This is a genomic window from Haloferula chungangensis (assembly GCF_042664875.1).
GTDB classification, from domain to species: Bacteria; Verrucomicrobiota; Verrucomicrobiia; order Verrucomicrobiales; family Akkermansiaceae; genus Haloferula; species Haloferula chungangensis.
In genome coordinates, this window is sequence record NZ_JBHTBS010000018.1 from 1 (window position 1) to 48620 (window position 48620).

Genomic DNA, 48620 nt, shown 5'->3' on the forward strand with positions numbered 1-48620 from the left:
GCGAAAGGGAATGAAAAGCGGCATTGGCGACGGACTTGTTCACAATCCGGGCGCAGTCGAACGGCCTCGCTCCGGGCCTCATCGCCCGGCTTGATGAATAAGTCCGGATGTCCTATAAAGGCGTGGGTGGACAACCCGCTACCCCGCCACGAGTCGGAGATTGAACCATGACTAGAACCCTCTACCCTAGATCGGACTGGCGCTTCCAGTAGCGGGTGCCACCACTTCGACGTTAGCTTTGAAAATTATGCACTTCTTAGCCCTGATAGCCGGCCTCAGCCTTGTAGGTGCCACTTTCGCTGAAGACGAGCCTAAGACGCACCTCGGTGTGTTCTCGAACGAAGCCGAAGAATTTAAGATCGTCACCATGATGATTCACGAAGGAGGCCTTGCCTACTTTCATGCCGCGGTATCGGGTCAGATTGGAGAGTGGGAGTTTGATGAGACATCGTCGACGCTTTCCATGGAGTTCCTGAATCCATCGACCGTGGAAGATCAGACCTTAAACCTCAAATTCGATCAGAGGACTCGCTCTTACGACTTGATCAAGCCAGGTAAGGAAGTCGCTGATGACCCTCCTTACGAGCTACATTTCATTTCCGACGAGATTCCCGATAGAATGATCGAGGCTTTCAAAGCCTACCCAGCGCAGATTAAGAAGATCAGGGCGCAGGTGGCAACTGAGAGAGAATTTGAGAGGCGACGCGAGGAACAACTAAAGCGCGAGCGTCCTGAGTATGAGCGTATAGTCGCTAAGATCAAAGCTGAGCCTAGAGCCGCGCTAGCGAAGGAATTTCACAGGAAGGAGCTTACCGAATTGGGTCAGTATCCAGCGGACGTCAGGGCGTTTCGTGATACTCTTGCCGATCACGATGTGCCTTTCCCCGAGGACATTGTGATCGATCTGATTGAGGCGGTTCCCGATGATCACTACTTGTTGCTCGCTCTGTTATTTCAACGACCAGAACTGACGAGCAAGACCCTAAATCGCTTTTATCCGAAGGCCCTTGAGTGTGCTCACCAGTATTATGGCGTTCTCGCTAATATTGCTGAGCATCCCAACGCGCCAATTGAGCTTCTCGAGGATCTTGCAGCTCGGCGGGATATTCCGGTTGGCGCCACCAACCCCGCCCAAAATCGTTTGGAGAAGATCGAGCGCGAGAAGAGCAACCAATGAAGCTAACAAGGCGTCGCTCTCAACACCTGCCCCGCCGCGAGTTCAATCCGTCATGACAATTCAACCTTCAACCCACAGACGGAGCCTCGACCTCGGGCAGTTGTGAGAGGACTTCGACGTTCGCTAGAGAATGAAGATATACTGGCACCTCAACTCTATCCCAGGGATGGAAGATCTCGACAAACAGGAGAGGATGTCAATTTGGCGGTCATCGTCTTTCTCTCTGTGGAAGTCGTGGCATGCGTATCTCGTGATGTGCGCAGGTATTTTGTTCGCGCTTCTCCTGACGCTTTTCTTACCAAGCTCATTAGATCCTTTCGGCACAGGCATTGGAGCAGGATTGGCAGTATTTATTCTTGAGCAGCTAGCATCCAGAAAGTGTGTATTAGAGGTGGAGAGATATAAGAGTCAGAAGAAGAATTGGTCACCCCTACCTGTCTCGAAAAGCGAACAAGATGCTGATGGCGACCCCTTATAAGCGGCTCTGTTACGAACTTGCCGCCAGCGTCGGGAACTGCTTGGGCGCTTGGGTGCTTGGGGCCGTCCCGGTCCGGTTCCGGGATCGCCATAGCGTTTACGTTAGCTCAAGGAAATGAAGAGGACTGCGATCGTCAAAGGCTTGGTCGGAATCGCAGCCGTAGCCGCAGTTGGGTTTGAGCTCGGACTATTTCAGCGAGTGTTTGATTCGCGATCCCTTGTTGAAGACGGCGTGCTCGGGTCCGATTATTGGATAGTCGAGGTTGACGGCAAGCCAACTGAACGTATTCAACATGGCATTGTGATCTCGAAGGTTCCACTTGCTCTCCTCGAACCCGGCGATCGTATTCTCGAACTCTCCGACACTCCACACCCGCAGGAAGGAGCGGAGACCATCCAGTTCCACACAACGATCAAGAGCGGGGTGGATTACCGAATTGATACCTCAGCAGATGGAAGTCCAAAGCTCATTGCCAAGTGAGAATATGAATCGAAGTCCCAGCCGGATCAAGATAAAGAAGAGAGCTAACAAGGCACTTGAGGGCGACCCCTATCAGCGGCTCTGTTGCGTTCTTGCCGCCCGCTTCGGAACCTGATTGGATCGTTGTGGCTTTCTCGGTGCGGTTACCGGGATCGCCTCAGTTTTGACGTTTGGCCCAAAAAATGATGAAGAGAACAGTGCACAGGGTTTGGGCCTATGCCGCCGTGCTCTTCGGTCTCTTTGCGGCATCATTGGCATGGGATCGCTACAGAACATCAAAGTCCCTCGAGGATGTCTTCCATTACAGCTATCGGGTCACACTTCTGGATTCGGATACGGGTGAGGTTCTTGCTGCCGGGGTCGCCAGTCCACCGACTTCTTCAACGGACCTTTTTCACCAGTCTCAGGGAACTGTCGCCCACGCCGACGGAAGTGTGACGATTAGCGGAGTCGGTTACGTCCCTCGGACGTTCACTTTTGCCGCGGAGGACTATGGATCGGAAAGCGTTACCATAACGCCGGATTCTCCATTTACGGACCACATCCGAATCAAGCTTAGGAAGCGACCTTCAGCAGAAACGAAGCAAGGCCAACAAGACAGTGGAGGCGACCCCTAACAGCGGCTTTGTTGAATTCTTGCCGCCAGCTTCGGAAGCTGCTTGGCTTCTCGCAGCTTTTCCGGTTCGGTTACCGGGATCGCCTCACCTATATCGTTCTCCGGAAAATGAAGTGAGTCTCCTCTTATACAACTATCTGCCTGCCTGGGTTCCGCTCCTCACTTTAATTTTCGGAATCTGCGTTGTGGCATCAACGCTGGCCTCGATTGGTCTGATTGTTCGTTCTCTCAGGCAGAAGGGACCTTCAAAACTCACGTGGCTCTCGATCGCACCCAGCACGTTTTGTATCGGAATCATTTTCTTGGTAGTCAGATCAAACGGAACCGCATCGCTGACCAACAATCCTGTGATGCTGCCAGTTTTTCTGCTCCTTCTTTTCAACACAGCAACGGCACTTTTTCTCTATCTCTTCCACCGGTACCGCAAATCGGCTTAGGCGAACAAGCCGGAGATCTCAAGCCTGATCACGTCGCGAGTCGATTGACTTCTCTGATTCGAACCCCTAACTTCCTTACGGAATCGCGCCCTCTGATCAGGCTGAGATTCCTCAAACGTTCGCAATAAGAAAAAATGCACCAATGAAGACATCAATCTTGTTCCTAGCTCTCACCTCGCTCATGGCAGTTCATGCTGATGAGGTTTCGGTGCCACCAGATTTCGTAAACCGCATGAAGATCGACTACGGCGGCGACAACCTGCGACAGGCCTTCATCAATGCCGGTGTGCCCCTTGCGGGCGCCGACAAGGTCGAATTCGATCCGAACCAATCGAAGCTTTCCTTCTCAACAGGCGAAACTGCAGTGAATCTGATCAGCGCCCTGGTTACGGAACGGAGTATGGGGCGTCCAGGTGTTCGCGACGCTAGCCATGTGCGTACAGCACTGTCCGGCAAGATTTATAGATTTGGCGGGGTGACACTCGATGGAGTGGAGCTGCCTAATCGACTTAAGTTCTCACCAGACTCATCAGCCAGCGAACTGGACGCACCGGATTGGAGAGAGGCGAAGCAGTATCGATGGGGCGTCACGAATAGCGGCGTGATGGAGTTGCGGAGCCTTGAGGGCAACTTGGTGTTGACCGGGAGATTGTCGGCTATAGGGGAGCTTTTGGTTGCCAGCCCCGTCAGGACAACTGAACTAGCTTTGCGCGCGGAGTCGAAGGACACTGCCCAGCGGTAAACTGAGGTTCAACAGGGTGAGAACCAAAAATGCGAAGAAGGCGCAGCACGACAACCGCATGACCCGCTACGAGTCGAATTTTCACCGTGATTACAACCCTCAATCCACAGTCAACGCGCGGCTGCCGTCAGGCGGTGAGTGTGCGATGACGTTCGCTCAAAAATGAAAACTTTCATAACCAACGTTACTTTGTTCAACCTATTATTAAGTGGGTGGGTCCTAGCTGAACGTGAATTCACAAGCAGCGATGGTCGGACGCTCCTGGCTACCATTGACAAGGCGACTGAGCTGGATGTCACTCTTACCCGAACAAGCGACGGCAAAAGCTTCACGATTGCACTAGATCGCCTTTCCAAGAACGACCGGGAGTTCGTTCAGGCCTGGCGCACTGCAAAGGAGCTCAATACCCGAAAGGCTCGTGAGTTGACGCTCAGCTTGGGTAAAGGTCGGACTGAAGTTGTCAAGGTCCCCGAGAGCGAGATCCTGACAGCCGATGGGGTTCTCACTTTGGTTCCCGGTGAGACCGTCCATATCGAGTTTGATGACGAAGGCCATCCGACCATTACCCAGAAGATCAAAGAGCCTCAGCGAACGGTCACTTTCAAGATGACAAACAAGGATGGAATCACGATGCTTTTCAGGGAGACACGAGTTCAGAAGACAGTTGCAATGGACTGCGAGAATCGAGGTTTAGGCAGTCCTGACTTTTCTCGAACGAACCTTCACCCGACAGAGAAGGGTCTCATGGCCGGGGATAGTTGGCCCGGATCGGTGTGGACCCTTAGGCTCAGCAATTTTGAAGTAACTGATCGGTCTGCACAGGACGTGTATAGCGAAAGGGTTGCCAAATAGAACGAAGCGAACAAACCGGCGATGGCGACGCCTAACCGCGGCCTTGTTACGTTTCCATTTTGATGATTCAATCCCATAAATCTGGCACGGAGCGCCGCCTTTGTTCGGGCGTCGCGCCATGCCTCGGACGTTTCGCAGAAAATGGTAATCACCCCGGGATTTGGCGTCGCGACAGCGCGTTTCGGCATGACAGTGGCCGAGGCATTGGACGTGATCGGACGACCTGATCAAGATTTCGTCGATAATGATGGCGACCGATGCCTTTGCTACAATAGCTTTGGGATGGTCCTGAAGTTTGAGGAACTTCATAGTGGAAGGCTCGGATGGCTTCTTGTCCTAGGCCCGGAGGCGACACTGTGGGGCCACAATCCTTTCAACATGCGATTCTCGGAGCTTGAACCGCTTCTTGATGCACGATTGAACGAGACCAAGGATCGAGAGGATTACGGCTACTGGGGCAGCACTACCTGGGAGGACTCATGGTTGGAAGTTCAGCATGCGCTCGATAGGGTCCAGCAGATCAACTTAGGAGTGCGGTTTGACTCTGAGGACAACCCATTGTGGCCGGAAAATCCAAAAGCAGAAGCAGCCGGAGATGGCGACGGCGAATGAGCCGCTTTGTTCGATTTCGATCTTCCCTCCGCCGCACCATTCCTCAAACGATAAAATGAAGACGCTCGCACAACTCCTTGCTTTACTTTGCGTCGCGTTTGGGAGCCTGGCGCATGCACTTCCCGACACGCTCGCTCGCTTCCCCAAAGTTTCAGGGGAGATCACCGAGATCAAGAAGGGTGAACTCTGCACGGCTGTAAGAATCCGCCTGGATGACGACACTGATCGAAGCGGAGTCCGCAAGCTACACAGCGCTCTTCAGCGGAAGACTTACTACCGGTTTAAGGACTTTCGTAAGCCAGATCACGATGAAGCCCTTCTTCTCTTCGTTCGCAACGAGGCTGAGTCGTTGAAGGTTCGCGACAAGATCGTGGTTCATGGATACGCCATCATTGCCGACCTTGAAGCTTCTCGGCGAGGCTTTCCGACCTGCAACAAAATCGAGAAACAATAGCGGCTATCAAGTCGTGCATGGCAACCGGCGATATGTCTCTAGTTGAATCGGAGATTGATTCCGCCGGTGCCACCACTCTACATTAGCGCAAGAAAATGAACTCCATCGCCCCACTCCTGCTCATCGGTTCTTTACCAGCGCTCGCTGGCGATCCGTCGCTGAAAGCCCAACCTGACCCGACGGGGAAAGCGAAGTATGTCGAGCGTTCCCGGATCATCGTGGATCTCGATGGCGATGGAACGAATGACATGTTGTTGTCGGGCAGCCCGGAAGAGTTCGGAACGATGGGTGGGCCTTGGTCGGTCCACCTCAATCAAGATGGAGACTTCAAGCGTATTGGCGAAGTCTGGGCGCATCCGCTGGCGATTTCCTTTGAGCCAGACCAAGCCCGAATCCACACCGATCCGAAGACCCAGCGATTTGCGAGGGTTTGGGTCTACCTCAAGGCCAGCGGTAGCGCCGGCTCGTTCGGGTATTTTCGCGTCGGGAAGAATTGCGTAGATGAGATGGCTTCCATCGAGATTTACCCTGGTGATGGAGGGACCGACATCGGAAGGACTGTCTATGAGTCCGCTTTCAACAAATCCCCAATTCCATTCAAGATTCAGAGGAGCACTACAACCGAGGACGGAATTGTAAGCTGGAACGAAGACAAGCGCTAACAAGGCGTGATATAGCGACGCCAATCAGCGTCTTTGGTGGAGGTTGTCGAGAGTGCTTCAATCTGCCCTCTACCACCACAGCGCCGCCATCGGAGCGCGCGTCCACATCGAACGTTGTGCAGAAAATGAAGCCGATCCCAACCAAGCCCGTCTGGTATCTTATCGGACGGACGGAAGACGGTGACGTGAAAGCGATAGAGAGATACTGGACTGCGAATGACGCAGCGCTTGCCCTCAAGCTGAAGTCGAGTGACCTCGATGAATTGACCTATTCGATCGATGAGTCTGAGTCGATCATCCCGGATCGAACGCTCCCGACCGATCAGCAACGCGTCGAGATCGGGCAGTTCCTGCATCGCGCATTTGTCGTACTACGCTCCATCAGTTACGGGCGGGAGAATTTCAAGGCGATCGAGAAGCTCACTGACATTCTCCACAATTTTCCGACGGAGATGTTTGATCCGGATCGGTGGGACTGGAACTCCTACATTTACGCACTGAGGAAGTTCGAAGAGGAATTTCGTGAGGTTCAGACGGCGAATCTCGCGGCAATGCTCGAGGGGATTCGCGACAATGCACAACATATCGCGTCTGACCGCCCCCTTTAAGCGGCCTCATTGCGTTTCCTTTCAGGTGCGAGAAAGTCCTTCCCGACGACTCGCCACGGAGTGCCGTCCCGCTTCGGGCGTCGTGCCATGCTTCACCGCTTGACGAGTCGGCAGCCATAGAAGGCGTCCCAACCGGTCGCTGCGGGTGAAATATTCATTTCCGCATCCAACCTCCACCGCGAGTCGCGCTGCAGCAACTCGGCGATTTGTTGTTCATTTTCGGAGGGCAACAGCGAGCAGGTGGCATAGACCAGCTGCCCGTCATCCTTGAGGAACTCAAGACAGTTTTCGAGGATTCGGCTTTGGAGGTCCCTCATATCTTCGACGGACTCCTTGCTGAGCCGCCACTTCAGATCGGGTTGGCGCCTCAGGGTTCCCAGACCGGAACAGGGTGCATCCACCAGCACCCGGTCCGCCGAGGCAATCCGGGTTTTGAGCGTGTTCTTCCCCCACTCTTCCATGCGGACATTTCTAACACCTGCTCGACCGGCCCGGCGCTTCAGTTCCGTGAGCTTTCGTGCCGAAACATCCAGTGCCAGGATCTCGCCCGAGCCCTGCATGGCTGCTGCGAGCTGCAAGGTCTTCCCCCCCGCCCCGGCGCAGGCATCCACCACCCGCATTCCCGGCTCGACGCCTAACAAGGGAGCTACCGTTTGCGATCCGGCATCCTGAATCTCCACTCGACCATCCTGAAACAAACGCTTTGGCAGGAGCTTGCCGAGTGGAAGCATCAGGGCATCGTCCAATCCTTCAACTTCCTCGACTTCGACCCCCTCATCGTTCAGCCAGGAGACGACTTCCTCCTTGCTGGCGATCAGGCGGTTGACGCGCAGGCATACCGGTGCGCGCTGATTGAGGGCGCTGAGTTCCGCGTCCCAACGATCGCCCAACTCCGATGATCCTAGTAGGTCGAGCCAATCCGGAATCGATTCGCGGATGGCGCGCGGCTGGGAGGCCAGCTGGCTTTCCCGATTCTCCATCTCGCCGACATCCACGCCGGACCACTCCCACCAATCAGGCAGAGTGAAACCCTGGCGCCGCCATTCGGCGGCCAAAAGACTGCGTGGATCCTCCGCACCGGCGACGAATCCAAGGGCGCGGCGCCAGCGGACAACCTCCCAGACGGACTCCGCCACAAATCCCCTATCCCGCTTTCCCCACTTGGGATTCGCTTTGAAAGCCTCGGCAATGGCCCGGTCGAGAACCCGACCCTCATCGAAAACCTGCTCCAATAGCACCACGCACGCTTCGGCCAATATCCGGTGAATCCTCATCTGGCCGTGAGCCTGCTCACAACACCCGACGCCACGCAATGCCAAGCATTGAAGGCGTTCGCTATCTGAAAATCGGGTGCTGAACGAAGATCTCGAGCTCGGTGAGCACCTCCTCCACCGAGGATATCCTCGCGTAGCGGTCCCGCAGGGTCGTCAGTGAAGCCTCGTGAAGCGACTCCGTGACGGTGGCGCAGGCATCATCGACAACTGTCACGAAATAGCCCAGATCGCAGGCATCACGGGCCGTTGTTTCCACGCATTCGTTGGTATAGACACCGGTGAGATACAAGGTCTTGATCCCCATGTTGCTGAGAACGTAGTGGAGATTGGTCGAGGAGAAGACGCCGCTGGCGGTCTTGTTGATGATGATTTCATCACCGAGTGGAGCGACCTCCTCCACGAATTCCGCCTCCTTGCTGTTAGGCGCAGCCAGCAGATTGAGGCGCCGATGCCCGGCACCGCGATCGCGACCATCCTGGGTCAGCGCGCAAATCCGGCAGTGAATCACCTCCAGGCTGCAGTCGCGAAAGCGGTCCTGAAGAGCGCGCATGTTGGGCAGCACCGTCTCCTTCAATCGATCGAAATAGTATTTCCGTCCCTCTTCCGAGACCCCGCTTCGATCAGGATCGGCGAAGAGACCGTGGCCCTCGACCGCATCGAGATACTGGACATCGATGCACATCAGGGCGACCCGACCATGGGTGAGATGCTCGACCCGGCGTGGATTGGTGACGAAGGCTTCCCGATAATTTTCCCGCAAGGGGTCTGTGATATTTGTAACGCTCATTGAAAATTCCTTTGGTCGTCGAAGGCGAATCGCTCGATCGCGCGCAGCATCACGCCGGCCCCTGCCTCGATATCATCGTAACCGGTCCATTCCTGGGGCGAGTGGGAAAGTCCGCCGATCGATGGCACGAAGATCATCGCGACCGGACAAACGCCGGCCATGATCTGAGCATCGTGGGCCGCACCCGATGCCATTCTTCGGTAACTCACCCCGCAATCCTTGGCCGCGCTCTCGACCCCATCGACGAGTTGCGAATCGCAGTCGACCGGATGGATCCAACTTTCCGTTTCGTAGGAAAATTTCAGCCCTCTCCGTCGCGCGATCGCCCGCAGTGCCTTGGGGATCGAGGTCGCCAACTCGTTCATCACCTCTTCGCTGGTGTCCCTGACATCGATCGAGAAGCGGGCTTCACCGGGAACGGTATTCGGCGAGCCTGGCACGAGTTCCACGCGACCGATGGTTGCCCGTGAATTTTCTCCGCCGTTCTCATCGAGAATGCGTGGCAACTCGTGGGCGAAGTCCGCCACCCCCATGAAGGCATCCTTCCTCATCGGCATCGGTGTGGTGCCGGCATGGTTGGGTTCTCCGGAAAAGGTCACGCTCCACTTGAAGAGCCCCGTGATGGCCTCCACGACACCGATCTGGAGCTGCTCTTCTGTTAGAACCGGACCCTGCTCGATATGGAGTTCAAGGTAGGCGGCGAGGGTTTTGGGATCGCGCCGTGCTTCGAGGGCCTGCCAGGGATCGAGTCCCTGCTCCTTCATCACATCGGAAAGCTTGAGTCCTCCGAGATCCGCCGCGTTGTGAATGGTGTCCGGTGTGATCTGTCCGGCAAAGGCCTGCGAGCCGAACATTCCTCCGAAGCGCCCTTCCTCATCGGAGAAGGCCACCAACTCGATTGGCCGCTGCGGGACCAGACCCGCCTGTTTCAACGCGCGCAAGCACTCCAACCCGCTCAAAACTCCCAGGGTGCCATCCAGCACTCCGGCGCACGGCACCGTATCGATATGAGAGCCGATCACCAAAGCAGGCGCTTCCGGGTCACGCCCTTCATAGCGGCCGATGACATTGCAGGCACCGTCCCGCGAGGTCTCCAACCCGCACTCCTTCATCCGCTGTTCCAGCCAATCCTTGCCTGCCATATCGGCAGCGGTGAAAGCCATTCGATAGAGTCCACCATCCTCTTCCCGCCCAATTCCCGAAAGCTCGCGCAAATCATTGCGAAGGCGGTCGATTGAAATTTCTGCTCGTTCCTTGATCCGCATCTGCTCTAGGGAAACCCAGCTATCCCGATCGATCAAATCCCAAAAGATGTTGCATTCCGTTCAAAGGCCGCCAACTTGGGCGCGAACGTTTCCGAGCAAGCCCATAACTTCCGTCTGAATCCTTCGATCGTCGAGTCGTCATCCGTTTTATTTTCTCCAACTTCCGAGCCGGCAGGTTTTTTGCCGCACTCCTTTGCTTTTGGCTTTCTCTCTCCCTGGCCAAGGCGATTTCACAGGAGCCTGATCTAACGACCGGGCTCCCGCTCGAGGGTGAAATCCACGTCAGCAGTGACGGAGTTGTGGATCTCAAATGGCCCGCCGGAGAGGATTCCGATCTGGGCGATGGCACCACCTTGAGCTTCCGATTGGAGGAAAAGACCGCGGCAAGTGAGTGGCAAAGCCGCTACGAAGGCCCCGATCGCTCAAGTGTGCGCACCGGGATGGCTGAGGGCCTCCACGAATTTCGTGTCCTTGATCTCTCGAAAAATCTCTACTCCGAGACTCTATCCGTGGAAGTCCGCTACATGGACGCCGGGCGTGTCCGCCTGCTGCTCATCAGTGGAGGAATCGTGGTCCTCGCCACGATCATCGCGATCCTTCACGGCCATTTGAACCATGGAAAGGAGCGTGACGCATGAATCTGGCACTCTCGCTCACTCCTCAGGTCGGCTGGGTCGTGGTCATCGGACTCGGCATTCTCTGGGTCGCTCTCGGGCTCTACTGGGGGCGCAAGGCCAAGGACTCCGAAGGCTTCATGCTGGCTGGCCGGAATATCGGACTCGCCCTCGGCTCCGCAACGGCCATGGCGACCTGGGTGACATCGAATACGGTCATGGTCGCGCCCAAGCTGGCCTTCACCCAGGGCATCTGGGGAATGATCGGGTATTCCACCGCCGCCTTTGGCCTGATGCTCTTTGCGCCCCTTGCGCTGCGCATTCGTCGCCTGCTTCCGAAGGGTGTCACTGCCGGAGATTTCTTCCGACAGAGATATGGCCTCGCCGGATGGATCATCTTTTTCATCATCACGCTCGTCTACTCGATTGCCTGGCTGGTCACCATGGCCATCGCGGGTGGTGAGTTGCTCAATGTGCTCTCGGGAATCCCATACGCCCAGGGCATGACCCTGATTCTTGCGGTGTGTGTGCTCTACACGATTTTCGGTGGTCTCTACGCGGTGGTTGGCACCGATTTCATTCAAAGCCTCATCATCCTGATTGGCATTGTAGTCATTGGTGCCCTGGTGATCACCCAGATTGATTTCGCCGATGCGCATGCGCAGCTCAGCTCGGTTCAACCGGAATTGCTGAACCACGGCATGCCGGTCGCCCTGCTGGCCTTCTTCAACATCATGCTGTTTGGCTTTGGCGAAGTCTTTCATAACAACGTCTGGTGGTCGCGGGCTTTCGCGATGCGCGAAAAGATTGCGCCGAAAGCCTTTTTCCTCTCGGGTCTCATCTGGTTTCCCATCCCCATCGCCGCCGGCTTCGCCGCCCTCTTTGCCGGCCCGCTGGGAGTCAATATCACGGACGCCAACCAAACCGGGCCTGCCGTGGCCGAACACGTCATGGCACAGACGGCGCTCGGGCCCTATGCGGGCCTGATCATCCTGATCGTGCTCTTCTGCTCGATCGCCTCGTCGATCGACTCGCTGCTCGCCGCAACCTCCGACCTCATTCTCAACGACTTTTCCCGCAAGATTGGGCGTGGAAAGCCATCGGAGAAGAGCTTCCGCCGTGGAGCGACCCTTGTCACCATCGCCGTTGGCTGCCTCGCTTGGGCGCTGGCCCTTCCGCGCTGGCCATTGGTCGATGTGCTCTATTCCTCCGGGCCACTGGTGGCCTCCCTGATTTGGCCGGTGATTGCCGGACTCTACTGGAAGAAGATCAATCGGCCACTGGTTCTGATCGGGATCATGACGGGATGCACGCTGGGGGTGATCGCTTACTATCATCCGGCGATGGGTTGGTACACCGCCTCACTGGTTGGCGCCGCCATTTCGATGGTGATCACCATTTCCGCCCGCTGGATTGCTCCGAAACCCTACCCTGCGACCTGAATCATGTTCTCCGACACCTTTCTTCAGATCCTCGTCATGCTTGGTCTCATCTGGACCGCCGTGGGTGCGCTGGCCCTGATTGTGCTCCTGTTACGAGATTGGAAGAACAACGAACTCTGGTAGTTCCCGGATTCTACCCTATTATCTATCATCCCGATGCCTGCCGATTCTTTTGAACCAAATCCCGCGACGCCCTACCTGCAGCCGCCGCGTGACTCCGATGCCACCCGGCCTGAACCGCGCGATCTCTTCCAGTCCTCGGCTCCTGATCTCCAGGTGCTTGCCGAGCTCTCCGGGCAGAATGTGCTATCTTCCCGGCAGTTCAGTTTCAAGCAGATCGCCGAACTCTGCAAACTTGCCGCGTTTCTCGAGCAGATCGAAATCTGGCCGAGTCATCCCCTTGATGGAAAGATCATCACGACCGCCTTCTTCGAAGCCTCGACCCGCACCCGCACCAGCTTCGAAAGTGCGGTGCATCGGCTCGCGGGAAAGGTCATCTCGATTCCCGATGGATCGATCACTGGAGCGAAGAAGGGCGAGTCGCTTCAGGACATCGGTGAAATGTTCAACGCCTACTGCGACTGCGTCGTCATGCGGCATACCGAGACCGATGCGCCGAAGCGGATTCTGGAAAACCTCCGCGTTCCGCTGATCAATGCCGGAAACGGATCCGGCGAACATCCCACCCAAGCGCTTGCCGATTGGTATGCGCTGCTGAAATGGATGCCATCGCTTGCCGCCCCTTTCGAGGAAGGTGACCCGAAACTGCAGCTCGGCATTCTCGGCACCCCGGGTTCGATGCGTGCCGTGAAATCCTTCCTCCTGATGGCGCTCAACTTCAGCGACCACATCGAAAAGGTCACGGTGATTTCCGAAATGGCCGACCCCTTCGGACAGGATGTCACCGAAAAGCTCAACAACGCCAACATCGATTACGAGGTCACCAATGACATCCGCGAAAACCTTCCGCGGCTTGATGTGATTTACATGAACTCCATCGCCTTCCTCGGCGACAGCTACAAGTCGCTCGACTCGCGATACAAGCTCGACGCCGAAAGCCCGCTCAAGGAAAGCGCGGTGATTCTGCATCCTCTGGCCCGTCTCGACGAGCTCGATACCTCATTGGACAAGACACCCCACAATCTTTATTTCTCCCAGGCCCACGGAGCGGTCTTCATCCGTCAGGCTCTACTTCTCGCCGTGCTCGGACGACTGGACCGCCTGCCTGACTTCAATTAATCCAGTCCTTCATCAACAACTCTCTCGACACCTTTCCTTATGTGCGGAATCGCAGGCTCCTTTTCATCCCGTCCCCTTACCGACTCACGCGAGTCCATCCTTTACGAGCAACTTCAAGCCATCCTGCATCGTGGTCCGGATGCTCAGACCTGCCATCTGGACAAGGAACGTGGACTTGCACTCGGGCACACGCGTCTCTCGATCAATGACCTTAAGGGCGGCGTTCAACCGATCCGTTCATACGACGAACGCTACACCGCCACCGTCAACGGCGAGTTCTACGACTTCAAGCAGCACCGCTCGGTGCTGATGGCCGAGGGACAGCGCTTTCGCACCAAGTCCGACTCGGAAATCGCGCTCGGACTCTACCGCAAGCACGGGCTGGCATTCACCAAGCACCTGCGCGGCGAGTTCGCCTTTGCCCTGCATGATCGGGAAAAGGACGAACTGCTGCTTGTTCGCGACCGTTGGGGCATCCGTCCGATGTTCATTCACACTCAGGGTGACCACACCATCCACTGGGGATCCGAGGTCAAGGCCCTGATCGCCCACCCCGAGATCCCTGCCGAACTCGACGAGAAGGCGGCTCTCCATCAGCTCATGCAGACCATCGCGCCCGGCATGAGCGCCTTCAAAAACATCCATTCCCTCGATCCCGGCCATCTCCTGAGAGTCCGGAAAAAGGGCGGCAAACTGGAGATCGAAAAGATCAAGTACTGGGACCTCGATTTTCCGGAAGAAGGCGGACACGACCGCCCGGAAGACGAGAATTATCACGTCGAACTCATCCGCGAGCAATTGACGCGCGCCGTCGTCCTCCGCTTGGAGGCCGATGTCCCCGTCGGCTGCTACCTCTCCGGCGGCATCGATTCCTGCTGCATCCTCGGACTCGCCACCGGGGCCATGCAGTCGCCCGTCAAGGCCTTCACCATCGCTTTCGACAACGTTGACTACGATGAGTCTAGTATTGCCCGCGAAATGGCGGAGTCGATGAACGCCGATCAGGAAATGATCACGCTCGCTGCCGATGACCTTTACGGCCAGAACTACATCGACACCGTCTGGCACGCCGAGCGCACGTTCTACAACACCCTGGGCGTCGCCAAGAACCTGATGTCCAAGCGCGTCTGGGACTGCGGCTACCGCTGCGTCATCACGGGCGAGGGTTCTGACGAACTCTTCGCCGGTTATCCGGGCTTCAAGCGCGACATGTTTCTCCACGGGATCGATCATGAACCCGATCACATCCGCGCGGAGTATCAGGCGGCCCTTGATCAGACCAACTCGCTCTTCAAGGGAGCGATGCTTCCCGAGAATGACAAGCATCACCCGGCCTTCGATGCCATCTGCGGCTACACGCCGTCTTGGATCCAGCCGTGGATGGAAACGCTCGATCTCGCCCGCCCCCTGCTTAACGACGACGTCGCGCACGAGCTGCGCGACTACGATCCGATCGAAGAGATTGCCAGTCGCATCGACTCGAAGATGATGGAAGGCCGGCACCCGCTCGACCGGGCGCAGTACACCTGGGCGAAGTGTCAGCTCGAAGGGCAGATCCTCAACTGGGGCGGCGACCGCGTCGACATGGCCAACTCGATGGAGAGCCGTCCTGCCTTCCTTGACCACCATCTCGCCGAAGCCGCCTTCAAGGTTCCTCCCCACTACCGGATCAAAGGCAACATTGAGAAATACGTGCTTCGTGAAGCTGTCCGCGGAGTGCTCCCCGAAGTTCTGTACAAGCGGGAGAAATTTGCCTTCATGGCCCCTCCCGCTCACACGGATGAAAAAAAGACCGCCCGGGTCAACGAGCTGATCCATTCCTTTCTCAATCACGACGCGGTGAATCGCTGCGGCATTCTCTCGCCAAAGAAAGTCGATCAGTTCCTCGCCGACTACCGGGCCGACAAGGACCCGACCAGTCTCGTGCGCAAGGACGCCCTGCTCAATCACCTGCTAGGCCTCCATATCCTGCACTCCAAATTCTGCGGCTAGGCACGCCTCCCGGCACGCAGGGCACCTGAGCAATCCCGGGCAGGAGGATTTCGGCGGCTTTTTGGCGTCTATCCGCCCTTGCCCTCATCGCCCGGACCGCTCAAATTCCCCCGCAATGAGCGAAGCCACATCCGTTGTGCCCGTCTGTATCGCAGGTACAGGCAGCTATCTTCCCGAAAAAATCGTCACCAATGCCGACCTCGAAAAGAAGGTCGACACCTCTGACGAATGGATTGTTACCCGCACCGGCATCCGCGAGCGCCGCATGGCCGCCGAAGGGGAATTCACCTCCCACATGGCGACCAAGGCGGCTGAAAAAGCCCTCGAGCAAGCCGGCGTCAAAGCCGAGGACATCCAGCTGATCATCGTCGCGACCATCACACCCGACACGCTCACGCCTGCGACCGCATGCTACGTCCAAGAGCGACTCGGTGCCTTCGGAGCCGTTGCCTTCGACATCTCCGCCGCCTGTTCGGGCTTCCTTTACTCGATGAAGATCGCCAAGCGCCTCATTTCGGACGGCGCATTCGAGAACGCGCTCATAATCGGGGCCGAGAAGCTCTCGTCCTTCGTGAACTGGGAAGACCGGAATACCTGCGTGCTCTTTGGCGACGGTGCCGGAGCGGCGGTTCTTCGAAAGGCGACCTGTCCCGAAGATGGCGAAATTCTCGCTACCGAGATGGGCACCGACGGACGCCAGACTCATCTCTTGAATATCCCGGGCGGGGGTTCCGCCTGCCCGACCACCGCCGAGAATGCCGACCAGCACCTCGCCACCCTCGCGATGCTCGGCAAGGAGGTCTTCAAGCATGCCGTCACGCGCATGAAGCAGTCGGCGGAGAAAGTCATCGAGCGTTCCGGTCTCAAGCCGGAGGACATCGCGCTCGTGGTTCCCCATCAGGCGAACCTCCGGATCATTGATGCGATTGCCGACCGGCTCGATGTCCCACGTGATCGCGTTTTCACCAATCTCGAAAAATACGGCAATACGTCGGCGGCGGCCGTGGCCATCGCACTCGATGAAGCCAACCGTGCCGGGAAGATCAAGAAGGGCGAACATGCCGTTCTCGTCGTCTTCGGTGCCGGTCTCACCTGGGCCGCCGCGGCCGTGAGATGGTGATCGCGAACTAAACAGGCGGATGCCGGTTTTCGGCACCGCCGCGGCTGTTAGAGCCGTAGCTTCTGCGCTGACATACGACGCTCAAATCCGAGGACTGCGAACATCGCAGCCAGATTCCCTCACTTCCTAGTCCAACAGCTCACCACGCCTATGTCCTACCGCACCTCTCCCGCCGATCTCACCGGCATGCCACCGGGCGTCCCCCACATCATCGGCAATGAAGCTGCCGAACGGTTTTCCTTTTATGGAATGAAGGCCGTGTTGGCCGTGTTCATGGCGAACTACCTGCACCTCATGGACGGAGCGCCCGGCGCGCCCATGAGCACGACCGAAGCAACCGCCCACTACCATCAGTTCAACTTCTGGGTTTATGTCACGCCGATCTTCGGTGCGCTGTTAGCCGACATCTTCCTTGGGAAGTATCGGACGATCATCCTTCTCTCGATCGTCTATTGCCTCGGGCATGCGGCACTCGCCTTCATGGGAACCGCCGGGTACTCCGGGAACTGGTTGATTGCCGGACTGGCTCTGATCGCCATCGGGTCGGGTGGCATCAAGCCCTGTGTCTCTGCGCATGTCGGTGACCAGTTCGGATCGAGGAACGCCCATCTGCTGCCGCGGATATTCAACTGGTTCTATTTTTCCATCAACATCGGAGCCTTTGTCTCCATGCTGCTCACTCCCTGGCTGCTGCAATGGTATGGTCCCCACTGGGCATTTGGTGTCCCCGGTGTATTGATGGCGCTTGCGACCTTTGTCTTCTGGCTTGGTCGCCATCGTTTCATCCACGTTCCGGCCCATGGACTCGGCTACCTCCGGGAAATGTTCTCGCGCAAAGGCCTGCCCACCCTGCTCAGGATCGCACCGCTCTACCTCTTTGTCGCCATCTTCTGGGCGCTCTTTGATCAGACCGGCTCCACCTGGATTTTCCAGTCCCAGGACATGGATCGACGCTTCCTCGGCATGGACTGGCTTCCCTCGCAGATCCAGTCGATCAATTCCGTTTTCGTTCTCACCTTCATTCCACTGTTCGCCTACGTCGTCTACCCGGCAATCTCACGCATCTGGACACTCACGCCACTTCGAAAAATCTCGCTGGGACTTTTCATCATGGCGACATCTTTCGCGCTCATCGCGCTCATTCAGCAATGGATCGACGACGGCCAGCGCCCCAACATTTCCTGGCAGATCCTCGCCTACGCCCTGCTGACCATTTCCGAGGTGATGGTGTCGATCGTCGCCCTTGAATTCGCCTACACCCAGTCGCCCAGGACCATGAAGTCCACCGTCATGTGCTTCTACCTTCTCGCCGTGGCCCTGGGGAATCAGATCGTCGCGCAACTCAACCACTACATCCAGATCCCCTCGGCCGCTCACCAACAACTTGAGGACGAACTTGGATCACTCGACCCCGACTGGCGGGATTCGCCGCGCAACGTGATCCTTCCCGGTCACGATGGCACGACCGGAACCGACGACGACTTCATCGCCCGCATTGCCAAAGGGGGTGCCAGCAAGATGGAGATCCCTGGCGGCCAGGCCTACGAGAGGACGGCGACAAAGCTCCGCAGCATCATCGGTCCGAACGATCACTTCCCGGAAGACGAGGCATTTCTTGCGGCAAATGGTCATGACCTGGGCACGGATCTCTGGGGAAACCCGATTCGCTACGAGCGGCTCAACGCCACCAATGCCCGGCTCATTTCCGCAGGCCCGGACAACACACCGAATACCCTCTGGGACCAAGGCTACCTTCTAACCAACACACCTCCCGAAGCCCCTGCCAAGCCCTCGTGGACCGACAAACTCCACCCGGAGACCACCTGGCTGGAACGTCGACAGCAAGCTCTGGGGCTTACAGCGACCGGCGATGGTGATGAGGAAGAGCACTTCACGACCACAGCCTTTTCCGGAGGGCAGGTAAAACTCCAGGGTGCCGCTTACTTCCGTCTCTTCACCTGGCTGATGCTCGGAACCGCCATCGCCTTCATCCCCTTCGCCCTTCTCTACAAGCCACGCGATATCCTTCAGGACTGAACATGCTCACCGACACTCACTGCCACCTCGCATCCCACAAATTCCCTTCCGAAGAGATCCCGGCAATCGTCGCAAGAGCAGCCGAAGCCGGCGTCACCCGTCTTGTTAGCCTTGCGACGAGCCTCGACGACATCGCGCCCAACCTCGCGATCGCGGATGCTTATCCAAACGTCCATTGCGGCATCGGCATTCACCCATGCGATGTCCATCACGCCCCCGACGACGTCATCGATCAACTGCGCCCCCACCTTTCCAATCCGCGGGTTTGCGCCATCGGTGAGACCGGTCTCGACTACTATCATCCCGCGCCCGAAGGCTGGAGCGATGACGACTTCCGCCAACGCCAACGCGAACTTCTCGATGCTCACTTCGAGCTGGCATCCGAGAACAAGCTGAATGTCGTCATCCACACCCGCGATCGCAGTGGCGACGCCTCCCTTCAAGATGCGCTGAGCATTTACAGGAAGCATGCCTCCTCCGTCCGAGCCGTTTTCCACTGCTTCATCAGCACGCCGGAGAATGCCCGAGCGGTGATCGAGCTGGGAGGTCTCGTTTCGTTTGGAGGCGTGGCGACGTTCAAGAATGCGAGTGACGTGCTCGACCTCGCCGCGCACATGGAAGCCGGTAGCTTCATGCTCGAGACCGACTCCCCTTACCTTTCACCTCACCCCTTTCGCGGACAGAGAAATGAACCTGCCCGCGTCAGAAGCATCGCCGAAAAGATTGCCGAAGCACGCGGGCAGGCACTCGAAGATCTCGCCGCACAAAGCAACCGCGCGGCCTTCTCCTTTTTTCGCGGAATTGAATAAATAAACTCACCCGCGTCGTTTGTGAGTCAGGACATTCTCAGTCCTTCACAAACCCGAAATAACCTGCTTACTTACAGCCATGTCGATCATTCGCCCATTCATGACCCTCTCCCTCGTCACCGCAATCTCTTCATGTGGCCTCGGTGGCGGCGACGAAAATTACGATACCGCCGGTGGCTACGACACTTCCAATCCCTATGGTGTTCCCAGCTCAGGGGGAGTCGACGCGTCCTATCAGGCCGTCAATCCACCAGCTGATGACAATCCGACCTACGGTGCCGCCGCCTACGAAGAAGCGGCACCGGCCGTGCCGAGTGTTCCTTCCGTTCCCGCAGCGCCCACCGCCTCCGCCGGAAGCCACACCATCGTCTCCGGCGACACCCTTTGGGGACTCAGCAAAAAGTATGGCGTCTCGGTCGATGCGATCCGAGCAGCCAATGGCATGGCCGCCAGCGACAGCACCGTTCGTCTCGGACAGACCATCAACATCCCCGCCAACTAGGCTGGAACATCCCCAAAACATTCGGGATGAGATCTCTGCTCGCCTCTTTCATCTTCCTCAGCAGCCTATGCGCCGAGGAAGTCGAACCCGATCCTTATGAGGGACTGACTCCTCTGCAGGCGGCCGTCGAGCACATGCTCTCCGAGCGTGAGTCCAAGGAGGCGCTCGATAAAGCCATCGAGGCCGCCCGCAAACAGGGCGCCTCCGAGCAAGCGATCCTCGAAGCACGGTTCATCTTCCACGTTGATCGCCGTGAGGACGACATCCTTGCCTCCATGGCTCCCGAGTTCGTTGCTCGACGCGACGACTTCAAGCTCGCCGAATCCGAAATTTTCGGACTCAGGGAAGATTGGCTCGCCGTCGTCGAGTACGTGCAGTCGATCGCCGCCCTGAAGGACAACGATCAGGCGGCATTCAAGAAGCACATCACCGAAGCCTTCTGGCTGAGCCCGCGCCAAGGCGTCGCATTCGCCCCGCACATCGAAAGACTTCGCCTCGATGAAGCCATGAAGAAGGTGAAGATCGACTTCACCCGCTCATTCCACACCTTGACGGGCGACAGCGTGACGCTCGCTTCACTCACCGAAGGAAAGAAAGCATTGCTGCTCCATTTCTGGTCACCCTGGAGTCGCGAATGCGAAGCGAGCATCAATGACTTCATCGTCAGCGAGAAGGAACTCGCCGCAAACAACATCGTCGTCGTCTCGGTGATCGGAGAGACAACACCCGAGGCTGTTACGGATACCGATGCGATCTTTTCAACCATCGGCAAGAAGCCTCCCGGCACCTGGATTCGCGATACGGAGAAAGCATCGCTGAGCCGACAGCTTCGCATCCAGAACGTTCCGATGATGGTACTGATCGGACTTGATGGCAAAGTCCTCTTCAATGGCCACCCCGCGGAAAAGCGCTTGTGGGAAGCGCTCGGCGGCATCGCACCGGGCATCACGCGCCCGCCGGTCGACGACGGACACTGAGCGTCGGCTCAACTACTATCATCGTAGTAGTTCAATTGACCCACCCCTTGGGAGATGATTGGAATTCCTCTGATTTCAATCAACACATCCTAGAAATCCCACAAAATTAACTTGACGACAGGAAGCCCTGCAAGCTTTATGGTATCACGCAATTGCCACACGGCGTTATCATGGCTAGATCAACCCACCCATCGAATCTCGAGCTGCAGGCACTCTCCGTCCTCTGGCACAATGGACCATCAACGGTAGGTGCAGTACTTGAAGCACTGCCCGACGGCAAAGACCGAGCTTACACAACGGTGCTCTCTGTGATGCAGAGCCTCGAACGAAAGAAGCTCGTGAAGCGCAAGAAGTCAGGACGCGCTCATGTTTACGAAGCTGCCAATACCAAGGAGCAAGTCGTCGATCAGGCGGCTGCTGATTTTCTAACCAATGCTTTCGGGGGCCGTCTCGGTGAGGCGATCCTCACGCTACTCTCGACTGGCACATTGACTCCGGAAGAGAAAACAAACATCGAACGCGAACTAAAAAGACACAAAGCCATGGCTGCTAGAAAGAAAGCTAAGAAGGCCTCGAAGAAGGCCGCAAAGAAAACCACGACGGTTAGAAAAACGACCGTGAAACGCGCTGCGAAAAAGGCAGCGAAGAAGACCAAGAAGGCCGCCAAAAAGAAGGTAGCCCGCAAGGTCGTCAAGAAGACCGCCAAGAAGAAGGTCGCGAAAAAAGCCGCCAAGAAAAAGGTCGCCAAGAAGGCTGCCAAGAAAGGCGCCAAGAAGGCGGCCAAAAAGGTAGCGAAGAAAGCGGCCAAGAAGGCGGCCAAGAAGGTCTCGAAAAAAGCCGCCAAGAAGAAGGTGGCGAAGAAGGCCGCCAAGAAGGCCGTCAAGAAAAAGACCGCCAAGAAGGCCACCAGACGCAGGAAGTAAGGCTTCTGAGCGTAGCTGAAGATTTGAAAGGACGGGGAGCGGATCGCTCCCCGTTTTTTTATGTGAATTAACCGTAAATTTGTCTTTGCAAGACCCCCAACCTCTCCCTAGCCTCCCGCCACTCTTCCGGGGGATCCCCCAAACAATGCGCGGTTAGCTCAGCGGTAGAGCACCTCCCTGACACGGAGGGGGTCACTGGTTCGATCCCAGTATCGCGCACCATCCCTCGCTTTCCCAGCGAGCTGCGGAAGGCAGAGTTCTCAATCTACTTCCTCACCCATTCAGCCAATTTCATGAAAGGCCCGCTTCCCACCGCGGAATCACTGGCGGTCTTACTTCGCCTGATTGACGATGAAACCCCAGAAGTCCGGCAATCTGTCGCGGGCGCACTGGATGCCTTCAGTGGTGATGTGAGCGAACTCCTTCACGAGGGCGTCATGAAACCGAGCGGCGATGACCTGAAGGTTCTTTCCAGCCTTCTCCAACCCGCGCGTCGCGAACGCCTGCGCCGGGATTGGATCGTTCCCGCCGGTGGTGCCGCCTCCTTGGCTGATGATTGGGATGCTTTCGAAGCGATGCTTCGTATTCTCTCCGACTATCTCCACGACGGCGTAACACTCAGGCAGCCGCTTGGCGACGCCCTCGACCTGCTGGCTGAAGAACTCGAGCCCCATTACATTGAAGATGGATGTGCGGGTTTGTGCAAAACCCTTCTTGGAAGCAAGCGACTCATCGCCGATCGCAAAGGTGAGATGGATCCGAAACTTCTCGATCTGGCAGCTGTCATTGCCGGCAGCCCGTCCAACTCATTCGGCCTCGGACTCATCCTTCTTCTCGTCGCACGGAGACTCGAAGCCGATATCAGCGGCGTCAGCCTGCCCGGCGCGTTCTTCTGCCGCTATGGGACCGAACAGGGGCCGATCCTCCTCGACCCGACAGCCGGAGGGCGACCGGTCGATCCTGCTGAGTTTACCCACCGAATCCGCCGTTATCCCAGGGAGATCCGCATGCTGGCGGGTCGCGCCGCCACTACCGGCGAGCTGCTGCTCCGGACCACGGAAGAGCTTGCCACCGCATTCGCGGTGCTGAACCTCACGGAAGACGCCGAGCTGATGGAAGACCTCGTCGACAGCCTTCTCCCCGGCGCCTAGATCGAGCTCGGATCAACTCGGAGCAGCTCGGACTAACAGCTTGAGCCCGAACTAACAGATAGTTCGCAGCTAACAGATCAGACCTCTCCGTCGGGATAGGCTTCGTGGTACTTGATCGCCTCGACACCGACGGCTGCAGCTGTTCCGAAGATGGTTTCCTCGCTTGCGGTGCGGGGCACCTGAGCGGCCGGGCGTGCCAGGCCGACGATCAACTGTCCGTAGTTCATCGCGCCTGCGCAGTGTTGCAGGAGTTTGAGCGAAATGTGAGCTGCATCCAGGTTCGGAAAGACGAGCACATCGGCCGACGGTCTGAGTTCAGAATCGGGAAGCTTGATTTCCGCCGCAGCTGGATCCAGCGCGACGTCAGCCTGCTCTTCCCCGTCAATCTTCATATCGAGGAACTGGGACTTGGCATGCTCCCGCGCCAAAGCGGTCGCTGCGGCGACGCGCAGGGCGTCGGGCGTGCTGGCAGAACCCTTGGTCGAGTGACTGAGCATCGCGACCCGTGCGGGACGACCAAGAAAGTGACGGGCAATCTTTCCGGTCTCGACAGCGATACTGGCGAGTTGCTCGACAGTCGGCTGAGGAATCAGTCCGCTATCTGAGAGAAGCAGAAGGCCACTGGCACCAAAGTGGTTCAAATGAGGCGCTGCTAGAATCGTCGTTCCAAAAATCTTCGGCACGCCGGGTAGCGGCTTGATGGTATGAATCAAGGCGCGGAACAAGGTCGCCGGCAACGCCAGATTGCCTCCGACCAGAGCGTCCGCCTGACCGTACTGCACCATCATCGCGCCGAAGTAGTGAGGCCGCGCGACGATCTCCGTTGGATCGCCCACCTGGGCGCCCCGATATCTTTCCACCTTCAGAAGGCGCTGACAGAACAAGGTGAAATCACCGGAACCCTTGGGACTGATCACCTTCACGAAGGTCAAATCGACATGGTGCTCCTTGGCGAGGGCAAGAATCCGGTCTCGTTCGCCGAGAAGAATCGGCACGGCCGCTTCAGCTTTAACCAGGCGCTCGGCTACCCTCAAAACCCTCAAATCTTCACCTTCAGTAAAGACAATCCGTTTGGGATGGCGTCGCAGCTTTTCAATAAGGGGTGCTGTAAATGAGGCAGCAGCTTGAGCTTGGCTTGATTCGTCAATCATCAGAAGATTCGCACGACCCGTGCGACAACTGCACTTTAGTGTCTTTAAGCATTTCGCCGCAACCCGAAACACCACAAAGCAGTGCCGGCCGACTACCATACCCACACCCCTCTCTGTCATCACGCCGAGGGCGAGCCTGAAGCCTACATTGACGCGGCTCTGGCCGCCGGTCTCAGCGAATACGGCGTCTCGGATCACGCCCCGGCCGTCCCCGAGCCCTTCGATGACTGGCGGATGTCCGAGGCGGACCTTCCCGACTACTGGAAATGGATCGAGCGCGCCCGAAGCCATGCCGCCGGACGCCTCCCTGTGCGGGCTGGCTTGGAGTGCGACTGGCTGGATGGCTGCGGCGAGTGGATTGCAGATCTGGCCGGGCGCTATCCATGGGACTACCTGATAGGTTCGGTGCACTATCTTGACGATTGGGACTTCGACAATCCGAAGTGGCTTGGTCGCTGGGCGGACAGCGACGTGGATCAGGTTTGGAAACACTACTGGAAGACCTACGAACAGATGGCCGCGAGCGGCTTGTTCAACATTCTCGGCCATCCAGATCTGGTGAAAAAGTTCTCTTACCGTCCGCAGGGCGATCTTGCCCGCTACTACGAAGCCTCCATCAGCGCCATCGCCCAATCGGGTTCGGCCATCGAGTTGAACACCGCCGGATGGCACAAACCCTGTGCCGAGGCTTATCCGGAATTCCGCTTTCTGGAACTGGCCGCTTCAGCCGGCATTCCCCTCGTCATTTCTTCCGATGCCCATGCGCCTCACGAGGTGGCGCGCGACTTCGGGAAGGCCATCGAGCTCGCGAAGTCTGCCGGCTTCCGCGAAACCCTGCTATTCGATCAACGCCAGAGCCGCAGCGAAACGCTCTAGGCGCTCACACTGCGGACGATCTCGGCATGGACATCTTCGGCACGCGCGACCTTTCCTCCGGCTCCGATGATGACCGCCTGCTCGCCTTCGTCGACCTCGTCGCGACCATGCGACCCTTTCACGAGATCGGCATTGAGAGGAATCACATCGAGCAGGGCACGGAAGCCGAGTTTTTTCTTCAACAGGAACTTCCCGATTTTCCACTTCGGACTGCGGATCGCCGGGTCGAGGAATAGCTCGACCGGATCGTACCCCGGCTTCCGGTGGATATCCACGCAACGCGCGAAGTCCGGCGCCCGGGCATCATCCAGCCAGTAGTAGTAGGTGAACCAGGCATCGGGTTCCGCCACGACCACAAAGTCACCGCTTCGCTCATCATCGAGCGACTCACGAACCTCCGCGACGCCGTCAATTCCCTCCAGAAAAGTTCGGAGTTCAGGCGTCGGCCCCTGCCTGGCATAGACATGCGCCACTTGATGGTCCGCCACGGCAAACACTTCGGATGCGCCGGCATCCAGCGTATCCGAACCCAGCTCATCCTTAATGCTCAACCAGCCATTTTCCCGGAAAATCCGGTTCAGATGAATCGGGCGGCTGACCGCCGAAATCCCGTACTCACTGAGCACGATCACCTTCACCTTACGGGATTCATAGTAGTCGATCAGATCACCTGCGACGCGGTCGATTGCTCGCAATTCCTCGTCCATCTCCGGGGCACCGGGACCAAACTTCTGCAGCCCGTAATCCAAGTGGGGAAGGTAAACGAGACTCAGGGTCGGCGACTCCTTTTTCTCCGTCCACTTGGCCGCCTCGGCAATCCACTCCGAGCAGGCGATCCCGGCGCCTGGTCCCCAGAAGCTCGGAAATGGAAAATCCCCCAGCTCCGCCTTGACCTCTTCCCGCCACCCCATCGGATGCGTATGAATGTCGAAGACCTTCCGTCCATCAGCCGGATACAAGGGTCTCGGCGTCATCGAGAAATCCGCCGACGAATACATATTGTACCACCAGAACAACTTTGCGCAGGTGAAGCCCGGGAATTTCTCGCGGAGTTCATCCCAGACCTTCGGCCCCCGGACCAAACGATTGCTCTGTTTCCAGAAGCGCACCTCGGCGCTTTCGCGATCATACCAGCCATTGGCGACAATCCCGTGCTGCGATGAACCCTTCCCCGTCAGCATCGATGCCTGCGCCGTGCAGGTCACCGCCGGAAAGGCGGGCGGAAACGACTGAATCCCCTCCCGACCGGCAAAGGTCGTGAGACGAGGCATTTTCTCTCCCAGAAGCGACTTCGAGAGACCCACCACATTTATCACCGCCAAGCGCTGCATCCCTTGGAGCTTTCCACTCCTCGTCCCTCATGACAATGCCCATACAAGTTTGATGGGAAGAAGAAGTTCGGACCGATCGGAGATCCCGGCTGATCCCCGCAAACCTGATTCCCTCTTGATAGTTCATTTTTTTCTGAACAAACTTTGCCCGCAATCCCAAGGCGCCCCTGCCGACTCTTCTCCATTCATGAAACTCTTCGGAACTGACGGCATTCGCGGCCGAGCCAACGAATACCCCATCACCCCCGAAGTCGCGCTTCGAGCAGGCAAAGCCGTGGCTGAGATCCTCCGATCCGGCGATCCCGCGCGGAATCGGGTGGTCATCGGAAAAGACACCCGGATTTCCGGCACCATGCTGGAATCCGCTCTAACATCCGGGCTCGTCTCGATGGGCATCGACGTGCTCCTCCCCGGTGCCTTGCCGACCCCTGCCATCGCCCACCTCACCAAGTCGATGGGTTGCGCGGCCGGCATCATGCTGACCGCCTCCCACAACCCTTTTGAGGACAATGGCTTGAAAATTTTCGGTCCCGGCGGCCACAAACTTTCCGACGAACTTGAAGCGCTCATCGAAAGCCACATCCTCGGTGAAAAGCCCGAGGCTGCAGCGACGGTTCCGGAGCGCATCGGCAAGGTCCAGATCATCGAAGATGCCAGCGGCCGCTACATCGAGTATGCAAAACAAACCGCCGACAACATCTCACTCCACGGGCTGAAAATCGTCATCGATTGCGGACACGGCGCCGCCTGGTCGATTGCTCCGCCAATATTCGAAGAACTCGGTGCCACGGTCATCACCACCGGTTGCGAGCCCAACGGCATCAACATCAACGCCGGCTGCGGAGCTCTCCATCCCGAGAAAGCCGGCGAACTGGTGCGCAGCCATCAGGCGGACCTCGGTGTTTCCTTTGACGGTGATGCCGATCGCGTGATTTTCACCGATGCCACGGGCACGGCAGTTTCGGGCGACCGGGTCATCGCGCTCTGTGCCCTGGCGCTGAAAGATCAGGATCGCCTCACCGGGAATACCATTGCCGCCACCGTGATGAGCAACCTCGGCCTCCACGAAGCCATGCGCCGCGAAGGCATCGAGGTCATCACCACCCAGGTCGGCGACCGCCACGTCCTCGAAGCCCTCCGGAATCACGGATTCTCCTTCGGTGGCGAGAACTCCGGCCACCTCATCTTCGCCGATCATGCGACTACGGGCGACGGCATCCTTTCCGCCCTGCAGGTGCTTGGCATGATGAAACGCAGAGGTGCCAGCCTCGCCGAACTCGCCGCCTGCATGGACGAGTTCCCCCAGCAACTCCTCAACCTCAGAGTCAACTCAAAGCCCCCGCTTGACGATCTTGCAGGCCTTCAGAAACTCATCGCAGAGGCGGACGAATCTTTCGGAGACTCAGGACGTCAATTGATTCGCTACTCCGGCACCGAGAACAAGATTCGCATCCTCGTCGAACATCGCGACGCCGCCACCGTCGACCTGTGGATCGAAAAATTTGCCGCCTGTGTCAAAGAGGAGATCGGCGTTCCGGCCTAACAACACTCATTCATGCCCCTCTTTCAAGATCACCAAATCGAGGTTTTCCCGATCGGCAACATCAGCCTGAAGGAACATCACGCTCGATTGGCCATGTCGGGGCTGCAGTTTCACCCTCATGCCTGGCTGAGCGAATCGGATATCACGGCGCTCACCACCAACGGTCTCTCGACCCTCCTGGATCACAGCCAAACGCCGCTTGCCTGGTTCGGCGATTCCCCATCAACGGACAGCACGCTGCTCGCCAAGGAGTCCTTTCTCATCATCCACTCGTGGGACATGCTGAAGGCAAACGAACTCCATGTCGGAGCTCTAACCGTCAATCATGTCATGGGTGAAGTCCACCCCCACGCCGTCATCGATGGCTTCGCGCATATTGGGCAGGGAACCCGCATCCTTCCAGGCGTCTACATCGAAGGAAACGTCGTCATCGGAGAGAACTGCAAGATCGGTCCGAACTGCTACCTCCGTGGCAACACGTCGATTGGCAACCACTGCCACATCGGCCAATCCGTCGAGATCAAGAACTCGATCATCTGCTCTAACACCAATGTCGGTCACCTTTCCTATGTCGGTGACTCGGTGCTTGGAAATCACGTCAATCTCGGCGCCGGCACCATGACCTCGAACCTGAGGCACGACGGAAAGAACCACCGCAGCATGGTCGAGGGTGAACTGGTCGACACCGGCCGCCGGAAGCTCGGAGCCATCATTGGCAATGGGGTCCACACCGGCATCAACACCTCAATCTACCCGGGACGGAAACTCTTTCCCAACACCTCCACACGGCCTGGCGAGATCGTCCAGCATGATCTCCGCGAGCCCTGACCTTCTCTCGAATTCCCAATCTCAAATTTCCAATTTCTCAATCACATGTGTGGCATCGTCGGATACATCGGTAAATCACCCGCCCCCTCCATCCTCATCAACGGTCTCAAGCGGCTCGAATATCGCGGCTATGACTCCGCCGGCCTCGCCATTATCGAGGACGACAAGATCGTCGTCGCGAAATCTCCCGGCAAGGTGGCATCCCTTCAGGAAAGGGCGCGTGCCGATTGGCCAACCGAGCGCTTCAAAACCTCGTCGACCGGAATCGCCCACACCCGCTGGGCGACCCACGGCCCGCCCACGGAAGTCAACGCGCACCCCCATCTCGATCAATCCGGCGGCATCGCCCTGGTGCATAACGGGATCATCGAAAACTACCGCGCCCTCCGCGCTCGTCTGGAAAGCAAGGGTCACACCTTCCACTCGGAGACCGACACGGAGGTCCTCTCCCATCTCATCGGCGAGAACGACAAAGGCAATCTCTTCCAGGCAGTTTGCGATGCGCTCCATCAGGTCGAAGGCACCTTCGGCATCGCGGTGATTTCGGCAAACGAGCCCGGAAAGATCATCACGGCGCGGCGCGGCAGCCCGATCGTCATCGGTGTGGGAGATGGCGAAACCATCGTCGCATCCGATGCCTCGGCGATCATTTCCCACACCCGCCAGGTAATCTACCTTGAGGATAACGACATCGCCATCGTCACCGCGAACGACGTCGAAATCCGCGACCTCGATCAGGTCCCCGTCACCCGCGAAGTGGCGGAACTTGGCTTTGATTCCGATGCCGCCGAAAAGGGTGGCTACGAGCACTTCATGCTCAAGGAAATCCACGAGCAGCCTGAATCGCTCGCCAACGCCATTCGCGGCCGTCTCGATTTCAATCTCGGCACTTCGGTCCTCTCCGGCATGGGCACCTCGGCTCGCGATCTTTCGGAAATTCAGCGCGTCGTGTTCCTCGGTTGTGGCACCTCACTTCACGCTGGACTCGTCGGTGAGTACGCCTTTGAGGACCTCGCCGATATTCATGCCGAAGTCCAACAGGCCGCCGAGTTCCGCTATCGCAATCCGATCATCAGCCGCTCCGACCTGGTCGTCGCCATTTCCCAGTCCGGTGAAACGGCCGACACCCTCGCGGCGGTCCGCGAAGCCAACCAGAAAGGTGCCTTCGTCATGGGCCTCTGCAACGTCGTCGGCTCGACCATCGCCCGCGAAACCGGCCGCGGCATCTACCTCCACGCCGGTCCTGAAATTTCCGTCGCATCGACCAAGGCCTTCACCTGCCAGGTCGCGGTGATGCTGATGATGGCGCTCAAGCTCGGACGCGGACGCCGCTTCTCTCGCGAAGAAGGCCTCAAGCTTGCGCGGGAAATCGAACGCATTCCCGAACTCGTCGAACGGACCATTCAGCAAAGCGATAAGATCGAAAAGATCGCCGCTCGCTACGCCGAACACGAGCACGCCTTCTTCATCGGACGCGGCTACCTCTATCCCGTCGCCCTGGAAGGAGCACTCAAGCTCAAGGAGATCTCCTACATCCATGCCGAGGGCTACCATGCCGCCGAGCTCAAGCACGGCCCGATCGCCCTGCTTCAGAAAGGGACCCCGGTCATTGCCCTGGCCAACGACATCGCCGGCAAGGACAAGACGCTCGGCAACGTCGAGGAGTGCCGCGCCCGTGGTGCCCGGATCCTCGGAGTGATCACCGAAGGCGACAAGGAAGCTGCCGAGTTCATGGACGATTTCATCGAAGTTCCGGCCTGTCATCCGCTCGTCGCGACCATTCCGACGGCCGTCGCCCTCCAGCTGCTCTCCTACCACATCGCCCGCGCCCGCGGCTGCGAGATTGACCAGCCACGCAACCTGGCAAAATCGGTCACCGTCGAGTAATTACTCGCTTGGCCGATCCCGCCAACAAGTCACCATTCCCTCATGCGCCAGTATCTCGATTTACTCCGCGACGTCCTCGAGACCGGCGAAGAACGCGCCGACCGCACCGGGACCGGCACCCGTGCGGTCTTCGGCCGACAGGTCCGATACGATCTGCGAGAGGGATTTCCCTGTCTCACGACCAAGAAACTCCACCTTCGTTCGATCATTCACGAACTTCTGTGGTTTCTGAAAGGCGACACCAACATCGCCTACCTCAAGGAGAACGGTGTTCGAATCTGGGACGAATGGGCGGATCAAAATGGTGATCTCGGACCGGTCTACGGCCGCCAGTGGCGTTCGTTTCCGACACCCGACGGCCGTCACATCGATCAGATTGCCGAACTTCTCCACGGTCTCAAGGGGGACCCGCATTCCCGTCGGCACCTCGTCGTCGCGTGGAATCCTGGCGAGATTTCCCGCATGGCGCTTCCGCCTTGCCACTGCCTGTTTCAGTTCTTTGTTCACGAACCGGATTCCGAGAAGCCGGGGCTTTCCTGCCAGCTCTACCAACGCTCGGCCGACATCTTCCTCGGAGTTCCTTTCAATGTGGCTTCCTACGCCCTGCTCACCCAGATGCTCGCGCAGGTTTGTGGCTACGAAGCCCGCGAATTCGTCCATACCTTCGGCGATCTCCACCTTTACAACAACCACATCGAGCAGGCCAAAGAGCAACTGAGCCGCAGCCCCCGCTCGCTGCCGACCATGAGGATTGATCCCTCGATCACCGAACTCGACGCCTTCACCATCGATCACTTCGAACTCCAGGACTACGATCCCCTGCCCCACATCAAGGCATCGGTCTCAGTCTAACAGCTCGACCACTTTTCCCTCATGAAGCTTACCGCCGTCGTCGCCATGACACCCGACCGAATCATCGGGCGGGATGGCTGCCTGCCATGGCATCTTCCCGAGGACCTCGCCTACTTCAAACGCACCACCATCGGCCACCCGATCCTCATGGGGCGGAAAACCTACGAATCCATCGGGCGCCCGTTACCGAAGCGCCGTAACATCGTCATCACCCGCGACACTTCATGGTCGGCTGATGGCGTCGATGTCATTCACAGCCCTTCAGCCCTTGGCGAACTCGGCATCGATGGCGAAGTCTTCATCATTGGAGGTGCCGAGATCTATCAGGCCTTTCTCCCCCGGCTCGACGAGATCCTCGTTTCCTACGTTTTCCAAAGTTATCCCGGCGACACCCGCTTCCCGGAATTCGAGCATCTCTTCGGTCCGGCCGAGGTCCTCGAAACCTACGAAGCCTTCGAGGTCCGCCGCTACCTCTCAAACTAACAACACCGACAAGACATCATGGCCAACTTCGAACTCACCGGCACCCTCAAGCACCTCATGGATCTCCAAACCTTTGCCAGCGGCTTCACCAAGCGTGAATTCGTCATGGAAGTGAAGGACGGAAACTACCCGCAGATGATCAAGTTCGAGTGCGTGAAGGACAAGACCGCGATCCTCGACGGCCTCGCCATCGGCGACGAGATCACCGTCACCTTCGACATCCGCGGCAACGAATTCAAGGAGCGCTTCTACGTCAACCTCGTCGCCTGGAAACTCAGTAAGGCCGAAGGTGGCTCCAGCCAAGACGCCCCAGCGGCCAGCTCATCCCTCGACGAGCAGTTCGACAACGAACCCGACGACGGCGACGACATCCCGTTCTGATCAACCTTCCTTTTTCAGATCAAAAGGGGCGAGATGAGCCCCTTGATCTCGAGGGAGTCTACTACCAGCTCAGATTTCAACACCCGGGCTCCTCAGCCTTCTCTAGCTCAAAAGAGGGCTGAAAACCTGAACGATGCGCTCAACCGCGGCGCAATCTTTCCCCCGCCCGGAGGACCATCTCAAGCGCGGTTTGGCTTACGGTCAGCTTGAAGGCAAGCCGGTCTCTAACATACCGCTCACGCCGCACCTGGGTCACGCCACCTTTGATGGCCAAAGCCAGAAAAACCGTCCCTACCGGCTTTTCCTCGGTGCCACCGCCCGGGCCGGCGATTCCCGTCACGGACACGGCCACATCGGCACCGGAGGCTTTCAGGGCACCTTCCGCCATCTGCTTCGCGACGGTTTCGCTGACGGCCCCTACGCGCTGAAGATCATCCCACGAGACGCCTAACAGGTCCCGCTTTGCCTCGTTCGCATAGCTCACGAAGCCATAGGTCAGCACCGTGCTTGATCCCGGCACATCGGTGACCCGGCTGGCGATCAGACCACCGGTGCAGCTTTCCGCGATCGCCAGCTTCAACCCTCTTTCGCTAAAGCATCCAACAACGACCTCTTCCAGCGAACTCCCATCCTCTGAAAAGCAGCGGTCACCAAATGCGGCGAGCACGATCTCACGGCCCTTTGCAATCGCTTCCGCATTGCCGATCAGTCTCACATCGACCTCGGATGTCCGCGCGCAGTATCCCACTTCGAGGTTTGGAATCTCCGCCAGCAGCGCATCCACCCCATGGTGAATGGCGCTTTCTCCCAAGCCGGCAAATTTCAGCTCCAGCACCTCTTCCGCCGTTTCCCCTCCTGACAAGGCCTTCAGGCGGGGCATAACTTCTGCATGAAACATGGGATAGAGCTCACGAGGAGGCCCCGGCAAAAGAAACACCGCGCAGTTTGCCGCGCCATTCAATCGCGGCGGCACGTAGATCCCCGGAGCCGTGCCATTGGGATTCGGCAGCACATCCGCACCCACGGGCACCTGAGCCTGCTTCCGATTGTCGGGAGACATCTCGTATCCCCTGAGCGCAAAATATGCCTCAAGCGAACGCATGGCCGCCTCGTCCTCAATTAGCTCGGCACCAAGCACGGCGGCTGTCGCCTCCCGCGTAATATCATCACTCGTCGGGCCCAGACCTCCGGTCACCAGCACCACATCCGCTCGACCCACGCATTCTGCGAGCGCCTCGCGGATCGCGTCGCCATCCGGCACCGTCGTCTGGCGCTGAACTCGCAGGCCCAGTTTGAAAAGCTCCTGACCGAACCACCCGCCATGGGTGTTCATCGTCGTGCCCAGCAGCAGTTCGCTGCCCGTGTTGAGAACTTCGATTCTCACGGCAAGATTTCATTCCGCGGAGTCCTCGCTCCACGTCACTTCCTTTGCATCGCCCCACAGACTCTCCAATCCGTAGTATTCGCGCATTTCGGAATGCATCACGTGAACCATCACATCGATGTAGTCGAGCACCACCCAGCGAGTATCGGTTTTGCCTTCGGTATTCACCGGTTTGGAGTCCGTCCATTCGTCAACGTGGACCCGCACATCCCGCAAAATCGCGCGCAAGTGGGGCATCGAGGAGCCTGAGCACACGACCATGTAGTCGGTCAGTGACGATAGTCCGCGCAAATCCCACACACGGATGTCCTCCGCTTGAATCTCCGCCGCTGCCTTCGCACATGCGATGGCCAGTTCCTTGCCTTTTGCTGCCATTTCGAAATTCCCCGTTAGCGGGGCTGCGCATCCTACCCGCCCAAGGGCTCTTGGCTACCCCAAAAAGCGGCGAATCCCGATGCCACACCCCCAAAGGCTCCAGTCTTCCCCTTCCCGCCCCATTTCCCTATCCATCATTCATGAAACTGGCATTTCTCTCCTTGCTCGTCGCCCTCCCGTTGTTCGCCGCCGACTTGGATTTCAAGGAACGTTTCGCCGATCCCGTCAGCCGCGATCGCGCACTCGAATCACTCATCCCCGGCACCCGTGACTGGTTCTTCTATCACGCCCTCGACCAGCAGCTCAGCGGACGCACCGTGGACTTCGCAAAGACGATGGCCGATTGGAAGGCCGCGAATGACTCGTCGATCCGCCCGGTGGTCCTCGATGGCTACGAAACCCTCGTCACCCGGGAACTCCTGCTGCGCTACGAGTCCGACCCACAGAAAAATCTCGCCGCCCTCATCGAACGCTTCGATCTCAAGTTCGACGCCAGCCGTCCCGACGCCCGCGAGGTCGAAAAACTCCCAAGCGTCCTCGATCCCCAACTCATCACCCACGGTGCCTTTTCCCATGCCGCCGCCCTGAAATACCCGCATGCTCCCTGGCGCGCCCGCCAACCCCACCAACTCCTCCGCGACCTCGACGATGTCGAGAACTTCAGCGACGAGCAGGTCCGCTACGTCCTGACCGAAACCTCACGCAGCGACTACCCCGGCGTCACCGCCCTCGTCTCCCGCGGCTTGGCGTTGAAAAACCCGATCAACTTCGGAGACACCCCATTCCACGAACAACTCACCCTCGCCCAACTCGAAGAGCTCGTCGTCAGCCATCCGAAACTCAAATCCGATTTCAAGTTTGTCCCCCTCTACCTCGCCAAACTCCGCAGCCACAGCGAGGCTGAATTCCTCCGCGACCCCGCCCTCCACGCCGCCTACCTCGACAAGTGCCGCGTCTTCGCCCTGAGCCTGCCGCCCTCACAAGTCAGCCTGCGCGCCCACATCCTCTACCACCACCTCCGCCTTCAGCGCGAACTCGGCAACTACCCACTCAACGACTTCATCGCTTACATCTCCATCCCCCGCGACCATCATCCGATCCTCCGCGACCGTGCCCGCGAGAACCTGAAATACCCGATGCTCTCGGTGAACTACTCCGATGCCACCGGCTGCGCCCCGATCGGATCGGATGAGGAACTCGTCGAGGACTACCTCCTCCATTTCCTCGGAAAATCCGACACCAGCGAGACCTTCGGACCCTACCTCGAAGTCCAGGCTCTGGAGAAACTTCACGCCCGGGCCCGTCTGTTAGCCGGTGGCGATCCGAATCGCTGGGGCCGCAAGCTCGATCCCGGCGACTTCGCCAAACTCCTTGAGGAAACCCGCGTCGACTTCGCGCCCGGCCAACCTGATCGCTACGACTCCGACTCAAATGTCAGTCTCGATCTGGAACTCAAGAACACCCCCAAGCTCCTCATTCGCATCTATCAACTCGACCTTCCCTCCATCCTCGAACGCCAGGGCCGCGAGCCCGGACCGGACTTTGATCTCGATGGACTCGTCCCCCATCACTCCCGCTCGATCACATTCACGCAAGCCCCTCTCGTCGTCCATCGCGAGTCCATCGATCTCCCCGAGCTCAGCGGTCCCGGGGCATGGATCGTCGAGTTCGTGGCCGATGGTGAAGCTTGCCGCGCCCTGCTGCGCAAAGGAAGCCTCACCCCCTACGTCCAGCGCGATGCCGATGGCCAGAGCATCCGCGTCTTCGATGAAAACAACAGGCCCGTCACCAAGGTCAGCTTCGCCCTCGGCCCGGTCGGCACCGTCTTCAAACCCGACAAATCCGGAGTCATCCGCGTTCCGAATTCCGAGTTCTCCCGCTCAACCCAGGGCGTCCTCTCCAGTGATTCCCTCGCCCAGATCCTCAGAATTGACGAGCGCTCGGACGACTTCAAACTCGATACTCGCATCCACCTCGACCGCGAGCAACTACTCGCCGACTCCCGTGCCCACGCGCGCCTTCAGGTCAAGCTCTCCAATCACGGCCACGCCATCCCCCTTGATCGTATCGAGGACGCCTCACTCACGCTTTCCGCCAAACTCATCGGCGGCGTCACCACCGAGCACGTTATTGCCGATGACCTGGAAATCACGCCGGCTTTTGAAGTTCCCTTTCAAGTCCCTGCCGACACCCTCGAGCTCACCCTCAAGCTCGCCGGCACCATCATCCCCCGCGACAATTCCGACCCTGTAAAACTCGAATCCTCGTCGAGCTTCAGCTTCAACTCTCTCCTTAAAGGACACTTCACCAGCGCCAACTTCACCCGCACACCGCAAGGCTATGTTCTCGAAGTCCGCGGACGAAATGGCGAAGCCCTGGCGAACCGCGCGATCAACTTCACCTTCCTTCACAACGACTTCAGCGGCTCCACCGAAATCAACACCCGCCTCAGATCCGACGAGCAAGGCCGTATCCGGCTCGGCTTGTTAGAAGACCTGCGTCTTGTCGCCGCATCCTACGACGGCAGAGACCTCGCCACGCTCGATCGAAGCGACCTCAGCCCCAGCACGCGCCTGAGCAGCGAGATCCGCGTCGCCGCCAATGAAGTCATTCGCCTCCCGCTCGACGCCCCCTTCGATCGCAGCACCTTCTCCTTTGTCGAACTCGATCTCCGCCAGCGCCCCCGCGTCGATCACGCCGACAAACTCGTCACCGAAGGAAAACAGCTCGTTCTCAACAATCTAACACCCGGCAGCTACCGTCTGCGCACCCCGCAAAATGAAGTCCGTATCGAAATCGAAAGCACTCCGGCTTCCGGTGATCTCTTCATCTCGCCCACCCGGATCGCACCTCGCGTGTTGCCGGCTTATCCCGTCGTCACCGAAATCAGAGCCGAGAACGACCAACTCCTCATTGAGACCACCGATGCCAGTCCGGCCACCCGCATTCATGTCGTCGGCTCCCGCTACATCCACCCATGGAATCACTGGCAAGCCCTCGCGCCCTTCCCGTCGCCGAAGCCACCGATTCTAACACCCGGCTTTGAAACCAACGCCTTCCTCACCGAACGACGTCTCGATTCCGAAATGCGCTACATCCTCGAACGTCGTGGCGCCAGAACCTTCCCCGGTTCCATGCTGCCACGCCCCGGCATCCTCGCCCAGCGATGGAGCCAGGAAGACATCGATTCTGCCGTGCTCCCACCTCTCGATGGCGCCGACGGGAAGACCTCAAGAAAAGCCTCGCCCAGGCGCCAAAGTATCGGTGAAAGCGATCCCTTCTCTGGTCACGGCGGTTCCTCCGGCTCGAACACACCCGACTTCCTCGACTACCTCTCCCGCCGCTCCGAACTCCACTACGACCTCACTCCCGACGGCGACGGTGTCCTTCGCCTGCCCCTCGCCACCTTCGATGGCTGTCAGATCATTCAAGTCGTCGTCACCGACCGCGGCTCCCTCAACCGCCAGGCCTTCGCCCTCCCGCAGAGCTCCATCCCGCTGCGCGACCGCCGTCTTTCGCATCCGCTTGATCCAGAAAAGCACCACATCGGCACCCGCAGCGCCGCCGCCTTGGCGAAAGGAGCCGAAGCCTCCATCACCAACATCCTCGACGCCGACTGGCGTGCCTTCACCACCCTGACAGAAGCCCACGAATTCCTCTATGGAGCCCTCGGCGATGAAAAGCTCCGCGCCATGAGCTTCCTTCTCTCCTGGCCCGAGATCGATGAAGAAGCCAAGCTTGCCCATTGGTCCGAGCACGCCAGCCACGAGTTCCACCTCTTCCTCGCCCGCAAGGATCCCGCCTTCTTCGAGAAGCACGTCAAAGCCCTGTTAGAGAAAAAACTGGAACCGACCTTCATCGACGACTTCCTCCTCCGCCGCGACCTCACCCCCTACCTCCGCCCCTTCGCCTGGAACCGCCTCAACGCCGCCGAGAAAGCACTGCTCGCCATCGGAGCGCGGACTTTAGTCCGCCCCGAAGCCCCGGCCAACGAGGCCCAGGCAGAGTTCCAGAAACGCATTGCCGCCGAACTCCAACACCGCTGGGAACTCGAATCTCCCACCCCCGAGCAGCAGACCAAACTCTTCAGCCAAACCCTCCGAGGCACCGACCTCGCTACCGAAGATTCTCTCGGCTTGGCACGGAGAAACGCATCACCCCTTGGTGGACCTACCACCCAATCTGCAGGAGCCACCCTGATTCTTCAAAAACTCAAAAACATCATCATCCCGGTCATTGATTTTGAAGACACCTCTATCCAAGAAGCCATCGATTTCCTCAGGATCCGATCCATCGAGTTGGATACATGGGAAATGAATCCTGACTTCAAAGGCATCAACTTCGTGATCCGTCAGCCTCGGGGCGATGGCGGTGATTTCGGGGCTGCTCGAATCAAGCAGCTCCGACTTCGCAACGTTCCCCTTGCTGAAGCCCTCGATTATATTTGCGAGTCCACTCGCATGCGTTGGTCGACAGACGATTTCGCCGTGACCATCAAACCTGCCACAGAAGTCGGCGAAGACCTATTTACCCGGACATTCAATGTGCCTCCCGACTTTATGGAGCGAATCATTGGGGGAACTGGCGGTAAAAGGATGAGCTTTGTGGAGGCCCTGAAAGCAAATGGCGTGAAGTTCCCGCCCGATGCAAGCGCCCAATTTTACGCGAGTAATAACACGCTGATGATTCGAAACACTCCGACCAATCTGGACATGGTCGAATCAATCATCTCGGCAGTTCATGACAATAATTGGACCGAGGAAGAAGACTCCGCCGCATTCATCGACCCGTTCGCAGCACCCGCAACAGTTCTCCCCCCAATCAACGACGGTGCTGATTTCCTATCACCCCCAGAACTCCCCAACCCAGTCGCCAAACCCTTCTACGCCCGCCCCTCATGGTCCTCCAAGCGCGGCCAAACCCGGCTCTGGCTCCCATCGAACTACTACCGCCATAGTGGTTCCACCAATGAGTCCCTGATCCCGCTCAATCCCTTCTGGCTTGACCTCGCCCAGTGGGGCGGAAACGGCCCCTTCATCTCACCCCATTTCAACAGCTGCACCCACAGCGTGAGCGATGCCCTGATGTGCCTCGCCATGCTCGATCTGCCCTTCAAAGCCGAACGCCCGGAAGTCAAAGTCGACGGTTCTGCGCTCACCGTCAAAGCCCGCGATGCGATGCTCCTATTCTACAAGGACACTCGCGAGACCGACAAAATCGCGCCCGATGCCCCGCTGCTTGTGCGCCAGACCTTCCACCGTCTCGACGACCGCTTCCGCATCGACGCCGGCCGCAAGATCGAGAACACCATCACCGGCGACTTCCAGACCGGCGTCGCCTATGGCGCCTCGCTCGTCGTCACCAATCCCTCCGGTGCGGGTCGCCGCATCGATGTGCTCGCCCAGATCCCCGCCGGCGCGATCCCCATCGCCGCCAAGCCACCGACGCTTTCCGAGACCCGCGAACTCGCCCCCTACGGTGTTCTAACATTCGAGCTCGCGTTCTATTTCCCCGCTCCCGGCGACTTCGCCGTCTACCCAATGCACGTCGCGGAAAACGACACCATCCTCGCCTCCGCACCCGCCAAAACCCTGCGCGTGCTCAGCGATCCGATCGAAGAAGACCGCGCCTCGTGGACCAGCATCGCCGGGGATGGCAGCGACGACGAAGTCCTCGACCATCTTCAGAGCGCCAACCTCCACTCGACCAATCTCGACCTGATCCGCTGGCGACTTCAGGACCGCGTCTTCTTCGCCAAAGCCACTGCCATCCTCCGTGAGCGACTCCACAGCATTCAGGACGTCAACGCCTATGGATTCCTTCACGCCGATGTTCCCAGCATTCGCACCTGGCTCGAGAACTCGCAGGTCCGATTGGAAGTCGGAGCTTCCCTGCAAAGCCCGTTGCTCACCATCGATCCCGTCGAGCATCTCGATTGGCAGTCGCTGGAATTCGATCCGCTCGTCAATCCCCGCATTCATTCGTTCGGTGACAATCCGCGACTCAGCTTCGAAACTGCCCGTCAGCACTACGAAAGCTACCTCGACCAGCTCTCGTGGAAAGCCGAACTCAGCGCTGAAGATCAACTTCACCTGAGCTGGTTCCTCTTCCTCCAGGATCGCATCGAAGAGGCGATTGCCCGCTTCGAGAAAGTCGAATCTAACAAGCTCAGCACCAAGCTCAGCTACGACTACCTCCAGGCCCTCACCCACTTCCACCGCGCTGAACCTAACAAGTCCCGCGAGATCGCCGCGAAGCACCAGCACCTCCCCCCCGGCCCGTGGCGCGAGCGCTTCGACGCCGTGCTCGCCCAGGCCGACGAAATCGGCGCACTCGCCCAGCCGCAGGTAGAGCAAAAGGCAATCACCGAGAAAGCCGAGCCCACCCTCGAAATCGCGCTCAACCCCGATGGAAAACTCCGCCTCACCCACCAGCGACTCAATCAAGCCGACCTGAAACTTTATCACGTCGATCTCGAGATGCTCTTCTCGAAGAACCCCTTCCTCTACGACACCGACGACCTTCCCGGCACCCGTCCGAACCTCATCCGACAAGTCGCCCTTGAAGGAAACGAAACGGTCCTCGAACTTCCCGAAGAGTTCCGTCGCGGCAACGTCCTCATCGCCGCCGACGCCGGTTCCACCAAGGCCCTTCAGATCCTCGATAGCCAGGCCATCAAACTGGAGCACCGAAAAGTCGACACCACCCTCCAGGTCTTCGACGCCGAGAGTCGCACCCCGCTTTCCGCCTGCTACGTCAAAGTCTACCGCGAGCAAAACGGCGAACCCGTCTTCCTCAAGGATGGCTACACCGATCTGCGAGGGAAGTTCGACTACCTCACCCTCACCGACGGCGAGTCCCCACCCTCCGGCGACATCGCCATCTTCGTCGACCATCCCAAGAAAGGCTCCCGCACCCTCATCATCGAGCGCTAGCCAAGGAGCGGCGACTTCAGTCGCCGACACTGAACTCCGATCCACCCATCACTGGACCAGCGCGCCACCTCCCCCCGAGCCTCAGGATTCCACACTTCACAAGCCCGCCCTCCCCATCCAAGCTTGAGGCAGTTCATGTCCGCCCACCTCAAGACGCTCCAGGCCCACGCCAAACAAGCCCTGAAACCCGCGATCCAGGGCCAGCTCTCTCCCGCCGAGCGCATCGCACTCTTCAAGCGCTTCCTCAAGATCGAGGAGCATCGTATCAAGCTCCGTCACCGTGCCGGTGCCGGTGGATTGGAAATCGCCCGCGATCGGGCCGAGCTGCTCGACGTCGTCCTGACCTCCGTCTTCACCACCGCCAACAACAAAAGCAAGAGCACCACCAACATGACCCTCGTCGCCACTGGCGGCTACGGCCGGGGCACGCTCAATCCCGGCTCGGACATCGACCTTCTTTTCCTCGTTCCGCGCGCATCGAACAAACTTTCAAAGGAACTCGAAGCCGTCGTTCATGAGGTGCTCTACCTGCTTTGGGACGTCGGCTTCAAAGTCGGCCACGCCGTCCGGTCCATCACCGAATGCGTCCAGCAGGCCAAAGCCGACCAGGAGAACAAGACCTCCCTGATGGACGCGCGACGCATCACCGGCGACCGCGCGCTCTTCTCAGACTTCAAGACGCGCTTTGAGAAGGAGGCGATCCTGAAGGGACAGGCCGCCTTCCTCGAGCTCCGACGAAACGACCTGAGAGGCCGCCACGAAAAGTACTCGCACACCGTTTTCCTCCAGGAACCCAATGTCAAAGAGAGCTGCGGGGGCATGCGCGATTACCACAACATCCTGTGGGTCACCCGCGTCAAACTCGGCTCGGTCAAACTGCGCAAACTCGTTGAGAAGCGGCTGCTGAGCGCCAAAGCCTATAAGGAGATCGAGGAAGCCTACGACTTCATCAACCGCGTGCGCAACGAATTGCACTACCAGGCCGGACGCGGCGCGGATCAGCTCACCCTCCGGCTTCAGGGCGTGGTGGCAACCAAGTTCAAATATCCTCAACGTTCGATCCTCCGCCGGGTCGAATTCTTCATGCGGGACTACTACCAGCATACCCGCAATCTCTATCAGCACACCACTTCGCTGATGGAGATTTTTGAAATCGAACATGAAGATCGCTCCGAAACCGGGATCCGTTCGTTTCTTACCTTCCGTAGAAAGAAGCGCGAGGAATTTGACTCATTCGTCGCCCGCGATGGCAGGATCTACCCCAGCACCCCCGAGATCTTCGCCGAGGATCCGCATCGCCTGATGCGGCTCTTCCAGCACACCCAGCTCCGCAACCTGAGGCTTAGTCCTCCGATGAGGAAACTGGTGAAGGAAAACTGGGAAAACATCGATCGGCCATTTCGCTACAACAAGGCGAACCGCGAAACGTTTCAAGCCATCCTCAGCCGCAAGGGCGACGTCGCACGCACGCTCCGCCAGATGCACCGCGTCGGATTCCTCGGACGCTATCTTCCCGAGTTCGGCGCCCTTGATTGCCTGGTGCAGCACGAGTTTTTCCACCGCTACACGGCCGACGAGCACACGCTTCGATTCATCGAGGGCATCGACGCCCTCGTCGGCACCGACGAACCACGCCTGCAGCTTTTCCGTGACCTGCTCCACCGGATCGAGGATCCCTACGCGCTCTATCTCGCCATCCTCCTGCATGACAGCGGCCGCTCCGAGAACGTTCGCGAACACATCGACGGCTCCGCCATGCTCGCGCAGCGTCTCTGCAACCGACTTCAGATCACGGGCAGCCGTCGCCGGATGATCATGTTCCTCGTCGACCATCACCTGACCTTCTGGCGCTATGCGACGACCAAGAACATCGAGGATACCGAGGTGGTCGAAGAATTCGCCAACCTCATGAAGACGCCGGCCCGCCTGGACGCGCTGATGCTTTTCACTTACGCCGATTCGAATGCCACCTCACCTGACGCATGGACGAGCTGGAAGGAAACCCTCCTCCGTCAGCTCCACTCCTCGACCCGTCGCTTCCTCACCGAAGGTCGTGAGAAATTCGCCGCAGCCCTCAAGGCGGAGAAACGCAGCTTGAGGGAGAAGTCCGTCGCGACTCTGGGCGAGGACTACGAACAGGACATCGAAGATCATTTCGCCCGGATGCCCGGCGCTTATTTCCGCTTCCGAAATTCCGCCAGCGTGCCCATTCACATCAAGACCGTACGCCAGTTCCTGGAAAAGGAGAAGGTCGCCAACGGTGCCTTCGAGTGTGCCGGTCAGGCGACCGATTTCATCGATCGCGGCTACACCGAGCTGGCCATCGCCTCGCGTGACCGTCCCCATTTCCTCGAGAAAGTCTGCTGTGCCATCGCCGCCCAGGGAATCAACATTCTCTCCGCCGATTTCTACACGCGGACCGACGGTGTGGTGGTCGACATCTTCCGCGTCTGCACCACGGATTTCGAACCAATTTCAGATCCGAAGATGCGCGAACAATTCATCAAGACGCTTCGCCAACTCGGGGAAACCGATGAGTATGACCCCTCCAAGTATCTCAAAGCGAAGGTCAATCTTCTGCGCCCACGAGACGAAGGAGGCATCGCCTTTCCCGTGCGCGCCCACATCTCGAACGATCTGCATCCGACATGTACGGCGATTGAGGTTCAGGCAGTCGACCGCATCGGCCTTCTCCACGACCTCTTTCATGCGATCAACCAGTGTGGTCTCGACACCGTTCACGCGCGGATTTGCACCGAGAAGGGTGCCGCGATGGATACCCTTTACGTAACGCTTCCCGGAGGAGGCAAGGCGGTCGATGGATTCCAGCTCGCCTGCCTGAATGAAAAGCTTCAGGAGACCATCGCCGCCACCTGATCAGGAGCTGCCCTCAATCAGTTGGCGAAGCAGAAAAGCGAGCGATCGCCGCGCAGCAAAAGTTGGCCATCGACGACTACTGGCGAGGCAATCACGCCTTCGCCCAATTCGTTCGACTTGATCTCTTCGAGTCCTTCCTTGCCGATCTTTGCCGTGAGAACCACGCCGTCCTCACGAGGACAGACCAGGAGGCCACCCGCGATGATTGGCGAAGCGTAAAAGGTCTGGGCCGCCTTCGGCAGCTTGTCTTTCCAGAGCACCTTTCCGCTCGGGGCATCGATGCACGTCACCAGTCCCCGCTGCGGACCGCGATCGGTTAGAATGTAGAACTTCCCATCGTCTGCTGCCGGTGTGGCCGAATCACTGCCCAGCTTGTGCTTCCAAAGATGAGCCTTCTCCGTGGTATCCCCTTTTCCTCCCATCTTGACACCCGCAACGTACTCGCCGCGAGCGTAAGGAACCAGCGCGACGTCGCCCGACGCCACGGCTGAAGCAATCACCCGCCAACCCTTCTTCTTGTCAGGATTGAAGCCACCAACCGTCCAGAGGATCTCACCGGTCGCAACATCCTGACCTGTTAGATGATCTCCACCCCAGCAGACGAGCGTCTCTTTGCCATCAATATCGTAGACCAGAGGCGTGGTGTAGGAATCGCCCGACTCCGGCCCTGTTTCATAATGGCGGTCGTTCTTCCAAACGGTATTCCCGGTCTTCCGATCAAGCGAAACGATGTAGGAAGGAGCATCCGTCTGCATCATCGCAACGACCAGATTGCCGCCCGCAATTACCGGCGACGTGCCGACATCCCACCACAGCTTGTCCTCCCCGAATTTCTTGAAGAGATTCATCTCCCAGCGGACATCACCGCTCAGTTCAAGCGCCGCGAGCTGACCCGATTTGAAGTAAACATAGACCGCCTCGCCATCGGTGACGGGAGAAGAATTCGCCGAGCTGCCGACACGCTGACCACGACCGGGAATGATTTTCCCGAAGGTCTTCCGCCAGAGCTCCTTGCCCTCCATGTCGTAGGCGATCACCCCATCTTTCCCTTCAATTTCAGAGGTCAGGATGATTTTTCCGTCCACCACAATCGGCGTCGAGCAGCCCCGACCAGGAAGAGCAGCCTTCCACAACAGGTTTTCTTCGGCCGAGAACTTTGCCGGAGGTTTCTCTCCAGCCACCGACCCATCCTGCTCCGCCCCACGCCAACCCGGCCACTCGGCAGCGGTCAGGGTCCACGCGGTGCTCAGGAGAATCAGAGGAGTGAGTTTCATCATCCGATTCTACTAAACCAGAACTGGCGATCTCTCAAGATTCGTTCCCGTCAGCCCGAACTTGATCGCTTTCCGTGAGTTCGAACCCACCTTATGCAGACTCTTTCGAGGCTAACCTCGATTGTCCCTGAGGCAGTCTTTTTTAGGCGAAAAAGTGCCTGTTCCTGTCTCAGCGGCGAATCGGTCTAGCCTGCGACCAGATGCATTTCTCTCTCCTGAGAAATGCAGCTTAGCCGGGCGCTCCACCTAGCGCACGACCCCAGACACCAAGTGAAATTCAGAAGTGCTTCCCACCTATCAAAACCGCCGACAACACCTCAACCATTGCAAGATTTATTGTCCGACCCGAATGGCACTGTTTTAAGCCGGATCTCGGTGGCTTTGGTGTGATCCGTCCGCCGGAGCGAGCCTGTCCTGATTCTACATAATCCTTACGGTGGTAGCGATTGAGAGTGGCAAGCGGATCGGAATTCCTTGATTTCTTGAGGATTCCTGGCCCGACAGGCCGCTTAAAACAGCGCCATTCTTGTCCGACCCCTTTTTCGACCCCTTTTTTTGCTTGCGTCCTTAGGTTGACGCCAATGCCCCGGGTGCTCAGCAATGGCGCGGAGGTCGCCAGTTCATCCCGGATTATCATCGTGAAGAGCTCATCTGGTAATATTCAATGCCGTCTCGCGAATCGACTGGTCGCTAATCTCACTGATCCATGCTTCGCGCACTCCCTCCACGCCCGCTTCCTGTCTGGAAGCCCATTCCAGCAAAGCTAAGATTGAGTAATCTCTCTCCAATCCTAAGTCCAAATTTATAATGTGCTCACTCGCATCAATCGAATCAAGTTCCAACCATTCACGAACTATGATTTTGCAAACGCCTTCTTTTGCGGAATCCTCAGCGTCCTTGGCGATCCGCTCAAAAGATGAACGTGGATCTTGTTTTGCAGCAGAACTAGTAAATACGGCTCGCCGATTCTCGTCGAAGAACCTGGGGACAGTCTCGTCATTCTCAAACAAGATGAATCGTTCCCCGGCACCACGGTAAAGCTCGGAGACAAGCCCGTCATCGCTCAGGTATCCAAATTCGCTCAGGATGGATTCCTTTAGTTGGATTTCGGAAGAGAAGTCGTCCGAAATCCACACGCTGGGTAGGAAGCTAGAGAGGAGTGATCGCAGCTCATCCGCCGAGGCGTCGTTAGCGGCGGACAAAAAGTCATTCCAGTCTCCGAATTGGTAAAGTTTGCGACGCAGCACGGCGGTGTCGACGGACAATTTGGCCTCATCGAATTCCTCACCATGCTTTTCCAATTTTCTGCTCGTTGTCTGTAGGCGGGCTCGTGAATCAGCTCTGTCAGTTTGAAGGATACCCCGCTTTGGAACCATGTTTTGCTCGATAGCTGCGCCTCGCTCGCTTGATTCGACCGAAAGAAGCAGCCCACAGGCGATGAGTGCGACGAACCCGATTGCTAACGTTAAGACATGTTTCATCCGTAATGAAGTGACAATCATATTCGGCCCTAAGACTTTAGAGGATCATAATAATTTAACGATCACCTAAGACGGCTTCAACAGCCAACTGATGATTGGATCCCAGTGTGGCTTTGATCGTATTCGCTTTGTCGACGGCCGCCTGACGGTCGACTGATAACCGGAACTGGTCACTTTGGAGAAGGATAATCAAGGATGCAATTCTTTCGTCCTCGGTTTCGAACGAAGCGATTGCCTCCAGCGCAGGAACTATTCCGTCGCGTTTTGCCGCGAACTCTGCATATAGGGACCCCGCATAAACTCGGTCTGCACCAAATGGCAACGCCTCATGAATGCGCTTGAGCTGTTCAACATCCATATTATCCGCAGCATCTCCCAGCATACCGTGAACCGCAACAGTTCGTCCTCTCCCGGGTGGCAAGGATTTAAATAAGGTTCTAAGCGCGTCTTTCGACTTGGGAGGTGGTGGATGATCAGAAGTATTGTGCTGAACAGGGGGGACTTGAAATGCGTCGGGAACAGAGCCCGTTCCCGGGCCGCCTAGTTTAGAAGCGTTGGATGCCCCTTGCTCGGAAGCCCGAGAGATGGGTTCTGGACGTGAAGCAGGCGGATCTGCGATACCCTCTCTGAAGCGCCTTCCTTCATCTTCGCGAATTTGCGATTCCTGATCCTTCCGGCAGTTGCTCAAATTTATTACAGCCAGAAGGAGCCCGAAATTTAGCAGGGTTGCTGTCATGATAGACTTAATTCTATTTTTCCTTCGGCGCAAATATTGTACTGACCTCGGCCTTAGCTGTTCCTTGTCCATAGTTAACAACTACAACCTCTTGGGTAAATTCATTCCAGTAATCATACGAAACAAGCTCGATGACCGATTTCATGGATAAGTTGCCTGAGTTTTTGGTAGCCTCTTGGGATGTCTCGATTGTTACTTCAACGTTGCCAATAGTAACCACGTGAGCGAATGTGCTTGGAGGTTTATCTTGAGACTGCGCCGTGATAGTAGCAGGAGGGTCTTCTGTGCACGACACCGAATGAGTGGGCTCCCATTTTTTGTCGTAGATCTCTGTGGCGCCCCCATCAGTGTAAACCCAAAGCCCCACATAGCTTGAGAATGGTTTGGAATTATACGGATTCGTGGCGGGCGGATCATTCACGATTGACGAGCGCGCTTCAATTGCGAGCTCCATTTTAACAACAGAACCATCTGCTTGTTGAATAGGAATCTGTGATCGATTTAGGGTGACTCCGGGTGTAGATGTAGGATAAACACAGATCATCCCATATTTTTTCGATCCTGATCCTGGTTCGTCAGCTCTCGCTGCCGTGGCAGTAAGATTCCATGCTGCAATTGATGCCACCGTCGCTCCACCTGACCGCTTAATAAACAGCCTCCGGCTCATCCCGCCACCGCCGGATTCATCAAACGCTTGACTTAAACGAACCGGGGGGGGTAGGAAGTTGGACTTGCTCATGGTTATAGGACCCCTATCGAAAACTCCGGAGTTGGCAAGACAATTTTTGTCTTATGTCGGCGACGGTACAAAACCGGATTTCTCGCCGGTATGGGAAATGGGGTCAGGGTGGAATGGCACTGTTTTAAGCCGGACCTCGGGATAAAGAGTGGCCGGAAATCCGCTGGTCCTGTTAGATCCTGTGTGACCAAAAACCAACCGTTACTCAGCGGATTCCCGACGCAGCTTTGTGGCTCC

The 48620-nt window shown here is 57.9% G+C and carries 39 protein-coding genes and 1 tRNA gene; 29 read left to right on the forward strand and 11 right to left on the reverse strand.

All coding sequences use genetic code 11. From position 1 onward, the window contains the following. The first annotated feature begins 247 nt into the window (after window positions 1–247). The 8 genes from ACFQY0_RS19930 (at window position 248) to ACFQY0_RS19965 (ending at window position 7118) form a co-directional block, all read left to right on the forward strand. Window positions 248–1177 carry a hypothetical protein gene (locus ACFQY0_RS19930; protein WP_379716366.1) on the forward strand — a complete coding sequence of 310 codons (930 nt, stop codon included), beginning with the start codon at window positions 248–250 and terminating at the stop codon, window positions 1175–1177. A gap of 592 nt (window positions 1178–1769) precedes the next feature. Then, on the forward strand, window positions 1770–2135 hold the full coding sequence (locus ACFQY0_RS19935; protein ID WP_379716369.1) for a hypothetical protein: 366 nt from the start codon (window positions 1770–1772) through the stop codon (window positions 2133–2135). A 1195-nt stretch (window positions 2136–3330) separates the two neighbouring features. After that, window positions 3331–3930 (forward strand): hypothetical protein, encoded by a 600-nt coding sequence (locus ACFQY0_RS19940; protein ID WP_379716371.1) that lies wholly within the window; start codon window positions 3331–3333, stop codon window positions 3928–3930. A gap of 162 nt (window positions 3931–4092) precedes the next feature. Then, the gene (locus ACFQY0_RS19945) at window positions 4093–4782 is read left to right on the forward strand and encodes a hypothetical protein (RefSeq protein WP_379716374.1); all 690 of its coding nucleotides are present in this window, start codon (window positions 4093–4095) and stop codon (window positions 4780–4782) included. A gap of 378 nt (window positions 4783–5160) precedes the next feature. Next, window positions 5161–5394, forward strand: coding sequence for a hypothetical protein (locus ACFQY0_RS19950; protein ID WP_379716377.1), 234 nt, complete (start codon window positions 5161–5163; stop codon window positions 5392–5394). A gap of 55 nt (window positions 5395–5449) precedes the next feature. Then, the gene (locus ACFQY0_RS19955; protein ID WP_379716379.1) at window positions 5450–5848 is read left to right on the forward strand and encodes a hypothetical protein; all 399 of its coding nucleotides are present in this window, start codon (window positions 5450–5452) and stop codon (window positions 5846–5848) included. Window positions 5849–5943: 95 nt separating this feature from the next. Then, window positions 5944–6510, forward strand: a complete 567-nt coding sequence (locus ACFQY0_RS19960; protein ID WP_379716382.1) for a hypothetical protein — start codon at window positions 5944–5946, stop codon at window positions 6508–6510. 125 nt (window positions 6511–6635) lie between these two features. Further along, window positions 6636–7118 carry a hypothetical protein gene (locus ACFQY0_RS19965; RefSeq protein ID WP_379716385.1) on the forward strand — a complete coding sequence of 161 codons (483 nt, stop codon included), beginning with the start codon at window positions 6636–6638 and terminating at the stop codon, window positions 7116–7118. Between the two features lie 92 nt (window positions 7119–7210). On the opposite strand, the gene ACFQY0_RS19970 is transcribed toward ACFQY0_RS19965, so the two are convergent. From ACFQY0_RS19970 to ACFQY0_RS19980, 3 genes are all read right to left on the reverse strand, one after another. Then, window positions 7211–8374 (reverse strand): RsmB/NOP family class I SAM-dependent RNA methyltransferase, encoded by a 1164-nt coding sequence (locus ACFQY0_RS19970; protein WP_379716388.1) that lies wholly within the window; start codon window positions 8372–8374, stop codon window positions 7211–7213. 79 nt (window positions 8375–8453) lie between these two features. Then, window positions 8454–9179, reverse strand: a complete 726-nt coding sequence (locus ACFQY0_RS19975) for a cysteine hydrolase family protein (protein WP_379716391.1) — start codon at window positions 9177–9179, stop codon at window positions 8454–8456. Further along, a complete protein-coding gene (locus ACFQY0_RS19980) occupies window positions 9176–10444 on the reverse strand; it encodes a Zn-dependent hydrolase (RefSeq protein ID WP_379716394.1) in 1269 nt (422 codons plus the stop codon). Before ACFQY0_RS19980 ends, ACFQY0_RS19975 begins: the two co-directional genes overlap by 4 nt. 299 nt (window positions 10445–10743) lie before the next feature. On the opposite strand from ACFQY0_RS19980, the gene ACFQY0_RS19985 reads away from it, so the two are divergent. The 12 genes from ACFQY0_RS19985 to ACFQY0_RS20040 all read left to right on the forward strand — a co-directional run bounded on the left by ACFQY0_RS19985 (window position 10744) and on the right by ACFQY0_RS20040 (window position 23250). Then, window positions 10744–11082: a hypothetical protein gene (locus ACFQY0_RS19985; RefSeq protein WP_379716397.1), complete on the forward strand. Its 339-nt coding sequence runs from the start codon at window positions 10744–10746 to the stop codon at window positions 11080–11082. Further along, on the forward strand, window positions 11079–12500 hold the full coding sequence (locus ACFQY0_RS19990; protein ID WP_379716400.1) for a sodium:solute symporter family transporter: 1422 nt from the start codon (window positions 11079–11081) through the stop codon (window positions 12498–12500). Before ACFQY0_RS19985 ends, ACFQY0_RS19990 begins: the two co-directional genes overlap by 4 nt. Window positions 12501–12656: 156 nt before the next feature. Beyond that, window positions 12657–13739, forward strand: coding sequence for an aspartate/ornithine carbamoyltransferase family protein (locus tag ACFQY0_RS19995; RefSeq protein ID WP_379716403.1), 1083 nt, complete (start codon window positions 12657–12659; stop codon window positions 13737–13739). 39 nt (window positions 13740–13778) lie between these two features. Continuing rightward, window positions 13779–15731 carry an asparagine synthase (glutamine-hydrolyzing) gene (gene asnB, locus ACFQY0_RS20000; protein WP_379716406.1) on the forward strand — a complete coding sequence of 651 codons (1953 nt, stop codon included), beginning with the start codon at window positions 13779–13781 and terminating at the stop codon, window positions 15729–15731. Window positions 15732–15846: 115 nt separating this feature from the next. Further along, the gene (locus tag ACFQY0_RS20005) at window positions 15847–16851 is read left to right on the forward strand and encodes a beta-ketoacyl-ACP synthase III (RefSeq protein ID WP_379716409.1); all 1005 of its coding nucleotides are present in this window, start codon (window positions 15847–15849) and stop codon (window positions 16849–16851) included. A gap of 150 nt (window positions 16852–17001) precedes the next feature. Continuing rightward, the gene (locus ACFQY0_RS20010; RefSeq protein WP_379716412.1) at window positions 17002–18888 is read left to right on the forward strand and encodes a POT family MFS transporter; all 1887 of its coding nucleotides are present in this window, start codon (window positions 17002–17004) and stop codon (window positions 18886–18888) included. Window positions 18889–18890: 2 nt separating this feature from the next. After that, on the forward strand, window positions 18891–19697 hold the full coding sequence (locus tag ACFQY0_RS20015) for a TatD family hydrolase (protein WP_379716415.1): 807 nt from the start codon (window positions 18891–18893) through the stop codon (window positions 19695–19697). A gap of 79 nt (window positions 19698–19776) precedes the next feature. Next, window positions 19777–20199 (forward strand): LysM peptidoglycan-binding domain-containing protein, encoded by a 423-nt coding sequence (locus tag ACFQY0_RS20020; protein ID WP_379716418.1) that lies wholly within the window; start codon window positions 19777–19779, stop codon window positions 20197–20199. A gap of 26 nt (window positions 20200–20225) precedes the next feature. Beyond that, window positions 20226–21176: a thioredoxin-like domain-containing protein gene (locus ACFQY0_RS20025; RefSeq protein ID WP_379716421.1), complete on the forward strand. Its 951-nt coding sequence runs from the start codon at window positions 20226–20228 to the stop codon at window positions 21174–21176. 170 nt (window positions 21177–21346) lie between these two features. After that, window positions 21347–22099 (forward strand): BlaI/MecI/CopY family transcriptional regulator, encoded by a 753-nt coding sequence (locus tag ACFQY0_RS20030; protein ID WP_379716423.1) that lies wholly within the window; start codon window positions 21347–21349, stop codon window positions 22097–22099. Window positions 22100–22246: 147 nt separating this feature from the next. After that, a tRNA-Val gene (locus ACFQY0_RS20035) sits at window positions 22247–22321 on the forward strand. Window positions 22322–22392: 71 nt separating this feature from the next. Beyond that, entirely contained in the window at window positions 22393–23250 is an 858-nt protein-coding gene (locus tag ACFQY0_RS20040; protein ID WP_379716426.1) for a transglutaminase family protein, read from the forward strand. 77 nt (window positions 23251–23327) lie between these two features. On the opposite strand, the gene ACFQY0_RS20045 is transcribed toward ACFQY0_RS20040, so the two are convergent. Further along, window positions 23328–24401, reverse strand: coding sequence for a phosphate acyltransferase (locus tag ACFQY0_RS20045; RefSeq protein ID WP_379716429.1), 1074 nt, complete (start codon window positions 24399–24401; stop codon window positions 23328–23330). 81 nt (window positions 24402–24482) lie between these two features. Here ACFQY0_RS20045 and ACFQY0_RS20050 point away from each other — a divergent pair, with 81 nt between their 5' ends. Then, window positions 24483–25277, forward strand: coding sequence for a histidinol-phosphatase (locus ACFQY0_RS20050; RefSeq protein WP_379716431.1), 795 nt, complete (start codon window positions 24483–24485; stop codon window positions 25275–25277). On the opposite strand, the gene ACFQY0_RS20055 is transcribed toward ACFQY0_RS20050, so the two are convergent. After that, complete coding sequence (locus ACFQY0_RS20055) at window positions 25274–26608, reverse strand: alkaline phosphatase family protein (protein ID WP_379716434.1); 1335 nt, start codon at window positions 26606–26608, stop codon at window positions 25274–25276. The genes ACFQY0_RS20050 and ACFQY0_RS20055 overlap by 4 nt on opposite strands. 187 nt (window positions 26609–26795) lie before the next feature. Here ACFQY0_RS20055 and glmM point away from each other — a divergent pair, with 187 nt between their 5' ends. From glmM to ACFQY0_RS20085, 6 genes are read left to right on the forward strand one after another with little or no spacing between them, the layout of a single operon-like run. Next, window positions 26796–28151, forward strand: coding sequence for a phosphoglucosamine mutase (gene glmM, locus ACFQY0_RS20060; RefSeq protein ID WP_379716437.1), 1356 nt, complete (start codon window positions 26796–26798; stop codon window positions 28149–28151). Between the two features lie 12 nt (window positions 28152–28163). Next, the gene (locus ACFQY0_RS20065; RefSeq protein ID WP_379716440.1) at window positions 28164–28979 is read left to right on the forward strand and encodes a hypothetical protein; all 816 of its coding nucleotides are present in this window, start codon (window positions 28164–28166) and stop codon (window positions 28977–28979) included. A gap of 45 nt (window positions 28980–29024) precedes the next feature. Further along, complete coding sequence (gene glmS, locus ACFQY0_RS20070; RefSeq protein WP_379716443.1) at window positions 29025–30866, forward strand: glutamine--fructose-6-phosphate transaminase (isomerizing); 1842 nt, start codon at window positions 29025–29027, stop codon at window positions 30864–30866. A gap of 42 nt (window positions 30867–30908) precedes the next feature. Further along, window positions 30909–31718 (forward strand): thymidylate synthase, encoded by an 810-nt coding sequence (locus ACFQY0_RS20075; protein WP_379716446.1) that lies wholly within the window; start codon window positions 30909–30911, stop codon window positions 31716–31718. A 21-nt stretch (window positions 31719–31739) separates the two neighbouring features. After that, a complete protein-coding gene (locus tag ACFQY0_RS20080) occupies window positions 31740–32201 on the forward strand; it encodes a dihydrofolate reductase (RefSeq protein WP_379716449.1) in 462 nt (153 codons plus the stop codon). 18 nt (window positions 32202–32219) lie between these two features. After that, window positions 32220–32582 carry a DUF3127 domain-containing protein gene (locus ACFQY0_RS20085; RefSeq protein WP_379716452.1) on the forward strand — a complete coding sequence of 121 codons (363 nt, stop codon included), beginning with the start codon at window positions 32220–32222 and terminating at the stop codon, window positions 32580–32582. 139 nt (window positions 32583–32721) lie between these two features. On the opposite strand, the gene ACFQY0_RS20090 is transcribed toward ACFQY0_RS20085, so the two are convergent. Then, a complete protein-coding gene (locus ACFQY0_RS20090) occupies window positions 32722–33966 on the reverse strand; it encodes a competence/damage-inducible protein A (RefSeq protein WP_379716454.1) in 1245 nt (414 codons plus the stop codon). Between the two features lie 9 nt (window positions 33967–33975). Further along, the gene (rsfS, locus tag ACFQY0_RS20095) at window positions 33976–34341 is read right to left on the reverse strand and encodes a ribosome silencing factor (protein ID WP_379716457.1); all 366 of its coding nucleotides are present in this window, start codon (window positions 34339–34341) and stop codon (window positions 33976–33978) included. Window positions 34342–34481: 140 nt separating this feature from the next. Here rsfS and ACFQY0_RS20100 point away from each other — a divergent pair, with 140 nt between their 5' ends. Continuing rightward, window positions 34482–41276 carry a hypothetical protein gene (locus ACFQY0_RS20100; protein WP_379716460.1) on the forward strand — a complete coding sequence of 2265 codons (6795 nt, stop codon included), beginning with the start codon at window positions 34482–34484 and terminating at the stop codon, window positions 41274–41276. 135 nt (window positions 41277–41411) lie between these two features. Continuing rightward, on the forward strand, window positions 41412–44153 hold the full coding sequence (gene glnD / locus ACFQY0_RS20105; protein WP_379716463.1) for a [protein-PII] uridylyltransferase: 2742 nt from the start codon (window positions 41412–41414) through the stop codon (window positions 44151–44153). A gap of 17 nt (window positions 44154–44170) precedes the next feature. Here the strand turns inward: glnD and ACFQY0_RS20110 are convergent, their stop codons facing one another. From ACFQY0_RS20110 to ACFQY0_RS20125, 4 genes are all read right to left on the reverse strand, one after another. Further along, entirely contained in the window at window positions 44171–45427 is a 1257-nt protein-coding gene (locus ACFQY0_RS20110; protein WP_379716465.1) for an outer membrane protein assembly factor BamB family protein, read from the reverse strand. 647 nt (window positions 45428–46074) lie between these two features. Further along, the gene (locus ACFQY0_RS20115) at window positions 46075–46908 is read right to left on the reverse strand and encodes a hypothetical protein (protein ID WP_379716468.1); all 834 of its coding nucleotides are present in this window, start codon (window positions 46906–46908) and stop codon (window positions 46075–46077) included. A gap of 55 nt (window positions 46909–46963) precedes the next feature. After that, window positions 46964–47644, reverse strand: a complete 681-nt coding sequence (locus tag ACFQY0_RS20120; protein ID WP_379716471.1) for a hypothetical protein — start codon at window positions 47642–47644, stop codon at window positions 46964–46966. 13 nt (window positions 47645–47657) lie between these two features. Further along, complete coding sequence (locus ACFQY0_RS20125; protein ID WP_379716474.1) at window positions 47658–48383, reverse strand: hypothetical protein; 726 nt, start codon at window positions 48381–48383, stop codon at window positions 47658–47660. Window positions 48384–48620: the final 237 nt, after the last annotated feature.

Bases quoted from the DNA above. Each gene is read 5' to 3' on its own strand.
- ACFQY0_RS19930 (WP_379716366.1), top strand. From the start codon at position 248: ATGCACTTCTTAGCCCTGATAGCCGGCCTCAGCCTTGTAGGTGCCACT.
- ACFQY0_RS19935 (WP_379716369.1), top strand. From the start codon at position 1,770: ATGAAGAGGACTGCGATCGTCAAAGGCTTGGTCGGAATCGCAGCCGTA.
- ACFQY0_RS19940 (WP_379716371.1), top strand. From the start codon at position 3,331: ATGAAGACATCAATCTTGTTCCTAGCTCTCACCTCGCTCATGGCAGTT.
- ACFQY0_RS19945 (WP_379716374.1), top strand. From the start codon at position 4,093: ATGAAAACTTTCATAACCAACGTTACTTTGTTCAACCTATTATTAAGT.
- ACFQY0_RS19950 (WP_379716377.1), top strand. From the start codon at position 5,161: ATGCGATTCTCGGAGCTTGAACCGCTTCTTGATGCACGATTGAACGAG.
- ACFQY0_RS19955 (WP_379716379.1), top strand. From the start codon at position 5,450: ATGAAGACGCTCGCACAACTCCTTGCTTTACTTTGCGTCGCGTTTGGG.
- ACFQY0_RS19960 (WP_379716382.1), top strand. From the start codon at position 5,944: ATGAACTCCATCGCCCCACTCCTGCTCATCGGTTCTTTACCAGCGCTC.
- ACFQY0_RS19965 (WP_379716385.1), top strand. From the start codon at position 6,636: ATGAAGCCGATCCCAACCAAGCCCGTCTGGTATCTTATCGGACGGACG.
- ACFQY0_RS19975 (WP_379716391.1), bottom strand. From the start codon at position 9,179: ATGAGCGTTACAAATATCACAGACCCCTTGCGGGAAAATTATCGGGAA.
- ACFQY0_RS19980 (WP_379716394.1), bottom strand. From the start codon at position 10,444: ATGCGGATCAAGGAACGAGCAGAAATTTCAATCGACCGCCTTCGCAAT.
- ACFQY0_RS19990 (WP_379716400.1), top strand. From the start codon at position 11,079: ATGAATCTGGCACTCTCGCTCACTCCTCAGGTCGGCTGGGTCGTGGTC.
- ACFQY0_RS19995 (WP_379716403.1), top strand. From the start codon at position 12,657: ATGCCTGCCGATTCTTTTGAACCAAATCCCGCGACGCCCTACCTGCAG.
- asnB (WP_379716406.1), top strand. From the start codon at position 13,779: ATGTGCGGAATCGCAGGCTCCTTTTCATCCCGTCCCCTTACCGACTCA.
- ACFQY0_RS20005 (WP_379716409.1), top strand. From the start codon at position 15,847: ATGAGCGAAGCCACATCCGTTGTGCCCGTCTGTATCGCAGGTACAGGC.
- ACFQY0_RS20010 (WP_379716412.1), top strand. From the start codon at position 17,002: ATGTCCTACCGCACCTCTCCCGCCGATCTCACCGGCATGCCACCGGGC.
- ACFQY0_RS20015 (WP_379716415.1), top strand. From the start codon at position 18,891: ATGCTCACCGACACTCACTGCCACCTCGCATCCCACAAATTCCCTTCC.
- ACFQY0_RS20020 (WP_379716418.1), top strand. From the start codon at position 19,777: ATGTCGATCATTCGCCCATTCATGACCCTCTCCCTCGTCACCGCAATC.
- ACFQY0_RS20025 (WP_379716421.1), top strand. From the start codon at position 20,226: ATGAGATCTCTGCTCGCCTCTTTCATCTTCCTCAGCAGCCTATGCGCC.
- ACFQY0_RS20030 (WP_379716423.1), top strand. From the start codon at position 21,347: ATGGCTAGATCAACCCACCCATCGAATCTCGAGCTGCAGGCACTCTCC.
- ACFQY0_RS20040 (WP_379716426.1), top strand. From the start codon at position 22,393: ATGAAAGGCCCGCTTCCCACCGCGGAATCACTGGCGGTCTTACTTCGC.
- ACFQY0_RS20045 (WP_379716429.1), bottom strand. From the start codon at position 24,401: ATGATTGACGAATCAAGCCAAGCTCAAGCTGCTGCCTCATTTACAGCA.
- ACFQY0_RS20055 (WP_379716434.1), bottom strand. From the start codon at position 26,608: ATGCAGCGCTTGGCGGTGATAAATGTGGTGGGTCTCTCGAAGTCGCTT.
- glmM (WP_379716437.1), top strand. From the start codon at position 26,796: ATGAAACTCTTCGGAACTGACGGCATTCGCGGCCGAGCCAACGAATAC.
- ACFQY0_RS20065 (WP_379716440.1), top strand. From the start codon at position 28,164: ATGCCCCTCTTTCAAGATCACCAAATCGAGGTTTTCCCGATCGGCAAC.
- glmS (WP_379716443.1), top strand. From the start codon at position 29,025: ATGTGTGGCATCGTCGGATACATCGGTAAATCACCCGCCCCCTCCATC.
- ACFQY0_RS20075 (WP_379716446.1), top strand. From the start codon at position 30,909: ATGCGCCAGTATCTCGATTTACTCCGCGACGTCCTCGAGACCGGCGAA.
- ACFQY0_RS20080 (WP_379716449.1), top strand. From the start codon at position 31,740: ATGAAGCTTACCGCCGTCGTCGCCATGACACCCGACCGAATCATCGGG.
- ACFQY0_RS20085 (WP_379716452.1), top strand. From the start codon at position 32,220: ATGGCCAACTTCGAACTCACCGGCACCCTCAAGCACCTCATGGATCTC.
- rsfS (WP_379716457.1), bottom strand. From the start codon at position 34,341: ATGGCAGCAAAAGGCAAGGAACTGGCCATCGCATGTGCGAAGGCAGCG.
- ACFQY0_RS20100 (WP_379716460.1), top strand. From the start codon at position 34,482: ATGAAACTGGCATTTCTCTCCTTGCTCGTCGCCCTCCCGTTGTTCGCC.
- glnD (WP_379716463.1), top strand. From the start codon at position 41,412: ATGTCCGCCCACCTCAAGACGCTCCAGGCCCACGCCAAACAAGCCCTG.
- ACFQY0_RS20110 (WP_379716465.1), bottom strand. From the start codon at position 45,427: ATGAAACTCACTCCTCTGATTCTCCTGAGCACCGCGTGGACCCTGACC.
- ACFQY0_RS20115 (WP_379716468.1), bottom strand. From the start codon at position 46,908: ATGAAACATGTCTTAACGTTAGCAATCGGGTTCGTCGCACTCATCGCC.
- ACFQY0_RS20120 (WP_379716471.1), bottom strand. From the start codon at position 47,644: ATGACAGCAACCCTGCTAAATTTCGGGCTCCTTCTGGCTGTAATAAAT.
- ACFQY0_RS20125 (WP_379716474.1), bottom strand. From the start codon at position 48,383: ATGAGCAAGTCCAACTTCCTACCCCCCCCGGTTCGTTTAAGTCAAGCG.